Annotated in this window: 55 protein-coding genes (2 of these 55 running past the window's edge); 34 read left to right on the top strand and 21 right to left on the bottom strand. The window is 54.0% G+C overall.

Annotated features, from left to right (window positions below):
• On the top strand, nucleotides 1-1439 hold the 3' portion of the coding sequence (locus tag RHJ02_RS05315; RefSeq protein ID WP_302679040.1) for an ABC transporter substrate-binding protein. 310 nt of this gene lie to the left of the window's left edge; only the last 1439 of its 1749 coding nucleotides appear in the window; the start codon falls outside the window, past its left edge; its stop codon occupies nucleotides 1437-1439.
• Here the strand turns inward: RHJ02_RS05315 and mazG are convergent.
• Nucleotides 1436-2557, bottom strand: coding sequence for a nucleoside triphosphate pyrophosphohydrolase (gene mazG / locus RHJ02_RS05310; RefSeq protein WP_310800573.1), 1122 nt, complete (start codon nucleotides 2555-2557; stop codon nucleotides 1436-1438). The genes RHJ02_RS05315 and mazG overlap by 4 nt on opposite strands.
• 139 nt (nucleotides 2558-2696) lie before the next feature.
• Here mazG and hslO point away from each other — a divergent pair, with 139 nt between their 5' ends.
• Both hslO and RHJ02_RS05300 read left to right on the top strand, forming a co-directional pair.
• Complete coding sequence (gene hslO / locus RHJ02_RS05305; protein WP_206201392.1) at nucleotides 2697-3596, top strand: Hsp33 family molecular chaperone HslO; 900 nt, start codon at nucleotides 2697-2699, stop codon at nucleotides 3594-3596.
• A 26-nt stretch (nucleotides 3597-3622) separates the two neighbouring features.
• Complete coding sequence (locus RHJ02_RS05300) at nucleotides 3623-4996, top strand: 1-acyl-sn-glycerol-3-phosphate acyltransferase (RefSeq protein ID WP_206201391.1); 1374 nt, start codon at nucleotides 3623-3625, stop codon at nucleotides 4994-4996.
• Nucleotides 4997-5002: 6 nt separating this feature from the next.
• On the opposite strand, the gene RHJ02_RS05295 is transcribed toward RHJ02_RS05300, so the two are convergent.
• From RHJ02_RS05295 to RHJ02_RS05270, 6 genes are all read right to left on the bottom strand, one after another.
• Nucleotides 5003-5689: a 1-acyl-sn-glycerol-3-phosphate acyltransferase gene (locus RHJ02_RS05295; protein ID WP_302679039.1), complete on the bottom strand. Its 687-nt coding sequence runs from the start codon at nucleotides 5687-5689 to the stop codon at nucleotides 5003-5005.
• A gap of 122 nt (nucleotides 5690-5811) precedes the next feature.
• Nucleotides 5812-6378: a DUF2808 domain-containing protein gene (locus tag RHJ02_RS05290; RefSeq protein WP_206201389.1), complete on the bottom strand. Its 567-nt coding sequence runs from the start codon at nucleotides 6376-6378 to the stop codon at nucleotides 5812-5814.
• A gap of 150 nt (nucleotides 6379-6528) precedes the next feature.
• A complete protein-coding gene (locus RHJ02_RS05285) occupies nucleotides 6529-6810 on the bottom strand; it encodes a hypothetical protein (protein WP_206201388.1) in 282 nt (93 codons plus the stop codon).
• Between the two features lie 65 nt (nucleotides 6811-6875).
• The gene (locus RHJ02_RS05280) at nucleotides 6876-7661 is read right to left on the bottom strand and encodes an HAD family hydrolase (protein WP_310800541.1); all 786 of its coding nucleotides are present in this window, start codon (nucleotides 7659-7661) and stop codon (nucleotides 6876-6878) included.
• 35 nt (nucleotides 7662-7696) lie between these two features.
• Nucleotides 7697-8395 carry an FxLYD domain-containing protein gene (locus RHJ02_RS05275; RefSeq protein ID WP_310744917.1) on the bottom strand — a complete coding sequence of 233 codons (699 nt, stop codon included), beginning with the start codon at nucleotides 8393-8395 and terminating at the stop codon, nucleotides 7697-7699.
• Between the two features lie 120 nt (nucleotides 8396-8515).
• Entirely contained in the window at nucleotides 8516-9967 is a 1452-nt protein-coding gene (locus tag RHJ02_RS05270; protein ID WP_310800540.1) for a RecQ family ATP-dependent DNA helicase, read from the bottom strand.
• Nucleotides 9968-10142: 175 nt separating this feature from the next.
• Here RHJ02_RS05270 and RHJ02_RS05265 point away from each other — a divergent pair, with 175 nt between their 5' ends.
• Complete coding sequence (locus tag RHJ02_RS05265; RefSeq protein WP_206201384.1) at nucleotides 10143-10616, top strand: hypothetical protein; 474 nt, start codon at nucleotides 10143-10145, stop codon at nucleotides 10614-10616.
• 416 nt (nucleotides 10617-11032) lie between these two features.
• Nucleotides 11033-11563, top strand: a complete 531-nt coding sequence (locus RHJ02_RS05260; protein ID WP_206201383.1) for an NYN domain-containing protein — start codon at nucleotides 11033-11035, stop codon at nucleotides 11561-11563.
• Nucleotides 11564-11620: 57 nt separating this feature from the next.
• Here the strand turns inward: RHJ02_RS05260 and petD are convergent, their stop codons facing one another.
• A complete protein-coding gene (gene petD, locus RHJ02_RS05255; RefSeq protein ID WP_011056640.1) occupies nucleotides 11621-12106 on the bottom strand; it encodes a cytochrome b6-f complex subunit IV in 486 nt (161 codons plus the stop codon).
• Nucleotides 12107-12212: 106 nt separating this feature from the next.
• Nucleotides 12213-12860 carry a cytochrome b6 gene (gene petB, locus RHJ02_RS05250; RefSeq protein ID WP_011056639.1) on the bottom strand — a complete coding sequence of 216 codons (648 nt, stop codon included), beginning with the start codon at nucleotides 12858-12860 and terminating at the stop codon, nucleotides 12213-12215.
• Between the two features lie 207 nt (nucleotides 12861-13067).
• Here petB and RHJ02_RS05245 point away from each other — a divergent pair, with 207 nt between their 5' ends.
• From RHJ02_RS05245 to nusB, 9 genes are all read left to right on the top strand, one after another.
• Nucleotides 13068-13430, top strand: coding sequence for a hypothetical protein (locus tag RHJ02_RS05245; protein ID WP_206201714.1), 363 nt, complete (start codon nucleotides 13068-13070; stop codon nucleotides 13428-13430).
• Between the two features lie 142 nt (nucleotides 13431-13572).
• Nucleotides 13573-14859, top strand: a complete 1287-nt coding sequence (locus tag RHJ02_RS05240) for an ABC transporter substrate-binding protein (RefSeq protein WP_206201382.1) — start codon at nucleotides 13573-13575, stop codon at nucleotides 14857-14859.
• A gap of 2 nt (nucleotides 14860-14861) precedes the next feature.
• Nucleotides 14862-15353, top strand: coding sequence for a YajQ family cyclic di-GMP-binding protein (locus RHJ02_RS05235; protein ID WP_206201381.1), 492 nt, complete (start codon nucleotides 14862-14864; stop codon nucleotides 15351-15353).
• A 13-nt stretch (nucleotides 15354-15366) separates the two neighbouring features.
• On the top strand, nucleotides 15367-15906 hold the full coding sequence (locus tag RHJ02_RS05230) for a DUF2854 domain-containing protein (protein WP_206201380.1): 540 nt from the start codon (nucleotides 15367-15369) through the stop codon (nucleotides 15904-15906).
• 169 nt (nucleotides 15907-16075) lie between these two features.
• Nucleotides 16076-18031, top strand: a complete 1956-nt coding sequence (gene dnaK / locus RHJ02_RS05225; RefSeq protein WP_206201379.1) for a molecular chaperone DnaK — start codon at nucleotides 16076-16078, stop codon at nucleotides 18029-18031.
• Between the two features lie 17 nt (nucleotides 18032-18048).
• The gene (gene dnaJ, locus RHJ02_RS05220; RefSeq protein WP_310438430.1) at nucleotides 18049-19182 is read left to right on the top strand and encodes a molecular chaperone DnaJ; all 1134 of its coding nucleotides are present in this window, start codon (nucleotides 18049-18051) and stop codon (nucleotides 19180-19182) included.
• Between the two features lie 43 nt (nucleotides 19183-19225).
• Nucleotides 19226-20335: a M48 family metallopeptidase gene (locus RHJ02_RS05215; protein ID WP_206201377.1), complete on the top strand. Its 1110-nt coding sequence runs from the start codon at nucleotides 19226-19228 to the stop codon at nucleotides 20333-20335.
• A 33-nt stretch (nucleotides 20336-20368) separates the two neighbouring features.
• A complete protein-coding gene (locus tag RHJ02_RS05210; RefSeq protein WP_206201376.1) occupies nucleotides 20369-21040 on the top strand; it encodes a DUF502 domain-containing protein in 672 nt (223 codons plus the stop codon).
• Between the two features lie 24 nt (nucleotides 21041-21064).
• A complete protein-coding gene (gene nusB, locus RHJ02_RS05205; protein WP_206201375.1) occupies nucleotides 21065-21703 on the top strand; it encodes a transcription antitermination factor NusB in 639 nt (212 codons plus the stop codon).
• Here the strand turns inward: nusB and RHJ02_RS05200 are convergent.
• A complete protein-coding gene (locus tag RHJ02_RS05200) occupies nucleotides 21682-22116 on the bottom strand; it encodes a hypothetical protein (RefSeq protein WP_206201374.1) in 435 nt (144 codons plus the stop codon). The two genes, nusB and RHJ02_RS05200, sit on opposite strands and share 22 nt — an antisense overlap.
• Before the next feature lie 257 nt (nucleotides 22117-22373).
• On the opposite strand from RHJ02_RS05200, the gene RHJ02_RS05195 reads away from it, so the two are divergent.
• The gene (locus RHJ02_RS05195) at nucleotides 22374-22607 is read left to right on the top strand and encodes a hypothetical protein (RefSeq protein WP_206201373.1); all 234 of its coding nucleotides are present in this window, start codon (nucleotides 22374-22376) and stop codon (nucleotides 22605-22607) included.
• Here the strand turns inward: RHJ02_RS05195 and aroB are convergent.
• From aroB to RHJ02_RS05175, 4 genes are all read right to left on the bottom strand, one after another.
• Nucleotides 22604-23710 (bottom strand): 3-dehydroquinate synthase, encoded by a 1107-nt coding sequence (gene aroB, locus RHJ02_RS05190; protein ID WP_206201372.1) that lies wholly within the window; start codon nucleotides 23708-23710, stop codon nucleotides 22604-22606. The genes RHJ02_RS05195 and aroB overlap by 4 nt on opposite strands.
• Before the next feature lie 46 nt (nucleotides 23711-23756).
• Nucleotides 23757-25022, bottom strand: a complete 1266-nt coding sequence (locus tag RHJ02_RS05185) for an AmpG family muropeptide MFS transporter (RefSeq protein ID WP_206201371.1) — start codon at nucleotides 25020-25022, stop codon at nucleotides 23757-23759.
• 56 nt (nucleotides 25023-25078) lie between these two features.
• The gene (locus RHJ02_RS05180; RefSeq protein WP_206201370.1) at nucleotides 25079-27679 is read right to left on the bottom strand and encodes a glycogen/starch/alpha-glucan phosphorylase; all 2601 of its coding nucleotides are present in this window, start codon (nucleotides 27677-27679) and stop codon (nucleotides 25079-25081) included.
• A gap of 163 nt (nucleotides 27680-27842) precedes the next feature.
• Nucleotides 27843-28274, bottom strand: a complete 432-nt coding sequence (locus RHJ02_RS05175; protein WP_302679035.1) for a hypothetical protein — start codon at nucleotides 28272-28274, stop codon at nucleotides 27843-27845.
• A 129-nt stretch (nucleotides 28275-28403) separates the two neighbouring features.
• On the opposite strand from RHJ02_RS05175, the gene murA reads away from it, so the two are divergent.
• Nucleotides 28404-29723, top strand: a complete 1320-nt coding sequence (gene murA, locus RHJ02_RS05170; protein ID WP_206201368.1) for a UDP-N-acetylglucosamine 1-carboxyvinyltransferase — start codon at nucleotides 28404-28406, stop codon at nucleotides 29721-29723.
• Here murA and RHJ02_RS05165 read toward each other — a convergent pair.
• From RHJ02_RS05165 to RHJ02_RS05150, 4 genes are read right to left on the bottom strand one after another with little or no spacing between them, the layout of a single operon-like run.
• On the bottom strand, nucleotides 29679-30251 hold the full coding sequence (locus RHJ02_RS05165; RefSeq protein ID WP_310822162.1) for a hypothetical protein: 573 nt from the start codon (nucleotides 30249-30251) through the stop codon (nucleotides 29679-29681). The genes murA and RHJ02_RS05165 overlap by 45 nt on opposite strands.
• Nucleotides 30251-30880 carry a methyltransferase domain-containing protein gene (locus RHJ02_RS05160; protein ID WP_310454325.1) on the bottom strand — a complete coding sequence of 210 codons (630 nt, stop codon included), beginning with the start codon at nucleotides 30878-30880 and terminating at the stop codon, nucleotides 30251-30253. The genes RHJ02_RS05165 and RHJ02_RS05160 overlap by 1 nt, the downstream gene beginning before the upstream one ends.
• The gene (locus RHJ02_RS05155) at nucleotides 30877-32685 is read right to left on the bottom strand and encodes a proline--tRNA ligase (RefSeq protein ID WP_310800538.1); all 1809 of its coding nucleotides are present in this window, start codon (nucleotides 32683-32685) and stop codon (nucleotides 30877-30879) included. The genes RHJ02_RS05160 and RHJ02_RS05155 overlap by 4 nt, the downstream gene beginning before the upstream one ends.
• A gap of 53 nt (nucleotides 32686-32738) precedes the next feature.
• A complete protein-coding gene (locus tag RHJ02_RS05150; protein ID WP_310822161.1) occupies nucleotides 32739-34643 on the bottom strand; it encodes a hypothetical protein in 1905 nt (634 codons plus the stop codon).
• 221 nt (nucleotides 34644-34864) lie between these two features.
• Here RHJ02_RS05150 and RHJ02_RS05145 point away from each other — a divergent pair, with 221 nt between their 5' ends.
• The 5 genes from RHJ02_RS05145 (at nucleotide 34865) to RHJ02_RS05125 (ending at nucleotide 40579) form a co-directional block, all read left to right on the top strand.
• Nucleotides 34865-35803 carry a DMT family transporter gene (locus tag RHJ02_RS05145; RefSeq protein WP_399364969.1) on the top strand — a complete coding sequence of 313 codons (939 nt, stop codon included), beginning with the start codon at nucleotides 34865-34867 and terminating at the stop codon, nucleotides 35801-35803.
• Between the two features lie 62 nt (nucleotides 35804-35865).
• Nucleotides 35866-36651 carry a 3',5'-cyclic-AMP phosphodiesterase gene (gene cpdA / locus RHJ02_RS05140; protein ID WP_310438436.1) on the top strand — a complete coding sequence of 262 codons (786 nt, stop codon included), beginning with the start codon at nucleotides 35866-35868 and terminating at the stop codon, nucleotides 36649-36651.
• Between the two features lie 69 nt (nucleotides 36652-36720).
• Nucleotides 36721-38406, top strand: coding sequence for a B12-binding domain-containing radical SAM protein (locus tag RHJ02_RS05135; RefSeq protein WP_206201361.1), 1686 nt, complete (start codon nucleotides 36721-36723; stop codon nucleotides 38404-38406).
• A 117-nt stretch (nucleotides 38407-38523) separates the two neighbouring features.
• Nucleotides 38524-38868, top strand: a complete 345-nt coding sequence (locus RHJ02_RS05130; RefSeq protein ID WP_206201360.1) for a helix-turn-helix transcriptional regulator — start codon at nucleotides 38524-38526, stop codon at nucleotides 38866-38868.
• 79 nt (nucleotides 38869-38947) lie between these two features.
• The gene (locus RHJ02_RS05125; protein WP_206201359.1) at nucleotides 38948-40579 is read left to right on the top strand and encodes a CTP synthase; all 1632 of its coding nucleotides are present in this window, start codon (nucleotides 38948-38950) and stop codon (nucleotides 40577-40579) included.
• On the opposite strand, the gene RHJ02_RS05120 is transcribed toward RHJ02_RS05125, so the two are convergent.
• Entirely contained in the window at nucleotides 40562-40822 is a 261-nt protein-coding gene (locus tag RHJ02_RS05120) for a FeoA family protein (RefSeq protein ID WP_310744192.1), read from the bottom strand. The genes RHJ02_RS05125 and RHJ02_RS05120 overlap by 18 nt on opposite strands.
• A complete protein-coding gene (locus RHJ02_RS05115) occupies nucleotides 40819-42996 on the bottom strand; it encodes a CHASE2 domain-containing serine/threonine-protein kinase (protein WP_310800536.1) in 2178 nt (725 codons plus the stop codon). The genes RHJ02_RS05120 and RHJ02_RS05115 overlap by 4 nt, the downstream gene beginning before the upstream one ends.
• A gap of 398 nt (nucleotides 42997-43394) precedes the next feature.
• On the opposite strand from RHJ02_RS05115, the gene RHJ02_RS05110 reads away from it, so the two are divergent.
• The 7 genes from RHJ02_RS05110 (at nucleotide 43395) to RHJ02_RS05080 (ending at nucleotide 48842) form a co-directional block, all read left to right on the top strand.
• Complete coding sequence (locus RHJ02_RS05110) at nucleotides 43395-44435, top strand: LysR family transcriptional regulator (protein WP_310744911.1); 1041 nt, start codon at nucleotides 43395-43397, stop codon at nucleotides 44433-44435.
• 106 nt (nucleotides 44436-44541) lie between these two features.
• A complete protein-coding gene (gene rpsO, locus RHJ02_RS05105; RefSeq protein WP_206201355.1) occupies nucleotides 44542-44811 on the top strand; it encodes a 30S ribosomal protein S15 in 270 nt (89 codons plus the stop codon).
• Between the two features lie 5 nt (nucleotides 44812-44816).
• Entirely contained in the window at nucleotides 44817-45281 is a 465-nt protein-coding gene (locus RHJ02_RS05100) for a PAM68 family protein (RefSeq protein ID WP_206201354.1), read from the top strand.
• A 151-nt stretch (nucleotides 45282-45432) separates the two neighbouring features.
• On the top strand, nucleotides 45433-45990 hold the full coding sequence (locus RHJ02_RS05095) for a methanogen output domain 1-containing protein (RefSeq protein WP_206201353.1): 558 nt from the start codon (nucleotides 45433-45435) through the stop codon (nucleotides 45988-45990).
• 34 nt (nucleotides 45991-46024) lie between these two features.
• A complete protein-coding gene (locus tag RHJ02_RS05090; protein ID WP_310800535.1) occupies nucleotides 46025-47047 on the top strand; it encodes a diguanylate cyclase domain-containing protein in 1023 nt (340 codons plus the stop codon).
• A gap of 147 nt (nucleotides 47048-47194) precedes the next feature.
• Nucleotides 47195-48355, top strand: coding sequence for a ferredoxin--NADP reductase (gene petH, locus RHJ02_RS05085; protein ID WP_310800534.1), 1161 nt, complete (start codon nucleotides 47195-47197; stop codon nucleotides 48353-48355).
• A 202-nt stretch (nucleotides 48356-48557) separates the two neighbouring features.
• Nucleotides 48558-48842: a hypothetical protein gene (locus tag RHJ02_RS05080; RefSeq protein ID WP_206201350.1), complete on the top strand. Its 285-nt coding sequence runs from the start codon at nucleotides 48558-48560 to the stop codon at nucleotides 48840-48842.
• Here RHJ02_RS05080 and RHJ02_RS05075 read toward each other — a convergent pair.
• Nucleotides 48839-50215 (bottom strand): isochorismate synthase MenF, encoded by a 1377-nt coding sequence (locus RHJ02_RS05075; RefSeq protein WP_206201349.1) that lies wholly within the window; start codon nucleotides 50213-50215, stop codon nucleotides 48839-48841. The genes RHJ02_RS05080 and RHJ02_RS05075 overlap by 4 nt on opposite strands.
• A 128-nt stretch (nucleotides 50216-50343) precedes the next feature.
• On the opposite strand from RHJ02_RS05075, the gene msrB reads away from it, so the two are divergent.
• The 6 genes from msrB to dapA all read left to right on the top strand — a co-directional run.
• Nucleotides 50344-50748, top strand: a complete 405-nt coding sequence (msrB, locus tag RHJ02_RS05070; RefSeq protein WP_206201348.1) for a peptide-methionine (R)-S-oxide reductase MsrB — start codon at nucleotides 50344-50346, stop codon at nucleotides 50746-50748.
• Entirely contained in the window at nucleotides 50748-52928 is a 2181-nt protein-coding gene (locus RHJ02_RS05065; protein WP_310800532.1) for a GAF domain-containing protein, read from the top strand. Before msrB ends, RHJ02_RS05065 begins: the two co-directional genes overlap by 1 nt.
• Nucleotides 52929-53216: 288 nt before the next feature.
• A complete protein-coding gene (locus RHJ02_RS05060) occupies nucleotides 53217-53786 on the top strand; it encodes a cell division protein SepF (protein ID WP_206201346.1) in 570 nt (189 codons plus the stop codon).
• Nucleotides 53761-54582: a pyrroline-5-carboxylate reductase gene (gene proC / locus RHJ02_RS05055; protein ID WP_206201345.1), complete on the top strand. Its 822-nt coding sequence runs from the start codon at nucleotides 53761-53763 to the stop codon at nucleotides 54580-54582. Before RHJ02_RS05060 ends, proC begins: the two co-directional genes overlap by 26 nt.
• A gap of 6 nt (nucleotides 54583-54588) precedes the next feature.
• A complete protein-coding gene (locus tag RHJ02_RS05050) occupies nucleotides 54589-55017 on the top strand; it encodes a hypothetical protein (RefSeq protein ID WP_310800530.1) in 429 nt (142 codons plus the stop codon).
• On the top strand, nucleotides 55014-55378 hold the 5' end (the start) of the coding sequence (gene dapA / locus RHJ02_RS05045; protein ID WP_310800529.1) for a 4-hydroxy-tetrahydrodipicolinate synthase. It continues 526 nt past the right edge of the window; the window shows 365 of its 891 coding nt (coding positions 1-365); it begins with the start codon at nucleotides 55014-55016; its stop codon lies beyond the right edge, outside the window. The genes RHJ02_RS05050 and dapA overlap by 4 nt, the downstream gene beginning before the upstream one ends.

Genomic DNA, 55378 nt, shown 5'->3' with positions numbered 1-55378 from the left:
GGATGCCCCTCACCAGTGAGGATGTGGTCTTCACCTACAATGAGATCTATTTCAATCCTGAGATTCCCACCAGTAGCCGCGATATTCTCCGTATTGGCCAGAAGGGGCTGCTGCCCGAAGTGACCGCCCAAGGCGATCGCCAAGTGACGTTTAAGCTCCCTGAACCCTTTGCGCCGTTTTTACGCAATACTGGCTTGCCGATTTTACCCGCCCATCTGCTGCGGCAAGCGGTACGAGAACGGGATAGCCAAGGGCGATTGAAGTTTTTGTCCATGTGGGGAACTGATACGGATCCGCGGCAGATTGTGGGGAATGGCCCTTTTGTCATGGATCGCTATGTGAATAGCCAGCGGTTGATTTTTCGGCGCAATCCCTTCTACTGGCGATCGCCCCTGCCCCATCTGGAACGCTTTATTTGGCAAATTGTGGAATCCACCGACACCGCCATGCTGCAATTTCGCTCGGGCGGTCTGGATCTATTTGCCGTCACCCCTGAGATGTTTTCCCTCCTCAAGCGGGAAGAAAAGCGCGGCCAGTTTCGCATCTACAACAGTGGGCCGAGTCCCAATACCCTTTTCCTTTCCTTTAATCTCAATCGCGGTCGCCGCAATGGCAAGCCCCTTGTGGATCCCGTGAAGTCCGAGTGGTTTAACGATGTGCGGTTCCGTCAGGCAGTGGCCTATGCCCTCGATCGCCAGCGGATGATTAACAACATCTACCAAGGCCTAGGGGCGCCCCAACACTCAACGATTCCCGTACAAAGCCCCTTTTACTTCTCCCCAGAGCAGGGACTGCCCACCTACCGTTACGATGTGGCCAAAGCCAAGGCATTACTGCAAGAGGCAGGCTTCCGCTACGACAATCAAGGTCGCCTCTTTGACGCTCAAGGGAACCGCGTCCGCTTTTCACTGATTACCAATGCGGGCAACAAAATCCGTGAGGCGATAGCGACACAAATTCAGCAGGACTTGGGGGCGATCGGCATGCAGGTGGATCTGCAATTTTTGGCCTTTGGCACCCTCGTGGATCGTCTCTCCAATTCCCTAGAGTGGGAAGCCCATATCCTCGGTTTTACGGGGGGTGGCAATGAACCCAATAGCGGTGCCAATATCTGGCGCGTGGATGGCCTTTTGCATACGTTCAATCAGCAACCGGCACCCAACCAACCGCCGATCACGGGTCGAGTGGTGGCCGACTGGGAGCAGCGCATTAGTGATCTCTATGTGCAGGGAGCACAGGAACTCAATCTAGAACGCCGCAAGCAAATCTACGCCGAAGCCCAGCGGCTGGCTCAGGAATATCTCCCCTTTATCTACTTGGTGAATCCCCTCTCCCTCACGGCTTTTCGCAATCATGTGGTGGGCGCGAATCCCACGGCGCTGGGGGGTGCCCTGTGGAATCTCGATGAACTGAAAGTGGAAATGGCAGCCATGGATTAGGCCTCTTCGGGTTTGGTCTCCGGTGGCACTTCGGTTCGGTTGTCTGCGGCTAACTGTACCTTGGCCTGTTGCCATAGGGCTTCCAGTTCTTCTAGGGTGTAAGTTTCAAGGGGGCGATCGATGGCCGCCTCAATACACTCCAAGCGTTGGATAAAGCGTTGGTAGGTTTGTTGCAGGGCATTCACAGGATCTAGTTGGCACCAGCGGGCAAGGTTAATCACACTAAAGAGCAGGTCTCCCAATTCCGCAGCCTGTTGCTCGGCATTCCCTTGTAGAAGCGCCTCCTGAAACTCCGCCAGCTCCTCGTAAAATTTCTCCCATGCACCGCTAATGGTTGGCCAATCTAGGCCAGCGCGACTGGCTCGCTCACCAATTTTCATACCCGCCATCAGGGGGGGCAGGGTACGGGCATAGCGTTGCAGCTTTTGACTCAGGGGGAGGCGGTCTTCAGTCCCTTTTTCAGCCGCTTTGATTTGCTCCCATTGATCGCGCACCTCTTGCGCAGTGGTGAGTGCCACTTCACCAAAGACATGGGGATGGCGGCGGATCAGCTTATCGGTAATCCCTTGAATAACTTGGGCGAGGGTAAATTGATCGGCTTCTTGAGCCAGTTGACTCTGGAGCACGACTTGCAGCAACAGGTCTCCCAATTCTTCGGCGATCGCCCCGGTGTCTCCCTCCTGCAGGGCATGGACGACTTCATAGGCCTCCTCAAGGACATAGGGAATCAGGCTGGTTGGCGTTTGCTGCAAATCCCAAGGGCAGCCTCGCTCAGGATGGCGCAGTTCTCGAACCACGTCAATCAAGCGTTGAAATTGAATCAGTGCCTCTGGTAGGGGGGGTGGCACATACAGTTGTAGCGGGCAGGTGGCCTCTGTTAGTTCTGCCAATTCGCCAAGGGTGAGGAGTGTGCTCTGGTGTTGGGCGTCAATGAGTGTCAAGGGTGTCTCTAAAGGCCAGTGGTGGCGGAGGTGGTGTGCTAAGCGGTGGGCGATCGCCAGCGTCGGAATCTCCGTAATCAGACCCCCTTCAGGCAATTCTGTTGCTTCTGCCAAGACAGTTGCCGCCGACAAAACAGTTAAGGACATGGCCATAGGCGCAATCACTGGACGCTGCATCACGATTGTTTGCCTATCATCGCCAATTTCCTGATGTTCTTGCTAGGGGTCTCCCAAATGTTGCCCGTCAGGTGGCTGCCCTTGGGGTCAATTGAAAGGAGATAAACTAAGTGTAACGAAACATTTCTTTAGGCTAATCATGGCAGATTTTCTGTTGCGAGCAACGGCTGCGGCTGAAGGCATCCGTGCCGTGGGCGTCATTACCACTCAACTCACCGATGAAGCCCGCCAACGCCACCAACTCTCCTACGTTGCCACGGCTGCTTTGGGACGAACCATGGCCGCTGGCTTAATTCTCGCCTCTAGTTTCAAACAGCCCCAAGCACGGGTGAATGTGCGCATTCAAGGCAATGGCCCCCTAGGAACGGTTTTCGCGGATGCGGGTGCCGATGGCACGGTTCGCGGCTATGTGCAGTATCCCAGTGTTGAACTGCCCCCCAATGCCAAGGGCAAACTGGACGTGGGTGCGGCAGTGGGGCGTCAGGGGTATCTCTACGTCATCCACGATCTTGGCTACGGCTATCCCTATTCCAGTACGGTGGAGCTTGTCTCCGGGGAAATTGCCGAAGATGTCACCTACTACCTCGCCACTTCAGAGCAAACCCCCTCAGCCCTGATGTTAGGCGTTTTTGTTGAAGAGGCCGGGGTGACTGCCGCCGGTGGGTTGATGTTACAGGTGCTACCCAAAGCTGCCAATGATGAACACCTGATCGCCACCCTTGAAGAACGGGTGGCCAATCTCAAGGGCTTTACACCCCTGCTACAGGCGGGGCGGACACTGCCAGATATCTTTCAGGAACTCCTTGGGGATATGGACTTGCAACTCTTGCCCCAACGGCAAATGGTGCGCTTCCACTGTGGCTGTTCCCATGAACGGATGCTAGCGGCACTCAAGCTCCTAGGGGAGGCAGAATTAAAGGATATTCTAGCCACAGAGGCGAAGGCGGAAGCCACCTGTCAGTTCTGTAATGCTGTCTATTGGGCGGATCAGCCGATGTTGGAACAGTTGATTGCGGAGTTGGCCACTGCCTCAGTCTAAACCCTTGTTTCTGAGGAGTTTGCGTCATGTCCAGTGTGGTTGCGACTGCCCAACCCCCGTTGCATTTTCTCCCCCAGCGGTTTAGCTATCCAGTTTGGTGGACGGCGGCACGGCTCCTGCCCTTTTACATCCGCTACGGCCTTGGTCTCAATCGGGTGGAAGGGGTGAATGTCGAGACCCTTGCCCGTTATTACGAGCAGTTTCAGCGGGGACAGGTGCGGCTCCTCATTGCCTTTCGCCATCCTTGTACGGATGATCCTTTGGTGATGGGCTATTTGATGTGGCATCTATTGCCGCAAACAGCACGGCGGCTGGGCATTCGCTTGCGTCACCCCACGAATGGTTATTTTCTCTACGATCGCGGGATTCCCCTCTGGGCAGGGGAGCAAATTGGTTGGCTCTTCTCACGGTTGGGGGGGATTTCCATCATGCGCGGCAAGCTCGATAGCCAAGCCCTGCGATCGGCACGGGAGTTACTCTTGGAGGGACGATTTCCCCTAGCAGCAGCGCCGGAGGGGGCAACGAATGAACACAATGAACTGGTCGCACCTTTAGAGCCGGGCGTGGCACAACTGGGATTTTGGTGTCTGGAAGATTTGACGAAGGCGGGGCGATCGCTCCCTGTGGTCATTCTCCCCGTTGGCATTCAGTACAGCCTCAGTCAGCCCTCTTGGGAACGCATGGCCATGCTGATGGCACAACTGGAGAACCGCCTTGGCTGCCCCACCAATTCTCAGAGTACCGAACCGCAGGACCTCTACCGCCGCCTGCTCAATTTAGCGATGCACCTGCTGGATCGCCTAGAGACCTTTTATGCCACGTCCTACCGCCAAGATTTTCCCGAACTGCCCCCCTTTGACTCCCCCAATGCCGAATTGGCAGCACGGATTCAGCGACTCCTCAACAGTGCCCTTGTAGTGGCAGAGTCCTACTTTGGTCTTAAGGCCAGTGAAGATTTTGTGAGTCGCTGCCGACGGATTGAACAGGCCGCTTGGGAACGGATGTTTCGCGGTGATTTGGCACAACTGTCTGCCGTAGAGCGCTGTTTAGCCGATTGGTTGGCCGAGGAAGCCAATGTGCGATTACGTCATATGCGTCTTGCGGAGCGATTTACCTCGATTACGGGTAGCTATATCCGTGAGAAATTCACGATTGATCGCTTTGCCGATGTGGCACTGATCCTCTGGCGGACGTTTGATTGGTTAGAGGGAAAAAGCCCCAATGTGAATCGCTTGGTGGGCTTGCGGCAGGTGCGCCTCAGTGTCGGAGACCCCCTCAATTTAGAGAGCTATTGGCCGCTGTATCGTCGCGATCGCCAAGGGGCACGACAGGCCGTTAAGGAAGTCACTGACCAGATTCGCCAGCAATTTGAAGCGCTAATTGTGCCTACGGATTCTTAGAGGGATTCAAGCCAAACACAGGAGCGATCGCCCCTCTTGAAGCTGCTGCAGTGCCCTCAAAAGATCACTCGTCAGTTCTTGGGCAGCACTTTTGGGGTGGGTAACATTGTAATTGCCCGTACTCAAGGGAGCACCAATGATCACCTTGACCTCGCTTCCCCACTGCGGATAGGGCTGAGCATAATCGAGTAAAATCGGCAGAATCTGGATCGCTTCTTGACAGCGCTGAGCTGCCTGAAGGGCTAAACGCGCCAAGCCCGGCTTTAGGGGATGAATCTGGCGATCGCGAAAGATATTGCCCTCAGGAAAGACCACCAAGGCCTGTCCCCGCCGCAGGAGTTCCACACCTGTCCGCAAGGCACTCACCGAAGGCGCTTGGGTATTGACGGGAAAACCACCACACTGACCAATTACCCAGCCTTGCAGTCCCAGCATTTCATCGTGGGAGACCATGTAGTAGAGGTCGCGTCCACTCACCCGCCGTCCCGTCACATAGGGAATAATGAGCGCATCCCAACGGGAACGATGGGTGGGTGCCAAGATCACGGGCCCCCTTTTGGGTATCTGCTCCTGCCCTTGCACCTCAAGGGTACGAAAATAGCGCCGCAGGACAATATCCCCCACCAGACGGTACATCAGGGGAGTGAGGAGAGGCGAAATGTGGGGGAATGAAGACTTGACAGAATCTAGCATCAGGCGTGAAGAGTGAACCGGCTGTGACACACAAAGACTAGCCTCGGGCGATCGCCCCAATCTGGCTAGGGATGGCGAACCAGTTCGCAAATTGGCAAATTGAGTTCCAGTGAGTTATTGGCTTAGTTATTGGCAATACTCAGAATCCAAGTCCCGATATAACGCATCAGGGGAATATCGCCGGGGGAGCCAATGCGCGCATTGAAGTAGTACATCCCGCCATGATTGGGATTGCGCACATTGTTGAGGATCACTTGCACGGGCGTGCCTGCGGGAATGACCTCTGCGGGTACGATGTCAATGACGCGGTTATCGCGGTCAAGGGACACCTCCGCTAGTTCAATTTTTTGGCCAAGATTACGGCGGAATTGAAAAAAGCGATTCCCGCGATCGCCCCCCACCCGTACCTCGATACCCCTAGGATCAATAATGCCGTTGTAGTAATCGGGATAAGTAATGTTAATGCGATTAATCGCGACTTTTTGTTCACCCAAGCGCAGCCAGTAGCGATCGCCCATAAAGCCGGGCGTACCGTTTTCTAAATGGTACTGGAGTTGCTGCCGTCCACTGGGACCATCTCCCCAAGTGAAGGTAAAACCCTGATTGACTTGGGCTCGCACAAGGGCAGGGGTCACAAGACCAAGACTACACCCCAACAGAATCAGAACCGGTAGGAAACGCTTCACCATAGACAACCCTATTACGACACACCACAGATACCTGACTTTCAGACGGGGAGGATTCGCTCAACGTTCCCCTACGGATCAGTCTGCTTAGTATCCTAACGGCAAAGACTCACCATTGCGAAGAAAAACTAAACTTTATTGAGAGATTTTTACTTAATTGCTGGTTTGCTGCACCAACTGAGCAAAGAATCCCCCCCGGCTGGCGACACTGGAGGGGGCATCCTTATCGGCCATCTGTACGGCCACAATTTCTGAGGTGAGGACAGTTAACTTCTTGCCCACTTGGCGATCGCACGTCAGTTCGAGGACAGTCGGGGTGCCACTGGCCATCGCCTGCTGAATTTGCTGATAGACTGCTGTCGCTGCGGCACTTTCCTTGCGTTCAATGCTCACGGGCATGGGGACATGACGCAGAATTAAATCAATCGTGTACATTGCGTTCTTTAATCACTCAGGCTAGGTTCGTATATTCTTCACTGTAAAACGCTGTGGCCAGAAAATCATCGGTGACTCAACGTACTTGTCCACTGTTGGTGGAGCGATCGCAATAGGGGCACATCCACATAGGTGGTCCAGCCCACTTCACCGCGAATCACTTGAAAGGGGTAGTCGGGTTCCCCTAAGCAATCCAAGACAAGCGCTGCATCCCGAAAATCATGATCCTTGGTGTAGTCGGTGATCGTGATAATGGTCGCTAGGCGACTGGCGGTGGCTGCCTGAATCCCATTGGCGGAATCCTCAAAGGCAAGGCACTCTTGGGGCGAGAGGCGCATTCTTTCAAGGGTGTAGAAGTAAATATCGGGCGCAGGTTTCTTGGCGGGCACCACATCCCCAGCGGCAATCACCTCAAACCAACTGACGCCATCAGCAGCAAGGGCATTTTCAAGGAGTGCGGTGACATTGGCAGGGGTGGTTGTGGTGGCGATCGCTAAACGTAATCCTGCTTCACGGGCTTCAGTGAGCAGCCGTTTCACCCCCGGCCGCAGGGGAATCGCCCCTTCTGCCAATAGCTCCGTATAGTAGCGGGTCTTCGCCTTGTGCAGGTCGGCAATCAGGGCATCCAAATTTTGGGGACGTGGCCAATCGGGACGAAAGCGATCAAGGTAATACTTCATGCGCTCCTTACCCCCCGCCACCGCCAGCAGTTGACCATAGAGGGGAATATCCCACTCCCAATCTAGGCCTGCCGCAGCAAAGGCTTTATTGAAGGCAATGCGATGGCCATCCCGCTCAGTGTCCGCCAAGGTGCCATCCACGTCAAAAATCAGGGCGTTGAGGTGAGCCATAGAGGGTTTTTACTCTACCCCTTTTAGGGGAAAACTTAATGGAATGACTGTAATTTTACCAGTCGTGCTCGCACTGCCTGATGATTGCCCACGGGTTCACGGAAGTGCCAAGTTTCCTCAGGGCCAAGGCCATAAACCTGTACCGAAACGGCGCCGACCCGCTGCCCTGCCTTGTCAAAAAGTTCAAAGTCCGCCTGAATCATGCGCAAGTGCTCTTCACTGTAGTTTTTCAGAACGCCCACAATAAACGGTGCACCGCCCTCGATGTGCCACTTAAAATCGGCCATAGTGACGCCTTGTTGCGCAAGGGTACCGCCAATCAAGTGCTGCATGCGTTGCTGTTGCTGCCACTGACCGAGATGATAGCTAAAGATCACTAGTAAACTCACAACCCCAGCGGCGATCGCGACCACCCACGGAGCCGAGGAAGCATACACAGGGGCAGCTAGGGCTGGGTTGGGGGGGCGTAGATCAATGACCTCTTCCCAATCGGGTTTAGGCGAACCTTGAATGCGGCCAATAATTTTAATGCGAGCAATATCGTCGAGGTGAAACTGTCCCAAGCGGGATTTGAGGAGATCCACCAAGGCAGAATAGTGGGCAACGGTGCCGGGGGGCTTATTCAAAACAATGTTTAATTGGTTGCGAAACTGATTGACTTGAACCACAACGGCATGTTCTGAAAGCACATCCTGAAGGATTTCGCGAATTTGCTCAACTTGTAGTAGCCCCATGCCCGCAACCCCTACCCTGTGGCAACAGAATGACTGCTGGGAAACCTGTACCTACCGATGGTAAACCTACCGTTCTATGTGCCAGTGTACACAAAGTCCCAGTGATACCAATCTGTGAATTCACGGTATTTTACAGGTACGGTTCGCAGGCCGACAGCGATCGCAATGGCCACAACGCAATCCCCCTGCCTCAGTGGCAAAACCAAAGGCTTGGAGGAGAAACTGCCAGCGGCAGCCGCGGTGATAGAGAAACTCTTGCATCAACTGTTCTTGAGTGTCTTTGGGCGGCGGTGGCACCTGTGCTAAGGGTTGACGGCAATAGTGAAAAGGGTCTTGCCAGCGGAGTGCCCCCTGTTGATGCAGTAATGCTAGGGTCAGTTCCACCTCAGGAAAGTGTTGTCGCAGTTGCGGAAGATTACCCCTGAGGGGCAGATGCGTCTGAAGTGCCATGGCGCGATTGTAAGTATCTTGACTTTGGCGCTGAAAAAAGTGCCAACGCTGTTGATCTTCGCGATCTAAACCCCAGCGATCGCTCACCAAGGCCAGTGCCTGTGCTGGTTGGCCATCTCGCCCAGCGCGTCCCACCTCTTGGAGGTATTCACTGAGTTGCAGGGGTGGCTGATAGTGGCAAATCCAACACACATTGGGTTTATTCACCCCCATACCAAAGGCATTGGTACAGACCACAAAGGGTAGCTTATCCTGCAACCAATCGCTCTCAATTTGGCGTCGCTGTGCTGCCGGCAGTCCGCCATGGTAAGCGGTGGTGCGGTACCCCTGCTCCTGAAGCCAAGTGGCCAAGGTTTCACAGTCGCGGCGAGTGCGGGCATAGATCAAGCCTGAGGTTCTGCTCTGCTGCTTGAGAAATTGCTGGAGACAATGGCGGCGATACCCCCGACTCCACACAGAGCGTACGGCTAAATGGAGATTGGCACGATAGGGGCTGTGAATGATCTGCACAGGCTGCTCTAGACCTAAAACCTCAATGAGGGTGCGTTGGGCATTGGGATCGGCGGTAGCAGTAAAAGCAGCGATCGCCAGCCGGGGGTGCAGCGGTTTACATTGGCGCAGGGCAGGCCGCACCGTTCCCAAGCGACGATAAACGGGTCGAAAGCGATCGCCCCACTGTACAAGGCAATGGGCTTCATCCACAATCAAGCCATTGAGTTGAATCGGTGCTGCACAGAGGCACTGCCAAAGGGGGGTGGAAAATAGGGACTCCGGCGAAAGATACAGCAGGCGGTAGTGGGTTAGGCGCGAGAGAATCTGGCGGCGTTGGCAGCTGGGCAGTTCACTATGATAGGCTGCTGCCGCAAGACCCCGTTGCCGCAATTCAGTGATCTGATTTTCCATGAGGGCAAGCAGCGGCGAGATCACCAGCGTCAATCCGCCCTGAAGCACTGCTGGCAATTGAAAACAAAGACTTTTGCCCGCTCCGGTAGGGAGGACAATTAAGGCATCCCGCCGTTGTAAGAGTGCCGTCATCACCTCTGCTTGAGGCGATCGCAACTCAGAATAGCCCCAGTATTGTTGTAGGGCGGCCTGTATGAGATCTAAATCGGCATCCGGCATTGCACTGGCTTAAGCCTTGATGAGAAGTCTCAGCGTTGCAAAAAGCGGCACAGTCTTCTGGGAACAGCAAGAGGAGTGAATTTAGAATAATTTTAAGCAAGAAATCCTAGGATGCCTAAGACCCTTTAGGCCTATCACTGTTGCCGAAGTGTAAAACGCTTATGGAGATGAACCTATGGGCATGAAATTTGTGCCGCTGGTGTGCGTGGCAATGTTGGCAGCGGTGGTCGCTCCGGCAACTGCCCAAAGCCGCCGCCAACCCATCAATCCCCAACAATTTCCTGTCAGTCAGCCCACCTTGCCGCAGGCTTTTGATCGTATTGATGGCAGTCAGGGGTACTGGCAAGATGATTCGATCGCTGGCGACGCGGCCTTTACGTTTGGGCTTCCCACCTATCGGGATAATGACATTGTGAATCGGGCACGGCGGATCAACTACGTTTCTACGGATGCGTGGTATCAGCAAAGCAATCAACCCCCTGTGCGCACCCGTGATCTTGATAGTCCCTTCTGTACCTCGATGTACGGTACGCCCTTTCCCTGCAATTTGATGGTGGAGTCGCCACTGCCGCCGCCGCAACAACCCTTCTTTGCCCCCCCACCCCCCCCAGCGGTGATGCCAGCTCCGCCGGTACGTGCCCTGTATTAAACGCAGTGAAAAACATGAAGGATTGGGGGCACTGCCCCCTTTTTTGGTGTTTAAGGGGCGATCGCCAAGGAAAAAACTATAGCATCCGCTATGCAGTTCCATTAAAATAGATTGCAGTGGTTAAAATAGATTGCAGTGGTTAAAAAGCATTAATAAATTTTTTCTTTTTCTTAAAAGTGTTCCCACTGAACCATTAGCGAACTTTTACTTTTCTGATTACGAGCGATCGCAAAACTTATCGTATATTTCTTTTTACCTTCTTTTTATCTTGTTACCTGTTGAAGGACTAGCTCTTGCTCCCTTGAATCCTGTCAAATTCTCTCCTATAGAATGTATAAAATCCATCGCCTATTCAAACTTCTATCAACGGTTCTTCTATTACACATACATCACTGATCTATAGGTTCTCCCTAATTATGCTTCCCCATCAAGAACGGCTCTCAATTTTTATCGATGGGAATAATATGTTCTATGCCCAGCAGAAAAATGGCTGGTTTTTTGATCCCCGTCGTGTTCTCGAATTCTTCACCCGTGATCCCAACATTGTATTGGTGAATGCCTTTTGGTACACCGGCCTCAAGGACATGCAAGATCAGCGTTCATTTCGCGATGCCCTCATTAACCTTGGCTATACGGTGCGCACAAAACTGTTGAAGGAATATTACGACGAGACCCTAGGCAAGTATTACCAAAAGGCCAATTTAGACATTGAAATTGTGATTGATATGTTCAACACCGTCGGTCAGTACGATCGCGTCGTTCTCTTTAGTGGCGATGGCGATTTTGAGCGGGCGATCGAACTCCTGCGCTCCAAAAACACCCACATTACGGTTGTTTCCACCGAAGGCATGATTGCCCGTGAGCTGCGCAATGCCACCGATCGCTACATTGATTTGAACGAAATTCGGCCCTTTATTGAAAAAACTGACTCGCAAAATCCCAACTAAAAAGCGCACCCAGCGATCGCCAGATGCGCAAGCAAATGAGGTGTTTTCTTAAGATGCCTAGAACAGGCCGAGAGTCAGCGACTTATCCAAGGGGAAAGCAGCACCAATCCCCAGCCATAGCGTCACCAATGTGCCAAAGAGGAAGACTGTCATGGCCACAGGACGACGGAAAGGATTCTGGAACTTGTTGACACTTTCAATGAAAGGAATCAGCATCAAGCCCAAGGGAATGGAGGCATTCATGAGCACCCCCAGCAGCTTGTTGGGCACCACCCGGAAAATCTGGAAGGTGGGATAGAGGTACCACTCCGGCAAAATTTCCAAGGGGGTGGCAAAGGGATCCGCTGGCTCACCGACCATGGCAGGATCCATCACCGCTAGACCGATCACAAGGGCGATCGTGCCCATAATCACCACGGGGAAGATATAGAGCAGGTCATTGGGCCAAGCGGGTTCGCCATAGTAGTTGTGGCCCATGCCTTTTTTCAGTTTTGCCCGCAGCGCCGGATTCGTTAAATCAGGCTTTTTCAAAACTTTTGCCATAAATGAATCGTTCTCCTAGAGGGTCAGCAAGGGGGGAGATTACTTGGAGCATAACAAGTGGAACCGCCGAAAAGAGCAGGCTCTGTTACATTTCTTGATGCTTGGCTTACAGGGGACCCGAAATGCCCTGCTTGCGAATCATCAGGAAGTGCATCAGCATAAAGACGGCGATCGACCACGGCAGCACAAAGGTGTGCAAGCTATAGAAGCGAGTGAGTGTGGCTTGACCGACACTTTCACCACCGCGCATTAGTTCCACCAGTTGATCGCCCACCACGGGAATCGCCGCAGGGATACCGGAAACGATTTTGACCGCCCAATAGCCCACTTGATCCCAAGGCAGGGAGTAGCCCGTGACCCCAAAGCTGACGGTAATCACCGCCAAGACCACACCCGTCACCCAAGTAAGTTCGCGGGGTTTCTTGAAGCCACCGGTAAGATAGACGCGGAAGACATGCAGAATCATCATCAAGACCATCATGCTGGCCGACCACTTGTGAATGGAGCGGATCAACCAGCCAAAGTTGACCTCATTCATGATGTACTGCACAGAGGCAAAGGCTTCAGCCACCGTCGGTTTGTAGTAAAACGTCATGGCAAAGCCCGTGGCAAATTGGATTAAAAAACAGGTGAGGGTAATGCCACCCAGACAGTAAAAAATGTTTACGTGAGGCGGCACATATTTGCTGGTGATGTCGTCAGCGATCGCCTGAATTTCGAGGCGTTCCTCAAACCAGTCGTAAACTTTGTTCATAACAGTGATTAGTCCTGCGAAACCGCTGCTTTACTTTGAAAAATGTAACATATGCCCTCTCAGACTTTCCATATTGAGTTACCGGCACTCTCAGGTTGATTGGCGCCACCGAGCGTCCGATAATAAAGTCTCAACAGCTTCAGGATGCTAACTTGGGGCTGTCTCCTCTGCTACCTTACTCACAACGACCGCTTGGGAGGCTTTGAGATGAATCTGTTGAAGAAACTCTTTGGTGCGATTTTTGGCCTATTGGGGGCAATCGCGAAACTCTTTGGTTTGGGCAAAAAGGGCGAGTTTTACATTGAATTAGATAAGAGCACGGCTGCCCCTGCTGCACCGCCAACCCCTACTAAAGCGGCAGAACCTGCCTCGACCCCTGAACCTGCTCCTGCTCCTCAACCCGCTCAACCCGTTGCCGCCGCACCCACCCCCGTTGCCACAGCTCCCGCAGAACCCACCCCCACCCCTGTCACCCCCAGTGTTCCCTACACCCGTTTTGCGCGGCGTCGTCCGGGGGCTAATATGGCTGCCTTCTTGAATATGGCGCGGCAAGTTCGTCCCTCTACCTAGGAAACCTCATCCACAGAGCATTGGATGTAAAGGGGCTGTTGATGTGGGAATGCCCCTTTTTTTGTGCAGGGTATCCTCTCTGCGCATTGCAAGATTCCCGCAGTTGCAGTAGCATGCTGACAAATTGTGAGGGTGTATAGCTATGGGTCAGAAGCCGTCAAGCGGATGGGCAGCTGCCAAGATTTTTGCAGGATTACTCCTCCTCTTTACCATTGGCGCCTGCGAGGCAGACACCACCACCACAACCCCAACGGGTGAGGGGCTGCGGATTGGCTCATTGTTGCCCTCAACCGGCGACTTAGCCTCGGTGGGAACCCCTATAGCTGAAGTTGTCCCCCTGCTGGTGGAAACGGTGAATGCCTGTGGTGGTGTTAATGGCCAGCCCGTCACGCTTATTGCTGCTGATGATCAATCCAATCCTGCCTCTGGGGCAGAAGCGATGACGAAGTTGGTGGAGATTGACCGAGTTGCCGGAGTCGTTGGTTCTTTTGGCAGTAGTGTCTCCAATGCCGCCGCCGATATTGCCACCCGCGGTCAAGTGATGCTAATTTCCCCCGGCAGTACGAGTACACTCCTGACTGAACGCGCCAAGAAAGGAGACTTTAACGGCTATTGGGCACGCACTGCTCCCCCCGATAATTACCAAGCCCAAGCCCTTGCCCAACTGGCCAAAGAACAGGGGTATCAACGAGTCGCCACTGTGGTGATCAACAATGACTATGGCCGCAGCTTTGAGCAGGAATTTACCCGCGCTTTCAAAGCCCTAGGGGGAACCGTGATCAATGAAGACCGCCCCACCCGTTATGATGAGCGGGCAACCACCTTCACAACAGAAGCCGCTGCCGCTTTTAGCGGGAACCCCGATGCGGTGGTGGCTATTTTGTATCCGGAAACGGGTAGCCTGCTCCTGAAATCCGCCTTTGAGCAAGGTCTCACCCAAAACGTGGCCATTCTCCTCACCGATGGCGTCAAGTCCGAAAGTTTCCCTGAGCAAGTGGGCCGTACTCCCGATGGCAAATACATTATTGCCGGTGCCAAGGGAACCGTTCCCGGCGCCGATGGTCAAGCCCTGAGTCGCCTGCGAGAACTGTGGCGTGCTAAAAAAGGGAGCGATCTGCCGGCCTTTGGTGCTCAGACTTGGGATGCCGCCGCGCTCCTTGTACTAGCTGCACAGGCCGCAGGACAAAATACGGGTGAAGGGATTCGCAGCAAATTGCGCGATGTGGCCAACGCACCGGGGGAAGAAGTGGATGATGTGTGCAAGGGACTGGCTTTACTGCGGGAAGGCAAAGAAATCAACTATCAAGGCGCCAGTGGCAATGTCGATATTGATGAAAATGGCGATGTTGTCGGGGTCTATGACATTTGGCAGGTCACTGATGACGGTAAATTAAAGGTAATTGGTCAAGTGAATCCCCAAAAACCCTAGGCATGGCAAGCACATTTTCCTTTGATATTGTGAGTGATTTTGACTGGCAAGAGCTGGTCAATGCAGTGGATCAAACGGAGCGAGAGATCAAAGCCCGCTATGACCTCAAGGATACCCAGACCACCCTTGAACTGACAAAAGAGGGACTGACAATTCACACCGATAGTGAATTTACGCTCAATTCAGTGCAAACGATTCTGCAACAGAAGGCGGCGAAGCGGCAGTTGTCTCTGAAAATTTTTGACTATGGGCCTGTGGAAGCAGCGGGTGGTCAACGGGTCAAACAGTTGATCAAATTGCGGCGCGGGATCAATTCAGAACTAGCCAAAGAGATTAGCAAGCTTATCCGCAATGAATTTAAGAAGGTGCAAGCCGCGATCCAAGGGGATGTGGTACGGGTCAGTGCCAAATCAAAGGATGATCTACAAGCAGTGATCCAGCGCCTGAAAACTGAGGATTACCCCGTGCCATTACAATTTACGAACTACCGCTAGGGGTTAAAGGGTCATGTTGGGGTCTGTATCGCTGGGAACGTTGGGGTTAATTGTCGGTTCACTGCTGACGGTGGTGGGAGTGGTGGCCTATGCCACAGGGAATGCCACCTTGAATCTAGCGGGCTTTTTCTACGGTGTGCCCCTGCTCTTAGGCGGCTTGGCACTCAAAGCGGCAGAACTCAAACCGGTACCCTATCGTGAAGCCCCAACCCCAGAGGCGATCGCTGGCCGTGCCCAAGCAACCCCCACCCAAACGCAAATCCGTAAGGATGTCACCCGTTATCGTTACGGTCAAGAAGCACACTTAGATAGCACATTGGCCAGTTTAGGTCTGAGTCCCTCGGATGCCGAGCGTCCTGTCTTGGTGGCGATCGCCGAGACCTTAACAGACGGTGCTTATACATTAATTTTAGAATTTGACTCCCCGGCGGTTCCCCTTGAGGTGTGGCAATCGAAGCAAGCCAAGATGCAGACATTCTTTGGCCCCAATATTCGGGTAAGCATGACGGATCAGGGAAACAACCGTGTGGCAGTGGCGCTGATTCGCGAGTAAGCCTGTGGTCAACCCTGTTCCAGTTGCCTAAGATGATTGGTAAACCGTTTTGCCCTGAATTCAGGTGTTACGATAGCATCATCATTGCGGCATTCTAGCCTAAAGAGTAAGACTTTTTTGCAAGCAGTCTCCTCCTGACAACGCATTTTTGGAAACGGCGATTACGGCTATGGGTAAAGTCATTGGCATCGACCTTGGAACCACAAATAGTTGTGTGGCAGTCTTAGAAGGGGGGAATCCTGTCGTGATCCCCAGTGCCGAGGGTGGGCGCACCACCCCCAGTATTGTTGCCTTTGGCAAATCGGGCGAACGGTTGGTGGGTCAACTGGCGAAACGGCAAGCTGTCACCAATGCCGAGAACACGATTTTCAGTATCAAGCGGTTTATTGGTCGCCGCTGGGAGGAAACCGCTGAAGAACGGGGGCGCGTGCCCTATACCTGTGTGCCGGGTCGCGATGGCATGGTGGATGTGCAGATTCGCGATCGCACCTATACCCCCCAAGAAATTTCTGCCATGATCCTGCAAAAGCTGAAGCAGGATGCGGAAGCCTATCTGGGGGAACCCGTGACCCAAGCCGTCATTACTGTGCCAGCCTATTTTAGTGATGCGCAACGCCAAGCCACCAAAGATGCGGGGGCGATCGCTGGCCTTGAGGTAATGCGCATTATCAACGAGCCAACGGCGGCCTCCTTGGCCTACGGCATCGACAAGCAGGATCAAGATCAAACCATTTTGGTTTTTGACTTGGGCGGGGGCACCTTTGATGTCTCGATTCTGCAACTGGGGGATGGCGTCTTTGAGGTGCGCTCCACAGCGGGGAATAACCACCTAGGGGGCGATAATTTTGACGAATGTATTCTTGATTGGCTCTTGGCCTGTTTTAGGGAGCAGGAGGGGATCGATCTCTCGAAAGATAAAATGGCACTGCAACGCCTCCGCGAAGCGGCTGAAAAAGCCAAGGTGGAGTTATCGGGCACCCTGAGCACTTCCATTAACCTGCCCTTCATTACGGCTGATGAAACAGGGCCTAAGCACCTTGAAATGGAACTCACCCGCAGTAAGTTTGAGGAACTCTGCGCCCACTTGGTTCAGGCCACCCTCGAACCCATGCAGCAGGCGATCGCCGATGCCGGTTTGACGGTTCAAGAGATTGATCGGGTGTTACTTGTCGGTGGCTCAACCCGTATTCCTGCCATTCAGCAGTTGGTGAAGGAATTCTGTGGCAAAACTCCCGATCGCTCCGTTAATCCTGATGAAGCCGTTGCCGTAGGGGCAGCCATTCAAGGCGGCATTCTGGGCAAGGAAACAACGGTCAAAGATCTCCTGCTCCTAGATGTCACCCCGCTGTCTCTGGGGTTGGAAACCCTTGGCGGTGTCTTTACCAAAATCATCGAACGTAATACCACCCTCCCCACCAGTAAGACGCAGACCTTTTCCACCGCTACCGATGGCCAAACGGTCGTGGAAATTGCTGTCTATCAAGGGGAGCGCCCGATGGCAAAAGACAATAAACAACTGGCCTGCTTTGAGCTCACGGGCATTGCCCCTGCCCCTCGCGGCGTGCCGCAAATTGATGTCACGTTTGATATTGATGCCAACGGTATCCTGAGTGTGTCTGCCGTCGATCGCGCCACCGGTCGCCAACAAAGTGTGCGCATTACCAATCGCGGTGGCCTCAGCAGTATGGAAATCGAGCGCATGCGCCAAGAGGCAACGATTTATGCCCAAGCCGACCAAATCAAGAAAGAGATTGCCGAACTGCGCAACCAAGCCGATGCCCTGCTGTACAGCTATGAATCAACCATCAAAAACCATGGCATCACATTAACTCCCGATCTACGGGCACGGATTGAGCCGGTGGTTCAGAGTATGCAGGCAGCAATGGTGGATGACAATATTACCCCCGATGAAATTCGCAAGCGGATGGAAGCCCTGCAGCAGGCCTTGGTGACCTTGGGAACGGTGGTCTATCAACAAACCGCAGGCGGTTCCATGATGACCTCAACCCCGACAATGGGGGGTGCTACGATTAGTTCCCAAGCCACTCAAGTTTTAGATAGTGATGCCACAATAATCAGTGATAATGAAGAAACAGTTGTTTCAGATTATGAAGCGGTTGATTAATTTAGGTAACGGTGGCTATGGCTCGTGATTTCTATGAGATCTTAGGTGTCTCACGCTCTGCGGATGCTGAAGAATTAAAACGAGCCTATCGGCGCTTGGCTCGCAAGTATCACCCCGATGTCAACAAAGAACCGGGCGCTGAAGAAAAGTTCAAGGAAATCAACCGCGCCTACGAGGTGCTCTCGGATCCCCAAGCGCGAGCCAACTACGATCGCTTTGGTGAAGCCGGGGTCAGTGGCGTCGGGGCTGCTGGCTTCAGTGACTTTGGCATTGGTGACATGGGCGGCTTCGCCGATATTTTTGAAACCTTCTTTGGGGGTGGATTTGGTGGATTTACCAGCAGTGGGCGGCGGTCGCAGGGGCCAACCCGCGGTGAAGATCTGCGCTATGACCTCAAACTCGAGTTTCGCGAAGCGGTGTTTGGCGGTGAGAAAGAAATTCGCATTAATCATTTGGAAACCTGTAAAACCTGTCAAGGCACAGGGGCCAAACCCGGCACACGGCCAGTCACTTGTAGTACCTGTGGTGGCATCGGTCAAGTGCGGCGATCGGCACGAACCCCCTTCGGCAGTTTTACCCAATTGACCACCTGTCCGACCTGTGGCGGTTCGGGGGAAGTGATTGAATCTCGCTGTGAGGCCTGCGGCGGCCAAGGCCACATCCAAGTCAGCAAAAAATTGAAAATTACGATTCCTGCGGGGGTGGACAATGGCACCCGGCTGCGGGTCTCAGGGGAAGGAGATGCCGGTCTGCGCGGAGGCCCTCCCGGCGATCTCTATGTGTATCTGTTTGTCGAACCCGATCCTGAGTTTCAGCGCGAAGGCAACAACATCCTATCACGGATTAAAATTAGCTACCTGCAAGCGATTCTTGGCTGTCGGATTCCCGTGAGTACCGTGGATGGCGAAGCAGAACTGAAGATTCCCGCAGGCACCCAACCCGGTACGGTGTTAATCCTAGAAGGCCGAGGCGTCCCCCGTGTGGGCAATCCCGTGGCGCGGGGCGATCACCTCATTACCGTTGATGTCGAAATTCCCACCCATATCACCCATGAAGAGCGAGAACTGCTGGAGAAATTGGCCAAGATTCGCGGCGAGCGTATGGGCAAAGGCGGTCTAGAGGGCTTCCTCGGCAGCTTATTTGGTGGTTAGGGCGCGTTGCCTAAAATAGAAAAAACCGTTGGGGGCGCTGGCCATGCTGACTGAGGTTTTGACAGCACTGGATCAAGGAAATTTCCAACAGGCAGAAAAATTGCTGGCCACCTTGCCTCCTGAGGACCCCCGTGTCCTCCTGTGCCGAGGTCAACTCTATCTCAAGACAGAGCGGCTAGAGGAGGCGGAGTCAGACTTTCGCCAATTACTGCGGCTGAACTGTGGCCCCAAGCTGACGCAAATGGCTCGGCGCGGCCTTGAAAAAATTGAGCAAATTCGCCAACAGCAGCGGCAACAGGCGATTTTAGCAACCCATGCCGTGGTGGGAGTCGAGCAGCAGGGCCTTCTGGTTTTGGAGGGGGTGGCTGCCTCTGAGCAGCGGACGATCCTTGCCCGTCTTTTGGCCACCATGTTTAAGATTGACCCCTACACGGCGCGACTGTTGATTCCGTCGCGGGGCTGGCGTTTGATCCGCACGGGCAATTTTGCGGAACTCACCGTCTATTGCCAAGAACTGAAACAGCAGGGGTTTACCCTCTTTTGTGTCCCCTTTGAGGCACTGACAGCCACACCCGTCTTGCAGGTGCGTTATTTTGTGGCCTTGGAGCCACAGCCGCGTGTGGTGTGTACCAGTTCGCTCTCGCCAGAGCCAGTGGAGTTAACGTTTACTTGGTCACAGGTCAGCCAGCGGGTAGAGGGGTTGCTGCCGATTTTTGAGCAAGTGTTCGATCGCGATCGCCAAGGAAAAGTCACCCGTAAAGAACAAATTCAGGATCATGCCCAGTGCTGTGATCTTCACCTGTTTCAGCAAAATCAAATCCTGCGCTTTTATCGCGGCGGTTACCAGTTTCACCAAGGGATTCCCCTCAATCAAGTGGCAGAGGTGATCCAGAGTGATCTGGAGTTGGATCAAAATACCTCATGGGTGAAGTGGCGGCAGTTATCGAGTCTGTGGCAGCAGCACTGTGGCGATCGCCCCGTGTGGCAAGACTTTACCAGTTTTGCTGAAACTGCTTTGGACTTTAGCGAACTCCTGAGTAAAATTCCCCCCCACATTAACCTCTTTCGCCGTGAAGACAGTCCTTGGGATGCCGCCTTCATGCTCTACAGCAGTTTGGCCTTTCACCGTGACCGCAGTGGCAGCAACCGCTAAGCTAGAAACAGAAGTCTGCTCGTGCGAGTATCTGTGTTGCACCGACTCCAACAAGCAATTAAAAATGATCTCATTGCTGGTCTGCTGGTGGTGATCCCGCTGGCAACAACGATTTGGCTATCGATTTCTGTCTCCAGTTGGGTCTTGGATCTCCTCACCCGTATTCCTAAGCAGGTGAACCCCTTCAAAACATGGCACCCCCTGTTGGTGGATCTGCTCAATGTGGCGGTGGGGATTTTGGTGCCCTTAACAGGGATCTTGCTCATTGGCTTGATGGCACGCAATATCTTTGGCCAGTGGCTGTTGAACACAGGTGAGAGCATTCTCAAGCGCATCCCTTTGGCGGGCACCATTTATAAGGTGCTGCAACAACTCCTAGAGACAATTCTGCGGGACTCGCGCGATCGCTTTCGCCGAGTGGTGCTCGTAGAATACCCGCGGTCGGGTCTGTGGGCCGTGGCCTTTGTCACTGGCACGATTAATGGTTCATTGCAAACGGTCTTTTCCGAGCCAATGTTGAGTCTATTTATCCCCTCGTCGCCTAACCCCACCACCGGTTGGTATGTGATTGCCAGTGAGCGGGATGTGCGAGATTTGGATATTTCGATCGAGGATGCCTTTAAGCTGATTATTTCCGGGGGGATTGTTACACCGGGATCAGTTCCGACCTCGACCCTGCCCCCCGCCCCTGCGTCGTTGCGTTAAGAACTCGTTTTTGAGGATTTACCCATGATTACTGCTCGTCGTGTTGCCCGTGAATTGGCGTTGCTCAGTGCCGCTCAAGTGTTACGCCAACCGAAACTGCTCGATGAAAGTGACTGCCGCAGCTTGATCCTGATGGCGGTACGGACGCTGGCGAGTGATGTGCGCGATACCCTCGAACAGGCCGGCACTGAACTTAGTGAAAGTCAGCGACTGCTCAACCATAGCGAGTTTCAGTTGCCCCACCTCGAAAAGGCACAGATGGTGCTTCAAGATGCCCTCAATCGGGCGGAAAAGGGCTTGAACAAAATAGGTGCTGCCCTCGATTTACCCGAAATTCTCTACTTTGCCCATCAAGAGGAAGTTCAAGCCTACGCGATCGCCCTACTGCGCAGTTTGCAGCGACACCAAACGGAGATTCAAGAACTGGTGAATCGCTCAATGGTGGATTGGCAACTGGAGCGACTGACGCACTTAGATCGCGCCATTATTGAAATGGCCGTCGCAGAGATGCGCTATCTTGACGTGGCCAAGCCAGTGGCCATCAACGAGGCGATCGAACTGGCCAAACGCTACAGCGACCAAGGTAGTCATCGCTTTATCAATGGTGTGCTGCGGCGGATCAGTGAGGCCCTTGACACGGCTCAAGCGGCCACTGGTAACTGAAACGACTGCCACAATTGCTGCCGCCCCAATTCCACATCCTCAGGCCGACATTGCCAGTGGGGATGGGCACTCATCACTAAACTTTCGAGGGTTTCGCGATCAAAGAGATGCCAAACAGGGGCACCGGCAACAGGGTGGGCGATCGCCAAGAGATTTTCAGCCACGCAGTGAATTTCTAAACAGGTGGCTGCTCGCTGAATTTGCAACTGCTGCCCCGGTAGGAGTGATCGCACCGCCTCCATAATCTCCCGTAGTTCCGAGATGCTCTGGACACAGACCCCCGGAATGGCCACCCGCTGCTGGGGATCCCCATTGACTTGCAGCCAATAATGACGGCTGGGATCAATTCCCAGAAGCCAAGGATCAACATCATCTAAGCGATAACGGGGAGCCAAGGAGAGTCCGTGCATCATTTATCCATTTCCTAAATCACAGCATTGATATCTGGCGATCGCAAGGGATCACTCTTGTATATGTAGTGTGATAAGTCTCCTTTATTTGATCAATCAAAGTTAATAATGCTTAATCTTTTGCCCATAGTTGTTAACAAAGCGCCGTTTTGCCCCCAGCAAGATCACTGTTTTGTTGCGGCAGCTACAGTTATCCGAGAGAAAATGGTTAAAATGAAGTTAAGAATAGGTTAACCCCTGAGAAAAAGGATAGGTAAGCAATGAATAAATACGAATTTTTACATCCCTACAGCCGTTACCACGGTGAGTTTACACCCGAAAACTTTTTATTTGATGCCAACTTACAGGAGTTTGCGACCCGAGTGAGCTACATTTCCAGTCTCGAAAACAGTGGCAAGCTTTCCCCTCAGGAAGCCTATGAGCAAATTAAACGCCTTTGGCAAGAACTGAAAGCAACCAAAAAAGCGCTGCTAGATACGGCGCCCCCTAGCTAGGCTTGGAGGCGATGGAGTGTCTCCCGAATCAAGTCGGTCGGTACCTGATCAAAAATGTCCACATGGCCAATGGCGGTGGGGAGAATAAATCGCACCTGTTGCGCCTGAACCTTCTTGTCATGCTGTAGCAGTGCCAGCAGTCCCTCCACATCAAAGTAAGCCGGGATTGTGGTCGGCAACTTTGCCTTGAGAATCAATGCCCGTTGGGCAGCGGCGGCTTCTGCTGACCAGTACCCCAAGGCCACCGCCAGTTCCCCAGCGGCAATCATGCCAATGGCCACAGCCTCGCCGTGATTCAAAAGGCGATAGTTGCCCATACTTTCAAGGGCATGGCCAATGGTGTGCCCGTAATTCAAAATGGCCCGCAGTCCGGTTTCGCGCTCATCCTTGCTAACCACATCCACCTTCGCTTGGCAGGAACGCTGTAGGATTTGAAGCAACTGCTCAGCAGGCACAGCAGCCATGCGATCCAAACGCGGCAGCTGACTCAACAAATCAAACAGCTCAGTATCCCAAATCACACCATACTTAATCACCTCTGCCATACCAGCCCGGAATTCTCTGGGGGGCAGGGTTGCCAAAACATCGGGATCAATGACCACAAGACGAGGTTGATGAAAGGCTCCAATGAGATTTTTGCCTTGGGGATGGTTCACCCCTGTTTTCCCACCAATCGCCGCATCCACCATCGCCAAGAGACTGGTGGGAATCTGAACCACGGCAATCCCCCGCAGCCAAGTCGCCGCCGCAAAGCCCGTCATGTCGCCAATGACGCCACCACCAAGGGCAAAGAGCGTAGAACCCCGCTCTAAACGCTGACTCAGGGCAGCATCATAAATCTTTTCAACGGTTCTGAGGGTTTTGTAGCGTTCCCCTGCTGGGAGAATACAGGGGGTGACTTGCCAGCCCGCTTGCGTTAATGCCTCTTGCACATCCGTGCCGTAGTGCCGCCAAATTTGCGGATTGGAAACGATGAGGGCAGGGGCTTTCGGCGTCAAGGGCGTATATTCAGCCAACAGTGCAGGCAACTGCCGCCGTGTGTTGGCACCAATGGCAATTCGGTAGGCGTGCTCACCAAGGGGAACGGGAATCAGCGTCGTCATTGTCGGATTTGCTGGGGACAACTACATTAAGTATTTTTAAGTATTTTCAGTCATCACTGCCGGGGCGGGGAAAGGCCGGCTTCGCTTGCCAAGGGGCAAAAAACGGCAGGAGGAGAAGTGCGGGTAAGGCAGCGCCAATTGTAAAGAGAAAAAAGAGCGGCCACCCCATGATCTCTGCCGCTTTGCCCGCAGGGGCTGCTAGCACGTCTCGACTAAAGGCAAAAAGGCTAGAGAGCAGGGCATACTGCGTTGCGCTAAATTGAGGGTTGCAGAGGCTCATTAAAAGAGCCGTCAGAGCAGCGATCGCCAGTCCGGCACAGAAGTTATCAATACTAATGGCGGCCACCATCACCGTTGGATTGGCACCGGCATTGGCCAAAACAAAGTAGGAGACATTGCTAGAAGCTTGCAATCCCCCCATGATCCAAAGAGCACGGTGAATACCGATTTGACTGATGGCCGCCCCGCCGGCAAGGGCACCAACAATCGTGGCAATCAGCCCGACACCCCCTTGCACCGCACCAATTTGGGTTTGGCTAAAGCCCTGCTGCAACAGGAAAGGGGTCATCATGTTCCCTGTGAGCGCATCCCCCAAGCGGTAGAGGCAGATAAAGAGCAGAATAATCAGCCCTGTTCCCCAGCCGTAGCGCTGGAAAAAATCAAGGAAGGGGCGAATCACTGCTTGTGCCAATGAAGGAGGAGCCGGGGGATGGACTTCGGGTTCCGGTGCCCAAAGGGTCGTGACCATGCCCACGAGCATCAGCAGCGCCATCAGGACGTAAACCACGGGCCAAGGCAGTTGATCGGCAAGAATCAGGGCTAGGGAACCCGTGACCAAGAGCGCAATGCGATAGCCAAGGACGTAAATACCTGCACCCGCCCCCATTTCAAGGGGTTCTAGGACATCGGCACGATAGGCATCCACCGCAATATCTTGGCTGGCGCTCAAAAAGGCAATGGCGAAGGCATTCACTGCCAATAGCCGTAGGCTCGTACTGGGATCCTGTACCGCCATTAGGGCGATCGCCCCCAAGAGGAGCACCTGAATGAGCAGTAACCAGCCCCGCCGCCGTCCCAAAAAGGGAATCGTATAGCGATCCAGTAAGGGAGACCAGAGAAACTTCAATGAGTAGGGCAACCCCACGAGGCTAAAGAGACCAATAGCGGTCAAGTCAATGCCCTCAACGGTCATCCATGCTTGCAGTGTTCGGCTGGTGAGAAACAGGGGCAACCCTGAGGAAAAGCCCAGCAAGAGCAGTGCTGCCATTTTGCGACTTTGAAACACCCGTAGAGCTGCGCCGATTCCCGCCATTCATGTCGTTTCCCTGCTTGAGACTTGCCCTAGTGTAGAGCAAAAGGGGCAGTCACCTAAAGACTACTGGCTTGACTGATGCGGCTGGGGCGAAAAGCGGGCCGACAGGTATCTAGGGAAACGGGGACGGGTTTGACGTGCCAGATGTCTTTGCAGTACTCCGCAATCGTGCGATCGCTAGAGAATTTGCCCATGCGCGCCACATTAAGAATAGACATCTGTGTCCAGTGGCTCTTCTCGCGGAAGGCTTGGGCAACCCGTTGCTGACAGTCCACATAGGATTGGTAGTCCGCCAACAGCATATAGGGATCTTCGTTGAGCAGGGAACTGACAATCGGTTCAAATAGCCCCGGCTCCCGTGGATTGAAGTAGTCGGAAATCAGGCTGTCAATCACTTTCTTGAGCATTGGGTTGCTGTTGTAGTACTCGCAGGGATTGTAGCCCTCAGCTTTCAGGCTCATTACCTCTTGCGCCGTCAGACCAAAGAGGAAGAAGTTCTCTGCCCCCACCTCTTGGCGAATTTCCACATTTGCCCCATCCAGAGTACCAATCGTCAGGGCACCATTGAGGGCAAATTTCATGTTGCCGGTGCCGGAGGCCTCCTTACCAGCGGTGGAGATCTGCTCTGAAAGATCAGCCGCAGGATAGGTCATTTCCCCAAGGGAAACGGAATAGTTACTGAGGAACACGACCCGCAGACGGCCATTGACATCCCGATCATGGTTGACCATATCCCCCACCGCATTGATCAGCTTGATGATCATCTTGGCCATGAAGTAGCCGGGGGCTGCCTTGCCGCCAAAAATAAATGTGCGCGGCTGAATGTCAATGCTGGGGTTGGCCTTGATTTGTTCGTAGAGGGTAATAATGTGGAGCACCGCCAAGTGCTGCCGCTTGTACTCATGGATCCGCTTCACTTGAATGTCAAACAGGGAATAGGGATCCACCTCAATCTGGTTGTGGCGCCAAATGTACTCCGCTAGGCGTTCTTTGTTGGCTTGCTTGATTTGCTGCCACTTGGCCTGAAAGGCGGGATCCGTGGCGTAGGGTTCTAGGCCGCGCAGGTCTTCAAGGTGGGTAATCCAGCGATCGCTCTTCAGTGTTTCGGTAATCAGGCTGGCCAAGCGGGGATTACTCATCAATAGCCAACGGCGGGGGGTAATGCCATTGGTTTTGTTCTGGAACTTGTTGGGGTACATCTCGTAGAAGTCCCGCATCAGCTCCTGCTTGATCAGCTCTGTGTGCAGTTCGGCGACCCCGTTGACCGTATGGCTGCCGACACAGGCCAAATGCGCCATGCGCACCTGCTTGGGATGACCTTCCTCAATCAAGGACATGCGTGCTAAGCGGGCAATGTTGCCGGGATAGCGTTGGCGAATCTCGTTGAGGAAGCGGTAGTTAATCTCGTAAATAATTTCAAGGTGGCGCGGCAGTAGTTGCGCAAAAAGTTCCACCGACCAGCGTTCAAGGGCTTCCGCCAGCAGGGTATGGTTGGTGTAGGCAAAAGTGCGCTGGGTAATGTCCCACGCTTTTTCCCACGGGAGTTGGTACTCATCCACCAGCAATCGCATCAGTTCAGCCACCCCAATGGCGGGGTGGGTATCATTGAGCTGAATGGCTACTTTGTCGGGGAAGGCATCAAAGCTGGTGTGCCGCCGCAGGTAAAGGCGAATAATGTCCTGCAACGAACAGGAGACAAAGAAATACTGTTGCCGCAGGCGCAGCTCCTTGCCTTGGGGAGTGTTGTCGTTGGGGTAAAGAACCTTCGAGATATTCTCACTAAAGGTTTTTTCCGAGACCGCTTGGGTGTAGTCGCCGGCGTTGAAGACCTGTAAATTAAAATCCTGAGCAGCGCGGGCACTCCACAGACGGAGCGTATTCACCGTATTTTTGCCATAGCCTGGAATTGGTGTATCGTAGGGGGTGCCCAAGACGGTGGTACTGGGAATCCAGCGCACGCGGTAGTGCCCTTGGACATCGGTGTAGGCTTCGGTGTGGCCGCCAAACTTAACTTCGACATTGTAGTCGGGGCGGGCAATCTCCCAAGGGTTGCCAAAGCGCAGCCAGTTGTCGGGGACTTCGTGCTGCCAGCCATTGGTGATGATTTGCTCGAAAATCCCATACTCGTAGCGAATGCCGTAGCCAACGGCGGGAATTTCGAGGGTGGCTAAGGAGTCGAGGAAACAAGCCGCCAACCGTCCTAGGCCGCCATTTCCTAAGCCTGGTTCAGGTTCGCGATCCATGAGTTCATTGAGATCTAAGCCAAAGTCGGTCATGGCCTGTTTGGTTTGCTCATAGAGGCCGACGTTAATCAGATTATTCAGGAGCAAGCGACCAATGAGAAACTCTGCCGACAGGTAATAGACCACCTTGGCATCCTGCTCAAAATAGGTTTGGGCGGTTTTAATCCGTCGATGCAGCAGGCGATCGCGCACCGTGTAGGCCAGTGCCATGAAGTAATCGTAGGGCGTGGCAAACATGGCATCCTTGCCCTGGATGTAGTGCAGGTTATCAACAAAGGCGCGCTTCAGGGTTTGCACGGTCATCCCTGTGCGATCGCTCTCGATATACAAATCGCAGTGTTCGTCGTTGGCAGTAGGGTTGGTGTGGGAAACTGAATGAACAGGATGACCGTTGGGCGTGGCGGAATTATTCATGCAACCTGTAGCTCTGAAGGAATCGGCAATCACTTAACTTAAGGCTAATACAGATTTGTGAAATGTACATTAGACTACCGCTGCGGGAATTTTAATAATTGATTTATCTGCCTTTACATTTTTTTAATCTTCTCAAAGAGTCTGCCAATCCCTTGGGCAATCCCTAATCAAACCAACCAATTTCCGCATCCCCAAGGGGAGAGGCATTGGGATTGGGGATGGGAACTTCATTAACAAGGGGTTTAAATCCCACATCCTCAAAGCGGTAGGGCTGAGGCGCCGTGAGTTGGCGAATGACTTCTTTGGCCTCTTCAAATTCGGCTTCTAGGGTCTGATGGCGGGTTTGGAGGTTCTGAAGCTCAGTTTCGAGGGCTTGGGCGCGATCGCGCCACGTTTGCACTTCCTGTTGCAGTTGCTCTATCTGGGTACTGTGAGCGGTTTTCTCAGCTTCTGCCGCTGCTAACGCTGCTTTGAGGGCGGCCAGTTCTTGCTCTAGTTCTGCCTTGGTGGGCTGGTGTCGACTCCGCTTGCTGGGCGCTTGACGCTGTTTAGCTGCCTCTTGCCGCAGTAAATCGCTGAGGTTTTGGTGTTCCATCCAATCCTTAAATTATTTGCAAAACAACAGGCGTGCATTTGTCCCTCTTTTGTTAATACTGATCTTTGCATAAAATTCGCACTGATAGGATATAATCGCTTGGAATTCTTTTGGCTGTGAGAGTGAAATATGCTAACCTCGACCGCAACGCCGCTGACCACAGAGCAGGCACACCTCAAGATTCAGGGGGGCTATCGGTTATCGGGGGAGGTGAGGATTAGCGGAGCCAAGAATTCAGCATTAGTCTTGATGGCGGCGGCACTCTTAGCAGCGGATACAACCATTCTTCGTGCAGTGCCTGACTTAGCGGATATTCGTCGCCTTGGGGAAATTTTACAGGCATTGGGGGTCAAGGTACACCGCCTCGGTAGTGAAGCGATCGCCATTGATGCCACGGAATTAAATACCAATGATCCCCCCTATAGTTTGGTCAGCCAACTGCGGGCGAGTTTCTTTGCCATTGGTCCATTGGTGGCACGGTTGGGGATTGCTCGTGTTCCCTTGCCCGGCGGCTGCGCTATTGGCGCTCGTCCGGTGGAACTGCATGTGCGCGGTCTGCAAGCGATGGGAGCCGAAGTCACGATTGACCACGGTGTTGTTACCGCCAGTGCCCCCAAACTGAAGGGAACCCGCATCTATTTGGACTATCCCAGCGTTGGTGCAACGGAAACCCTGATGATGGCCGCCACCCTTGCCGAGGGGGAAACCACGATTGAAAATGCCGCTCAAGAACCGGAAGTGGTGGATTTGGCCAACTTCTGTATCGCCATGGGGGCAAAAATCTATGGGGCAGGCACCAATTCGATTACCATTGTTGGGGTCGATCGCCTCCACGGCACTGAATACGAAATTATCCCCGATCGCATTGAAGCGGGCACATTTCTCTTGGCGGCTGCCGTCACCCGCTCGGCCATTACATTGGCACCGGTCATTCCCAGTCACCTAACACCTGTGGTTGCCAAACTGGAAGAAATGGGAGCGAGGATTGAATTTCCCGATCCCACCCGTGTCCGCTTTACCCCTGCGCAGCGCTATCGTGCCACCGACATTGAAACGCTCCCCTACCCTGGCTTTCCCACGGATATGCAGGCCTTGATGATGACGTTGCTGGCCATCAGTGAGGGGAATAGTTTAGTCAGCGAAACGGTGTTTGAAAATCGCTTTGGCCATGTGGCTGAACTCAATCGCATGGGCGCCGACATTCGCGTCAAGGGAAATCACGCTGCCATCCGAGGGGTGCCCTATCTTTCGGGTGCACCGGTAACAGGTACGGATTTGCGTGCCACAGCGGCTTTAGTCGTTGCTGGACTGGCTGCCCACGGCGAAACCCACGTCTATGGCTTGCAGCACTTAGATCGGGGCTACTGGCAAATTGAAGCCAAGCTGCGGGGTTTGGGTGCACAGCTAGAGCGTTATGTTCCGAGTACAGCCCCTTCTCCAGTGTTTTAGTCCGTCCTTGGGGGCAAGTGCCATCTCGGTTCCCATACCCCCTGTCCATTGCATCATCACGTTCCCCAGCACCGCAGCCACTGTCGGCGTCCAATACTCCCAGGCTCTGAGGGGTAAGGCTAATGCCCCCCAATAGGCACCAAAAAGACAGCTTAAGAGAAGACCAGCACTGGGTTGCTGCTTGATAACAATTTCATGGGCTAATTCTAAGTCCCACGGGGCGATCGCCAAGGCATAGCGGATCACCTCTCCTCTCTCTAGAGGTACGGCCAAAGGCTCAGGTGCCCAAGCCGCCGCGAGGTATTCATGGAGCAGGGTCTGAATCTCCTGCAACGCCGCGGGGACTGAGATCAAAGGTTGATTCCATGATGCCAACAACTGCGGCAGCTGAACGGGCCACTCCCCTTGGTTGGGGGTTAACCATTGGTGGGGTAGTGTCTGGGCTAGATAGATATCCTCTTTAGCGATGCCCCACAGAAGTCCAAGGAGGGCACCGCGAAACTGCTCATAGACGCCTCCTCTGACCATCACGCCGACTGCTTTTGACCCACGACAGCATAGAAAGGATCAGTAAATCCCAGCCAAGGCCAGCGACGGGGCAGCTGAGTTTCTACCACCTTGAGGGAGGGAATGCTATCAATGTAGGTTTGCACCAAGCGCACGCGATCGCCCTCGGTACCCTCTCGCCACGCCTGAATCGCCTTCTCAAAAAACATGCGATTCGAGAAGCTGACAATGACCACCCCTTGGGGGTTGAGGATACGGGCAATTTCTGTAAAAGTGGCCTCAGGATACTGGAGGTACTGCACCGACACCGCCATCAAGACAGCATCAAAACTGGCATCCTCTAGGGGCAAGGCCAACTCTTCATTAAGATTCTGAACGAAATAACGATCCAAGCGGGGGTTGCGGGCTAGCTCCGCCGCATTCATCCCATGGCCCACCACTTCCGCAAAGGATAGCTCTGGTGGTAGATGGGACACCCAACTACTCATTAAGTCCAAAACCCGCAGTTGTGGCTTTAAGTATTGGCGGTAGAGATCCGTGAGGCGGGCAAGAAAGAAATCATCCACGTGGGTAACAAAGCGCGGTGCCGCGTAAAAGAGATCATCGCTGCGGCTATCCAGTTTCGTGCGCTGGTAGGGATTGAGAATCATCGACCTAACTGCTGAGCAATCTCCTTTTGAAGATAACGAACAACTTCGCTTATAGGGAGGGTGGATTTGGCACCGCTTGCGCGGATCACGAGTTCCACTTCACCATTGGCGATCGCCCGCCCCGTCACTAGGCGATAGGGAATGCCAATGAGATCCGCATCTTTGAATTTCACCCCTGCCCGCTCATCGCGATCGTCGAGGAGCACCTCAATTCCTGCCGCCTGAAGCTGATCGTAGAGGTCAGTGGCCACCTGCATTTGCTGCCCATCCTCGATGTTGGGAACGACAATGATCACTTGATAGGGGGCGATCGCCAGCGGCCAAATAATGCCCTGTGGATCGTGGTGCTGCTCCACCGCCGCCTGAGCCAAGCGGGAAACCCCAATGCCATAGCAGCCCATCACCAGTGGCACCTCTTCCCCCTGTTCATTGGTGTAGGTGGCCTTCATTGCCTCAGAGTACTTTGTCCCCAACTGGAAAATATGGCCAATTTCAATGCCACGGGCGGTCTCTAGGTGCTGTGTTGGATCGTGGCAGGCGCGATCGCCGGCTTGGGCTTTGCGAACATCGGCGACAATGGCCGGTAATGGACAGGATTTGCCCCAATTGACACCGACACGGTGCTGTTGATCGCGATTGGCTCCTGTAATAAACCGCTTTAACTCCGTTACGGTGTGATCGGCAATGCGAATCCAGTGGGGAATGATCTGGGGATCGGCTTTAATAACGCCGTCCTCTATGTCAGGGCCAATGTAACCAAAGGGAATGGGGGTGGCTGCCCACTCTTGGGCGGTATTGGCATCCGCCACCCGCAGATCCAGCAATTTCGTTGCCCCGTAGTTGGGCGCAAGGGAAGTGAGGGTGTTGTGCAGCTTGACGCTATTCACCTCTTGATCGCCGCGAATACTCACCAACACGAGACCCACCCGCCCATTATCGAAAACCGTTCGATAGAGGACATTTTTGACAATTTGCGTCGGATGGCACTGCAAGTGCTCAACAAGGGCATCAATGGTTGCTGTATTGGGGGTATCTAGTGTCGCCACCTTTTTGTAAGTTGTGGGCACCGCGTCAGGGGGCAGCGAAACGGCCTTTTCCACATTGGCGGCATATTGGCCGTCAGCCGTATAGAGCACTTCATCTTCGCCAGCGGCAGCCAGCACCATAAACTCATGGGATCCCGATCCGCCAATGGCACCCGAATCCGCCTCCACGGCTCGAAACGTCAGGCCACAGCGCTGAAGAATACGGCTATAGGTGTCGTACATCACCTGATAGGTTTCCTTGAGGCTGGCCACATCGGCATGGAAGGAGTAGCCGTCCTTCATAATGAATTCTCGTCCCCGCATCAGACCAAATCGCGGGCGAATCTCATCGCGGAATTTGGTTTGAATTTGGTACAGGTGAACGGGCAACTGACGATAGGAGCGAATCAAGTCCTTAGCGAGGGTGGTGATGACCTCTTCATGGGTCGGCCCTAGTCCCAACTGCCGCTCAGCGCGATCGGTGAGGGAAAACATGATCCCTTCGGCCTTGGTATAGGTATCCCAGCGTCCCGACTCTTGCCACAGTTCAGCGGGTTGTAATTGCGGCAGCAAACATTCCAAGGCACCACTGCGGTTCATTTCCTCACGGACAATGGCGCTCACTTTTTGCAGCACTCGCCACATCAAGGGCAGATAGCTATAGATGCCACTGGCAATCCGTCGAATATACCCCGCCCGCAGGAGCAATTTGTGGCTGGGAATTTCCGCTTCCGCTGGATCCTCGCGAAGCGTGACAAAAAGCATTTGCGAGAGGCGCATAGCTGGGCTACCGATACTGCACAGAGCCTCTATTTTACGATGACCAGCGATCGCTAGGGGGTAGCCGTTGGTTCGGGGTCTACTGCTGGCGGTTGAATAGGTGTCGGCATCGGGGCAACCGTGGCCTCAGGTGTCGGTGCAGGACTGGCAGGGGTAGGAGCAACGGTGGTTTCAGGGGTGGGCGTAGGCGTTGGAGATGTCTCAGGTGTCGGCTTAGGAGCAGCAGTGGCTTCAGGGGTGGGTGTGGCCGGCGGCACTGATTCTGGTTCGGTTACTGGTTCAGAAGTCCTTTCAGGGGGACTGGGGGGGCTTTCCCACCAAGCGGGCGTGGGTGCTGCCTGTTGACGTTGGCGCACGCTGAGTTCATAGTCCCACTGCCAGATGCGATTGAGGGCTTCACGGTAGAGGGCGCGCCCAGAACCAATTTGCTCAGCGGTTTGAATGGCTTCCTCTAGTTTGCCTTCCCGTGCCAAGCGAATCGCTTGATCCAGAATCGGACGATCCTCAATTTCTTCCAGTTTTTCCTGCCACTCGTTGCGGTAGTTGGCCACTACAGAAGCAAGCACAGCATTGCTGGGGAAGTATTGCAGAACCCCTAGGGCGGCCTGATACTGTTTCTGTTCTGCGAGGGCGATCGCCGCATGGAGCAAGGGCTGCTCATTAATCGTACGCAGATCCCGCTGCCAAAGGGCAATCAAACCTTGGGCTTGACCCCGTTCCGGCTGACCAAGGGGCACCTGCCGAGCTTGAGCAATGGCCAAGGCATACCCCCAGCGCAGATGAGAATTGGCGAGCCACGATGCCCACTGAAGATGCTGCTGGTTGCGCAACTGCTGCTGCCATGTTTTGAGGTAGGCCTGAGCCGATTCATAGAAGGGATCCGTGGTGGGAATCTGCTGCACGCGGGCGATCGCTTCCCAGTAGCCCAAAACCGTTCCCTTGGCCGCAAGGGCTTTGGCCTGCCCCAAGATGACAATCGGGCGATCGTGGTAGGACACATCGAGAGCGGGGGCAATTTTTTCAATCAGTGCTAGGGCACCCTCGCGATCACCTGCCGTTAAGCGTTCTTCAGCGTACACAAACACTTCAGGAATCCAACGGCGAATATCCGCTTGGGCTTGGGAATAAACAACCGCCTCGGGGGGAATTTGCAGAGCCAGCATGACCGCCTCGGCCAGTTCATTGGCTGTTAACCAAGCCGCCAAATCCCGTGCCTGCACCAATTGCACCCACGCATCCTGTTCTTGGGAGATACGCACCGAGAGCTTTTGTGCCTGTTCGCGCCAGTAGTCGGTGCCCAACTGGTTCATCAGTTTCACTTGCAGTAATGCCAACCCCCAGTCCTGCTGGCGCAGCGCCGCCTCTGCCGTGGCCAATAAGTTTCCCCCTTCTCCCACATTCGTTGCGGTCAGTAGCTCTTGAGCTTGGGAGTAGCTCGCTGCGGTGGTGGGGATTTTTTTCAGGAGCAGCGTTGCCAGATCAATATTGCCTTGGCTCAACTGTTGGCGGGCAATCACGAGTAGGGCGGCTGACCATTCATCCACACGCCGCTTTGCTTGGGGAAACAGGGGGTGATCTTCGGGCCACTGACTGACGGTTTCAATGGCTTGAGCCAGAGAGGGTAAGTTGCCGTGGAGGGCGGCTTGATCGGCACAGTAGAGGCGATCGCCATCGCTCATGACGAGGCCGGAGTGACGACAATCGGGCAAGGGGGGTAAAACCAATAGCCAAGCACTGGCGGTCATCAGGGTTACGCCGGAGATTAAAAAGGGGATGAGCCAAGGCCACCCCTCATATGCCATGAGTCGTTGACGATAGGCTTGCCAGCGGGAGGGAATAGATTCAACAGCTGTTGTTACCGCAGGGGCGATCGCTGGCTCCGCTGACTTAGGAACCTGCCGGAACCACCGTTGCCAAACCTCTAGTGCTTTCATTTCCTGCTGCGGCTCCTCACCCACTGCCTGCAATTTCCCTAGGATGCTAGGGAGGTCGTTAGAACTTGTTATAGCAAATCAACTTGGCAATTCCCTCCTGAAGTTGCCGTTTCCCACGGCAGGATTATAATTTAAGGATACGAATCGCAATAATCCTTAACATTTCTCCTGATTTTGCAACGCCTGTGACCGCACTCTGGCAACGCTTGATTTTAATTTCCCCCTTTTTCTTTTGGGGAACTGCCATGGTGGCCATGAAAGAGGTGATGCCCCATACCTCGCCGCTGTGGGTTGCCGGTGTGCGCCTTGTGCCCGCAGGCCTGTTGGTTTTAGCGGTGGCGATCGCCCTCGGTAAGCCCCAACCCAATAGCTTACGGGCGTGGGGATGGATTAGTCTTTTTGCCCTTGTGGATGGCTTTTTATTTCAGGGGTTTCTGGCCACTGGCTTAGCAAAAACGGGAGCCGGGCTGGGTTCTGTCATGATTGACTCCCAACCCCTTGCGGTGGCATTGCTGTCCCGCTGGCTATATCAAGAGCGCGTTGGCGGCTGGGGCTGGCTGGGGTTATTTCTTGGCTTAGTGGGCATTAGTGGTATTGGTCTAGGCGATGATCTCTTGACGTTGCTCCATCAACCCAGCGCATGGCAAGGTATTCCTTGGGGACAGTGGTGGCAGCGAGGTGAACTGTGGATGCTGTTGGCTGCCCTCTCAATGGCCGTGGGAACCATTCTCATGCGTCCCTTGGCACGCTATGCGGATCCCGTTGTGGCTACCGGCTGGCACATGGTCTTGGGCGGGTTGCCCCTCTTGCTCTTGCCGAGCCTGAATACCCCAGCACCTTGGGCGGCTCTACAGTGGCCGGATGTCTTTAATTTGGGCTATGCCACCCTCTTCGGTAGTGCCCTGTCCTACGGTGTCTTTTTCTATTTCGCTGCCAAGGGGAATCTGACTAGTCTCAGTGCCCTGACCTTTCTCACCCCAGTATTTGCCCTCACCTTTGGGCATTGGTTCTTAGGGGAAACCCTGAGTCAGGTTCAGTTGGTGGGGGTGGGGCTAACGCTCATGAGCATTTACATCATCAATCAGCGCCAAGTGCTTGGGCGGTGGTGGCAACAACTCCCCTTACCCGCCCGCTTGCGGGAATCGGCAACTTCGGTCAGCGTTAAAGTAGTCGATCAAAAGTAGTCGATTAACCTCAGTCAAATAGGTCAGTTTCCTGCCCAGCGTCCCCACACCCCAGCAAGTCTATGAATGATCCCTTTCACCTGATCCAGTTATCAGATCTGCATCTATTTGCCACAGATGAAGGCAGACTCCTTGGCCTGCCCACGGCTCAATCCCTAGCTGCTGTTTTAGGGGTAATTCACCGTCATGCCCCTGCTGCCCTGCTGTTGACGGGAGACTTGGCACAGGAACCCGTTGCCACCACCTACGACCGTTTGGCCACTGCTTTCAGGGACTTTACCTGTCCCGTATATTGGATTCCCGGTAACCATGATGAACCAAGGGTAATGCTGCCGGCGCTGGAACGTCCGCCGCTGAGGGGCGATCGCCAGATCAATCTTGGGACTTGGCAAGGCCTGCTCCTCAGTTCCCAAGCGGATGGCAAAGTCCATGGTGAATTGCGTCCTGAAACCTTAAGCTGGCTAGAGGCAACCTTGAGTCGCGGGGGCGATCGCCCCACATTCATTGCCCTGCACCATCCCCCCTTTGAGACCGGTGCCCCATGGCTTGATAGTAGCCGCCTACAAAACCCTGAGCACCTTTTTGCTGTTTTGGATCGCCATCCGCAGGTGAAGCTTGTCCTCTTTGGCCATATTCATCAGGAATTTGTCACCGAGCGGCAAGGGGTAATGTATCTCGGCTGCCCCTCCACCTGTATCCAGTTTTTGCCTCGCGCCCCTGAATTTTCCCTTGAACCCATTGGTCCCGGTTTTCGTCATCTGTCGTTATACCCCGATGGCACCTTTAGAACCCACATTGAGCGGGTTGAGATTCCCCTCACATTGGACTTTAGTGCCAAAGGGTACTAAAACCTAGGCGATAGACACATTTGTAGGCTATACCTATTGAAAAGTGCGTGTAGGTAGGAGTGGTGGGCTATGAACCTCAGTCGGAGCACCGATGAGATTAAACCGGTTCCCGAGATGACCAGTGGTCGAGTCCCCTATACCCCCCGCAATCATCGCCGTATTCTCTGCATTTTCCCCCGCTATAGCCGCTCCTTTGGCACCTTTCACCACGCCTACCCCCTCATGGGCACGGTGCGCGCCTTTATGCCACCCCAAGGGATTTTGTTGGTGGCCGCCTATCTTCCAGAATCTTGGGAAGTGCGCCTGATTGATGAAAATGTACGGCCAGCAACCGATGCTGACTATGCTTGGGCTGATATTGTCATTACTAGCGGCATGCACATTCAGCGGCCACAAATTTTAGAAATCAACGACATTGCCCATCGTCACGGTAAACTCACTGCCCTCGGCGGGCCTTCGGTCTCCAGTTGTCCGGAATACTATCCCGATGTGGATATTCTCCACCTAGGGGAACTGGGGGATGCCACCGATAAAATGATTGCTTACTTTGACGAGTACGGCAGCCAGCGCCCGCCCCAACAACTGATCTTTGAAACCACGGCACGGTTACCCCTGAGTGAATTTCCTGTGCCTGCCTACCAGCACGTGCGCATGGAAAATTACTTCCTCGGCAGTGTGCAGTTTTCTAGTGGCTGTCCCTTTCGCTGTGAGTTTTGTGATATTCCCGAACTCTATGGCCGCAATCCGCGCCTGAAAACGCCGCAGCAAATCCTCAAGGAACTGGATACAATGCTGGCTTCTGGGAATCCGGGGGCGGTCTATTTCGTTGACGATAACTTTATTGGCAATCGCCGCGCGGTGACCGAATTACTGCCGCACCTCATTCACTGGCAAAGGGCCAATGGCTACCCGCTGCAATTTGCCTGCGAAGCGACCCTGAACATTGCCCAAAGCCCAAAACTCCTAGAAATGATGCGGGAGGCCTATTTCTGTACCATTTTCTGTGGCATTGAAACCCCGGAACCTGAAGCCCTCCACGCCATCCACAAGGATCAAAATCTAAGTATGCCGATTTTGCAGGCGGTGCAAACCCTCAATCGTTACGGCATGGAAGTGGTTTCTGGGATCATTATTGGCTTTGATACCGATACACCCCAAACGGGCGATCGCATCCTTGAGTTTATTCGCGCCTCCCACATTCCCACTCTGACAATTAACCTGCTACACGCTCTACCGCGTACGCCTCTCTGGCGCCGGCTGGAAGCAGAAGGTCGCCTCAACCATGATGAAAACCGCGAGTCCAATGTTGAGTTCCTCATGCCCTACGAAGAGGTGGTGGAAATGTGGCGCCGCACCATCACAACGGCCTATGAACCCGAATTTCTCTACGAGCGGTTTGCCTATCAAATGGAACACACCTATCCCAACCGCATTGCAGTGCCGAATAGCCCAGCTCGCCTCAGCCGCGAAAATATCCTGCGGGGACTGCGGATCATGAAAAATCTCCTCTGGCACGTGGGGCTTTGGGGCAGCTACCGCAAGACCTTCTGGAAACTGGCAGGGCCGGCCCTGAAAAAAGGCCAAATTGAACAAGTGATCCACGTGGGTGTGGTGGGGCATCATCTGATTAACTTTGCCCAAGAATGTGCCCGTGGGGATGAGGCGGCGTCCTTCTATGCCCAACGGCTACGGCAAAAAAACACAACGGCCACCTCACCCAAATCGGCCATCAAGTTGCCAGTGAAGCTGCGCTAACGCTCCTCGCAGCATTCCCCATCCCTAGGGTGGGCTGCTTTATTTACTGTACAGTCATATAATAGAATCATTAAGCTAAGTTATCTTGATCTGTGTCTCTAGTGTGCGATATCCCCTATGGTTGATCTCCCTTCCCCTGAGTTACTCGTCCACGTTGCCGACTATTTCAAAGTGCTGGCGGAACCGAGTCGGCTGCAAGTGCTCTGTGCCCTGAAACAGGGACGACGCAATGTCTCGGAGATTATTCAGGAAACGGGCTTGGGGCAGGCCAATGTCTCAAAGCACTTGAAAACCCTTGCTCAGGCAGGTCTGGTGCGGCGCCAGCCCCAAGGGGTTACCGTCTATTACGAAATTGCTGACCCGACGATCTTTCCGCTGTGTGATCTGGTGTGTCAGCGGCTGAAGCAGCGGATTGAAGAGCAATCCCAAATGGTCAAGGAATTGGTGCACAATTTCTCCTAGGCGCCATGCCCCAATATGCGAGAATAGTGGCGTACGTGTTACGAGTATGCCCTTTGCGGCTCACCACTAGCATTTAGCAATGACGAAATATGTTTTTGTGACCGGCGGTGTTGTCTCCAGCATTGGTAAGGGAATTGTTGCCGCCAGTCTGGGCCGCCTCTTGAAATCGCGGCAGTATTCCGTGTCAATTCTCAAGCTGGATCCCTACATCAATGTGGATCCAGGCACGATGAGTCCCTTCCAGCACGGGGAAGTGTTTGTCACCGACGATGGTGCCGAAACGGATTTGGACTTGGGGCACTACGAGCGCTTTACGGATACCCCCATGTCCCGCCTCAATAGCGTCACGACGGGATCCATTTACCAAGCGGTGATTAACAAAGAGCGACGCGGCGACTATATGGGGGGAACAGTGCAGGTCATCCCCCACATTACGAATGAGATTAAAGAACGCATTCTGCGGGTAGCGAAGGACAAAAACCCCGATGTGGTGATCATTGAAATTGGGGGAACCGTTGGCGATATTGAGTCGCTGCCCTTTCTAGAGGCCATCCGTCAGTTTCGCACGGAGGTGGGGCGGCACCATGTGCTGTTTATGCATGTAACCTTGGTGCCTTGGATTCCCTCGGCAGGGGAAATGAAAACCAAACCCACCCAGCACTCGGTGAAGGAATTGCGCTCCATTGGGATTCAGCCGGATATTCTGATCTGTCGTTGCGATCGCCCCCTTGTCCCCGGCATTAAAGAAAAGCTCTCCCAATTTTGTGATGTTCCTGTGGAATGTGTCATTCCCTCGCCGGATGCCAAAAGTATTTATGAAGTGCCCCTGCTGCTTGAGCGCGAAGGGTTAGCCACCCAAGTTTTGAGTCTTTTGAACTTGGAGCAACGGCAACCGGATCTCAGTCAGTGGCAGGCTCTGGTGGAGCGGCTCTACCGTTCCCATACCCCCTTAGAGGTGGCGATTGTGGGCAAATATGTCCGCCTCAGTGATGCCTATCTTTCGGTGGTGGAAGCCCTGCGGCACTCGGCGATCGCCCTTGATCAAGAACTACGGATCCGCTGGGTCAACTCCGAGGAAGTGGTTGAAAACGGGGTGGAAAATGCCCTCAGCAATGTGGCGGCCATCGTTGTGCCGGGGGGCTTTGGCATCCGCGGGGTCGAAGGGAAAATTGCGGCTATTCAGTACGCCCGTGAGCAGGGGATTCCCTTTTTAGGGCTGTGCTTGGGGATGCAGTGTGCCGTCATTGAGTGGGCACGCCATATTGCGGGCTTAGAAAATGCCAACAGTGCTGAGTTTGATGCCAATACCCCCCATCCCGTGATTCACCTGTTGCCCGAACAGCAGGACATTGTGGATTTGGGGGGAACGATGCGCTTGGGCTTGTATGCCTGCCGCCTAGCCTCCAATTCCCTTGCCGAAAAGCTCTATGGGGAGACGGTCATCTACGAGCGGCACCGCCATCGCTACGAGTTTAATAATGCCTATCGCAGCCTTTTTTTGGAAACGGGCTATCAAATTACGGGCACCTCGCCTGATGGCCGCTTAGTAGAAATTATCGAGTATCCGGCTCACCCCTTCTTTATTGCGGTGCAGTTTCACCCCGAGTTTCGTTCCCGTCCCAATGCGCCTCATCCTCTCTTTTACGGTTTGCTGGCAGCAGCAGCCAAGGATTCTAACCGTGAGGATGCCCAGTTAGTCCCAAGCCTCTAGATTTCGTAGCGGTTCCACAAGGATAGTGCTAGCATCTGTTGCCCGTATGGCCACATCGGTCAGGGCACCCACCCGTACGGCCAAGGTTTGACTGAAGGGGGCACGACGCAACAGGGTGACGGTTTGGCCGACCGTCAATCCCACGGCTGCAAGGCGGCGTTGCCAAGCGGGGGTTCCCTCAATGGCAGTGATGCGTGCCAGCGTCCCAAGGGGCAGTTCAGACAGCAACACAGACCGCCTCATGAAACAGATGCAGCAGGGGTTCCCAAGCGCCGCACGTCCTGAAGGGCTTCCTTGGCGGAGGGATAGCGATCGCTAAAGTTAAACTTCACCATTTTATTTAGCACTGCCGCTAGCCGCTCACTGACTGTAACGCACTGTTGCCAATCCACTTCACCCGTGCGGGGGTCTCGGGGAAGGTCGCGGGGTTTAATCCCCGTTAAAGCCTGCAGCACAATCATACCCACAGCGTAAATATCGCTGCTGAGGGTGGGCTGTCCAGAGAGTTGTTCGGGGGGGGCGTAGCCCATTGTGCCAATAATCACGGTGCTCCCTTGGGTTTGCTTCACTTCTTGGGGTTGAATTTGTTTCACCGCTCCAAAGTCAATCAGCACCAGCTTGCGATCGCTGGCACGGCGAATAATATTGTCGGGCTTAATATCGCGGTGAATCACATAGTGACTGTGGACAAAACTCAGCACTTCCAAGATTTCCCGTAGGAGTTGGGTGGCTTCGGCTTCCGTGTGTTTGCGTTTCAGCTCCTCACTTAGGGAAGCACCATCAATAAACTCCTGCACTAGATAGAATTCCTGATTTTCCTCAACATAGGCCAGCAAGAGGGGAATTTGATCGTGGCGTCCTAACTTTTCAAGGATTTCTGCTTCGGTATGAAAGAGCCGTCGCGCCACCTGCATAAAGCGCTCATCGGTGCGTCCCGGTCGCAAATGCTTGACCACACAGAGGGGGTTCCCCGGTCGCTGGGTATCCTGAGCCAAATAGGTGCGGCCAAAGCCCCCTGACCCCAAGACTTTTTGGATTTTGTAGCGACCACTGAGGAGAGAACGGGGTTTGCCGGTAATTTCTGTGGGTTCTCGCAGGGCTGCATTGAGGGCTGCCGTATCCTCGGCCATCAGCGATCGCAACAGCGCCAAGGCTTTTTCCTGTTCCTGTACTTTTTCTTGGAAAGATTTTTGCTCCTGCTGCGCTTGATAACTCACATAGCCAACCATGCCGACACTGCTGAGCACCAGGGCGATCGCCGGCGGCACCACGGGAATCCAGCCACTCCCGATCACAAAAATGCCAAACCCGCCACCAAAAAGGACAATGAGTCCCCCCACTACCGCGCCCCCCAACCACAGCGGTTGCCGCAACCACCAGCCAAGGACACTGCCCACCCCAGCCCACAGCAGAATCCAGCCAAGCACCACCGGCAGCGGCCAATACCAAATGGGACTTTCGCCGTCGAGGGCCGCACTCAGGAATTGACTCACCATCTGGCCATGAACAACCACCCCCGGCATTTGCTGCGTCACGGCATCACTACCGCTATAGGGGGTGAGGAAAATATCCTTGATGCTCGGCGCAGACACCCCAATCAAAACGACGCGATCGCGAATCAGGTCTTCGCTCACTCGTCCAGTCAGTACATCCGTTAGGGAAACCGTTGGCCCCACTGCGGTGCGTGAGCGGTACTTCAGCAGGGTTTGCATGCCGCGATCGTCCACCCCCACATAGCCACCGGCATCGCTGCTGAGGAGGGGAAAATGCACATCATTGAGCGTCAAACCCTTGTCATCGAGTTTGATAGTCTGAGCGGGGTCTTGTTCTAGGTAACGCAGTGCCAGCATCAGGGCAAAGGAAAAGGGCGTTGTACACCGCTGCGCCTTAGGATTGCTGATCACAAATAGATTGCGGCGAATGACACCATCATTATCGAGGGGGATATCGGCAAAGCCCACTCGCTCTGGCACCTGTGCTGCGGGAATACTGGGTGGTGGCGGCACTTCGGGTTGCTCCGCTGTTTCCCCCGTTGATTTGCACACTGGAATAATGCGCGGGTTGATGCGAATCATGTTTTGCAGCGCGTCGTGGGCGGGGGGGTGGGGCAAATCGCGGAAAATATCCAAGCCAATGGCACGCGGGCTAGCGGCATTGAGGCGGGTGAGGAGATCGGCAACGGTAGCATCCGGCAGGGGCCACGTTTTTTGGGCTTGGATGTCCTGCTCCGTTACCAGCACCGTCAGGATACGCGAATCAGGGTCACGGGCGGGTTGCGATCGCACATAGAAGTCATACAGACTCAGTTCCGACGGCTGAAGCAGTCCCAGTTGGCGCACACCGATCACCACAGCGGCTACTCCCAGTGTGGTGGCAACAACCGGCATCGGCAGCCATTTTGGCCAAGGGTAGGGCACGATTTCAACTCCTCGCGCAATTGTGCAGCGGCGCCTTGAGAGCATCGCTAGACCGATTTTAGCGAACCGCCATCTTTCCTTTCCGCTGCTGCTAGGGGATGAGCAACGGGATAGGGGGTTAAGAAGCAGCCAATAGAGGCAACTGTTCTCTTGGTGCTAGATTCTTGGTGCTAGATGGCGATCGCTCGCTCCCCAGCGCAATAATGTAACAACATGTAACAAAAGTCAGCGATCGCGCGGGGGAAACTGAACCCTTACAATAGGTTTCAGATGTGCTATTTTGCATCATTGGCACGCCAAACTCAGCCTTCTTGTGCGGGGATAGATATCAATTGGGCATGATTCCTGATAAGTTCAGAAAAACGCCTCTTAGTGGCACGCCTATGGCCTCAATGCCTATGTCCGAACTGCCCTTTTCCCTTGATCAATTGCGCATCCTGAAGGCGATCGCCCTCGAAGGAAGCTTTAAGCGAGCCGCTGACAGCCTTTACGTCTCCCAACCCGCAGTGAGTTTACAGGTGCAAAACCTTGAGCGCCAACTGGATGTTCCCCTATTTGACCGCGGGGGACGCCGTGCCCAACTCACCGAAGCCGGACAACTCCTACTGGCTTACGGCGATCAAATTCTCTCCCTGTGCCATGAAGCCTGCCGTGCCATCGAAGACTTACAAAAATTGCAGGGGGGGACATTGATCATTGGAGCCAGCCAAACCACCGGCACCTACCTGATGCCCCGCATGATTGGCCTGTTTCGCAGCAAATATCCCGAAGTCGCTGTTCAACTGCATGTGCATTCCACCCGCCGCACCTGCTGGAGCTTGGTCAACGGTCAAATTGATCTGGCAATTATTGGTGGTGAAGTTCCCTCAGAACTCAGCGAGCAAATTACCGTCACCCCCTATGCGGAGGATGAACTGGCACTGGTTTTACCCGTGGATCATCCCTTGGCTAGTGCTGAAACCCTCACCAAAGAAGACTTGTACAAGCTGGGCTTTATTGCTCTCGATGCCCAATCCACCATTCGCAAGGTGATTGATCAGGTGCTGCAGCGCGCCAACATTGACCCCCGCCGCCTGAAGGTGGAGATGGAGCTGAATTCCATTGAGGCGATTAAAAACGCCGTGCAGTCGGGCTTGGGGGCTGCCTTTGTCTCCATTTCCGCCATTGAGAAGGAGTTACAACTGGGGAGCCTACGGCGGATGGGTATCGAAAATGTGGTGGTGAAACGCACCCTGTCACTGATTACCAATCCCAATCGCTACCGATCGCGGGCAGCCGAGGTCTTCTGCCGTGAAATTCTCACCCAATTCGCCACCTTTGCCATTGATACAGAACTGACAACGGCCAAGTCCCCCATCTCCGATAGTGAAAAACCCCTTAAGGAACTGCTGACGATCGCCCCCCTTGAGGACAACAGCACCAATGTCAGTAATTCTTAGGGCGACGCAGTGGCAGCCAACAGGCAGAATAGTCGCGCTCAGGAGAGTTTATTATTTCAAAAGATCGGAGTATGATAATAGATCGCGCTGTTCATAACTGATGACCATGGCCCTGCAACACGACATTAAACAAGAAATCATCAACACCTACCAGATCCACGGTACCGATACTGGCTCTGCGGATGTCCAAGTTGCCATCCTCACGGAGCGGATCAAGCAGCTTTCTGAGCATCTCAAGGCGAATAAAAAAGATCACGCCTCTCGCCGAGGACTGCTGAAAATTATTGGCCGTCGCAAGCGGCTACTGGCCTATATCCATCGCCACGATGCCCAGCGCTATCGCCAACTCATTGAACGTCTAGGAATTCGGGGTTAAAGACAATGGCAAAACGGTCGGATCTGCCTTTTGAGCCTAAAAAGAAAAAAGGAGCAACCAAGTCTGCCAAAGCTCCTGCTGCCGCAGCCGTCCGTTCTAATACCCCAAAATCCCCAGCCAAGCCAGCCAAAAAAAGTACAGGTATTCCAGAAATTGTCAGCCAACGCATGGTTACCCGGATGGCAATCTGCTGCGGTACCCCCACGCTTTTGGGATTGATGACGTTTCCCCTGAGCTATTTGGTCGTCCACGAGGGCTGGTTCAAGTTGCCCAATGTGGCAGTGGTTATCGTTAGCTTAGGCCTGTTTGGCCTTGGGGCGCTGGGACTGAGCTATGGCATTCTTTCTGCGTCTTGGGATGAGCACGAGCAGGGAAGTTGGCTCGGCTGGCGAGAGTTTCGCACCAATTTTGGTCGTGTGGTCGAGAGTTGGCAGGCCTATCAGGCTCAGCGATCGCAAAATGCCGAGTGAGCGCACCCCTTGAGACGAGGAGCAGCTTCTGATTAAAAAATCAAAAAAGTATAAAGAATTCTTGATGAATTCCAGTTGCTTTTCTCGATTTATTTACTATACACTCGGGCAGTGAGGGTCGCTTAACCGCCGTTCCCTGAGGGCACTACCCATGACAGCCACTGAACCGTCCCCTGTTGAGACTCCCATAGAGATAGGGAATCTGCAAATCAGCCTACAGTCCTCGATCTTTCTGCAAAATTTGCTGGGGTTGGTAGCGGAGACGCTAGAAGATGTCGTGGGTCTCGATGATGCCTCTGGGTTTATTGCCCTTGTAGGGCAGCAAATGGGCAATCAAATCAACGCTCTCTACACTCAAGCCCTTGGCGATCGCCCCCTTGATGCCAAGACGGTTGCCCAAATTCTTGTGGATCTCAAAAATCGCATTGAAGGGGGATTTTTCCTGATTGAGCAGGATGAGGAACGTATTATCTTAGGGAATCAGCGTTGTCCCCTTGGCAGTGGCGTGGTGGGTCATCCCTCGTTGTGCATGATGACCTCAAATGTGTTTGGCGTGATTGTGGCGCACCATTTGGGCTATGCCAAGGTCTGTATTGAAAAGGCGATCGCCAATGGGGATCAAGGGTGCCACGTGGTGATCTATACCCAACCTACTGCTGCGGCCTCAGCGGCCAAGGGGCGAGAATACTATCGCATTGAGTCAGTCTAAGCCAGTCAAGTCCTTACATTCCGGCGGGGTTAAGATGAGCGACTTTACACTCGATATTGGCGCATGGATCGATCTGTTGCCAGAGCCAACGCTGGTCATGAATGTCCAAGGCCAAATTGTGGCCATTAACCCTAGCGGTCGTGAATTTTTCGGCGGCAACGTTCTGGGTCGCAGCCTCAGTGAACTGGTGGTCACCCCGCCAGAGAAACTGCATCAATGGCTGCCCCTTTGGCAGCAAGCCACCCAAATGGTACCCGGCAGCCTCCGCAGCCACCAAGGACAAAAAATCGAAGTGGAAGCCGTGGGTATCCACCGTTGCCAGCCCCCCTTGATTCTCCTGCGCCTGTTTCGCCAGCCCCGTTTTCTGCGACAGTTCATCGTCCAACGGCAGCAGTTTCAGCGCTTGCAAGAGCAAATGGCCCGGCAAACAGCTCTAATTGTGGAGCTACAGCAGCGGCAAAAACAGCTAGAGGCGGAAAATCGCCACCTACAGGGGGTCTCACAGCAAGATAGCCTGACTAAATTGGCAAATCGCCGTGCCTTTGAAGCCTGTCTGCGGACAGCTTGGCGGGAATCGGCCACCACCCATACCCCCTTTGCCATTGCCCTGCTGGATATTGACCACTTCAAGCGCTACAACGACACCTATGGCCATCTGGCGGGCGATCGCGCCCTGCAACGGGTAGCCCACGCCATTAAATCCCAAGTGCGGGAAGCTGATCTCGTGGCTCGCTATGGCGGTGAAGAGTTTATTCTCCTGTTGCGCCACACCCACCATGATGTTGCCATTTGTGTTTTAGAGCGGATTTTTAACTACATTCGCAGCCTAGGGATTCCCCATGCCAGTTCACCAGTGCAACCCTACCTCACCGTCAGTGCCGGCATTTGCATCGTGAGCGCCACCCTTAGGGACTGCCCAATGGCGGAGCTGGTAGCGACTGCTGATGCTGCCTTGTACGAGGCCAAACGCTCAGGGCGCGATCGCTATGTGTTACAAACCTATGCTTGGCTGAGTGCGCCTGTCTCTTCCAGCCAAGAAATTCAGTCCTACCCCTAGGGAAAGCCCCTGTAGCTGCCCCTGCTAGATATAATGTGGGTGGCCAAAGCACGGCAATCCCCTAGCCAAAACGTGATAGTTGATCGCGGTTGGGACGTTGTGTTGCAGAATGTAAAGCTGAGTAAATTTTTGGAGATTGTGTAGCCCATGTACAATGCGACGAATTCTGGCAGTCGGATGTTTCGCTATGAAGTGGTGGGACTGCGACAAAATGCCGAAACCGATAAAACCGACTATGCCATCCGCAACAGTGGCAGTCAATTTTTCAACGTTCCCTATGACCGCATGAATCAGTTTATGCAGCAGATTACCCGCTGGGGGGGCAAAATTGTCAGCATTCAACCCCTCGATGGTACAGCTGCGCCCTTGGCTGCCACCACGGAACCCGTATCCAATAATGGTACTGCCCCTGTTAAAGAAAAGAAAGTTGATATTCCCGTCAATATCTATCGTCCCAATAATCCCTGCGTTGGTAAGGTCATTTCCAATGAAGAGTTGGTGCGCGAAGGGGGCGAGGGAACCGTCAAGCATATCATCTTTGACATCTCTGGTACCGAGTTGCGCTATCTCGAAGGCCAAAGTATTGGCATTATTCCTGCGGGTACTGACGCCAACGGCAAACCCCACAAGCTGCGCCTCTACTCGATTGCCTCGACCCGCCACGGCGACTTTCAAGATGATAAAACCGTCTCCCTGTGTGTGCGGCGCCTAGAGTACAAGGACAAAGAAACCGGCGAAACCATCTATGGGGTCTGTTCTTCTTACCTGAACCAACTGCAACCTGGCGATGAAGTGAAAATCACTGGGCCCGTGGGTAAGGAAATGCTCCTGCCCGATGATCCAGAAGCAACGATCATTATGTTGGCAACAGGAACGGGGATTGCCCCCTTCCGTGCCTTTTTGTGGCGCATGTTCAAAGAAAATAATCCAGACTATCAATTCAAGGGTCTGGCATGGCTCTTCTTTGGCGTTGCCTATACCGCGAATATCCTCTACAAGGATGAGTTAGAAGAACTGCAGGCAAAGTATCCCGATCAGTTCCGCCTCACCTATGCCATTAGCCGTGAGCAGAAAACCCCCGACGGCGGCAAGATGTACATCCAAGGTCGCATTGCTGAGCATGCGGATGAAATCTGGCAACTCCTGCAGAAGAAAAACACCCATGTGTATATTTGTGGTCTGAAGGGGATGGAGCCGGGTATTGATGAAGCAATGGCAGCAGCGGCAGCCAAAAATGGTGCCGATTGGCAAGAGTTCCTCAAGGGCACGCTCAAAAAAGAAGGCCGTTGGCACGTGGAAACCTACTAGGGAGATCAGTTGGGGGGCGATCGCCCCCTTTTTTCCTCAATGCCAAGTGCCCTTTGGATCTGTCAGGATAGAAGTAAATCACCTGATCGAGCTGTTACTGAGAAATCAATGTGTGGCGTAGGGTCGCTAAAATGTAACCTATTTAACGCCAAGTCATGAGCATTCTCGTATTCTTCTAATGGTGAGTACCCAGCGATCGCCTATGATTTATCCTCGCTTTCTGCGCAAAGCCTACCGTAAAGAACCCATCTCCGCCTTCCTTCTGCTAATGGGAGGTGTGGATTCGACCATTGGTGGCGTGGGGGGCTACAACGGTCTGCTGCTATTGGGTCTAGGTTTGATGGGCAGCGCGCTGCTCTATCGCCTGCTCCAGCGATCGCCCGAACGTCCTCTCCCTGAGAAAGTGCCCCAGTATGCGCTGCCGCCCCAATCCTCCCAGCCCTTGCCGATGCTGACGATGAGCAAAAAACAGCCCCCCCTGCGCTAAGCCAAAGCTGAGATCATCGTCTGAAATTTCCACAGGATTTCCTGCCATTCCCGTTCCGGGTGAGAGCCTTTGACAATCCCCGCCCCAGCAAAAAGATGGGCATGGTTGCCCTGAAGGTGGGCAGAGCGAATTCCGACAATGAATTCCCCTTCTCCGCTGGGTGTCACCCAACCAAGGGGAGCAGCATAACCATTGCGATCAAAGGGTTCCAGTTGCCGCAGCCAGTCCTGTGCCCGTGAAGCAGGATACCCCGCCACTGCGGGCGTTGGATGTAAGGCCGCCACCCCTTGGAGAATATGAATGGGTTGCGGCAGCGGGGCCTGAATCAGCGTTTGCAGATGTTGGATATGACTTAGCTCAAGGATGTGCGGTTTGGGAGGCACCTCACAGGTCATGCCCAACTGTTGGAGGGTTTGGCAGAGAAATTCAACAATGACCTGATGCTCGTAGCGTTCCTTGGGGCTGTGGTAAAGGCCATTGCGCAGGCTTTGATCCTCCTGTTGGGTTTGCCCACGGGGACGGGAACCCGCCAAAGCATCGGCACAGAGAACGCCATCGGCAATCTTGACCAAGCGTTCGGGACTCGCCCCCAAAAAGACCTGCTGCCGCTCTTGGCCAACACTAAAGATGTAGCAATTGGCGTACTGCTGACGCAGATTTTGCAACGTTCCCAGCCAGTTGAACCCCTGAGGCTGCTCTAGGGTGAGGGCAGCGGCCAAAACCAATTTTTCGAGGTCTCCCTCCTCAAGGAGCTTGAGAGCCTGCTGGACACTGGTAATAAATTGCCCGTATTGCTCAGCTAGAGGCGGAAGAGCGATCGCCAGTGGTGGTGGACAGGGGGGCGGATCAGCCAGAATGTGGGTCAGTGCCCGCTGCACTAGTTGCCAGTCTTGCCAGAGGCGATGGGGTGTACTGGTCTCTAAGGCACAACTAAGGGTGAGCCAAACCTGATCCAGACGCTGAATCACCTGCCAGCGGGGTAAGAACCCCCAGTTAGAGCCTAGGTGATCCCAAAAACTAAATTGACAGAACAGGCGCGGTTCGGCTGGAGCGATCGCCCACACTCGGCTGAGGATTTGTTCACTAAAACGCTGGAGTTCCCCAAACCGTTGATGTCCCTGAACACTGCGGGTCGCCACCGCACCACAGGCAGCAACAATCTCTCCCGCTTGCTCAAGGTAAAAATGCTCACTTTCGCCACTGACCTGCATCAGGCCAGCCAACAGCATCAGGGGATCAACGGTGGGTAAGGAGATGCCTAAACTGAGGAACTGACAATTGGCCTGCTGTGCTGCCTGCATTCCAGCGCTGACCTGAGTATAAAACTCGGACTCAGAGGCCAAATCAAAAGTAAGGGGCAGCGAAACGGGCATAACCAAACAAGGTCAAGATTGCCCTTACATTTTCCCCTTGGCAGGGAACCTTTGGCAAAAAGACTGGAACTTCCCTGTCTGCCTAAGTATGCTGAGGAGTAGGATCACGGTCTATTTCTGAGGCAAACATGGCTAAGGTTGTGAAAACAGATGCGGAATGGCAAGCTCAACTTACCCCTGAGCAGTACTATGTCACCCGCAAGAAGGGAACGGAGCGCGCCTTTACGGGCTGCTACTGGAACAACAAAAAGCCCGGACTCTATCGCTGTGTCTGCTGTGGCACGCCGCTCTTTCGCTCTGAGACCAAGTATGACTCTGGCAGTGGCTGGCCGAGTTTTTGGCAACCCCTTGACCCCAAAAATATCCGCATGGAGCGGGATCTGTCCCATGGCATGGTGCGCACAGAAGTTCTCTGTAATGTCTGTGATGCCCACCTTGGCCATGTCTTTGAGGATGGCCCGCCACCCACGGGACTGCGCTACTGCATTAACTCAGCGGCACTGGAATTTATCCCTGACTCTGCCGCCTCTTGATGACCCCCGTGATTGAACAACTGCAAAGTCTCAACCGCATTTTGGTAGAACTGGCGCGGCGGCAGCCGTTCCATGGGGCAAACTTTGAGGAGATTTTGCAGGACATTCTCTGGACGAGTGCCCGCAGTCTCAATGTGGCACGGGTGAGTCTGTGGTTTTATTCGGGCGATCGCCAGCAAATTCAATGTGTGCAGTTGTTTCAGCAGTCGCCCCAGGCCTTTACGGTGGGGATGACCCTCACTGCTAGTCATTACCCCGACTATTTTGCTGCCCTTGAACAGGAGCGCACCATTACGGCCCATGACGCTTGGCACGATCCCCGCACGCGGGAGTTTCGCAAGACCTATTTAGAACCTCTTGGCATTACCTCGCTGTTGGATGTGCCGATTTGGGTTGAAGGGAGCATGATTGGCATCCTCTGCCACGAACACATTGGTTCACCCCGCCAGTGGACTATTGCCGAAGAGCAGTTTGCCGCTTCCCTCGCGGATCTGGTGTCTTTGGTGGTGGAAAGTCGCGATCGCCACCGTGCCCTCAGAGCACTAGAGGAAAGTGAAGCCCGCTTAGCCACCTTCTTTCAAGCCACCTCTGAGGCAGTAATCATCCATGAGCAGGGGACAATTCTTGATGTCAACGCCGCAACTGAACGGCTGTTTGGTTATACGGCTTCAGAACTAGTGGGGCAGTCGGTGTTGTTGCTGACCCATCCAGAGGCGCGATCGCTGATTTTAGAGCGAATTCAGCAGCCCATTGATGTTCCCTTTGAAGCCCTTGCTCGCACCAAAAGTGGTGAAGCACTGATTGTTGAGGTTCAGGGAAAATCCATTCTCTATCGGGGGCGCTGGGCGAGGGTGGTGGGAATACGGGATATTACCCAACGCAAAACCGCTGAACAGAACGTACAATTGGCTGCCCAACGGCAACAACTGCTGGCGGAAATTGCCCTGCGCATTCGCCAAACGCTGGAATTGCCAGAGATTCTCAATACCACGGTGGTGGAAGTGCGCCGCTATCTCCTCAGCGATCGCGTGTTTATTGTCTCTTTTGATCCGAGGACAGAGGAGATTCAAGTGGTGGCGGCGGCGATGGCGCCCCAGTGGCACACGAATCTTGAGGCTCTCCTGCAAAACGTGCATTACCGTTCACGGCTGCTGACCACACCGGCCACACTCTCCTGGGAGCGGGAAATGCTTGATCCCCATCTGCGACAGGTGTATGCAGCGCACCATATCCAGTCTTGTCTGCTGATTCCGATCCAACATCAGCCCCAGGGCCCGTGCTTTTTACTGGGAGTCCACCAATGTGACCGCCCGCGAGAGTGGCAGCCCTACGAGCGCGCTTTTTTGGAGCAGTTGGCGACTCAGGTGGCGATCGCCCTGCAACAAGCAGAACTTTATCAACAACTGGCGGCCTTAAATGCCAATTTGGAACAGCAGGTGGCCGAGCGTACCGAGCAGTTGCAGCAAAAAATGCGTGAACTAGAGGAACTCAACCACCTCAAGGATGTCTTTTTGCACGCCGTGTCCCATGATTTACGCACCCCTGTCCTAGGTACCCTGATGGTCATTAACCATCTCTTGCAGAACAACACCAGCGACACGATTCCTGTGCCCCGCAGCACCTTGACCTGTATTCAGCATAGCCAGCAGCGGCAACTACATCTGATTGAAACACTGCTGCATATTGACGTGGATCAGCAACCTTCCCTCTCTTTGGCGATCGCCCCCACATCCTTAGCCACGCTTGTCAAGGAGATCTTGGCGGAGCTACAACCGCTGCTCCAGAAAAATAAAGCCACCGTGAAACTTGATATCCCCCCCACGTTGCCCCTTGTGCCTGTTGATCCTATGCAACTGCGGCGAGTCTATGAGAATTTGATCACCAACGCCCTCAAACACAATCGTCCCGGGATCACCATCACCCTGACGGCAGAGGAACAGGGAGATAGCCTTTACTGCACCGTCAAGGATAATGGCGTCGGCATCCGCCCTGACCAGCGATCGCACCTTTTTGATCTCTATTATCGTGGCGGTGCAAACCACCATCGCACGGGCATTGGTTTAGGTCTGTATCTCTGCCGAGAAATTATTATCGCTCATGGGGGTGAAATCGGCGTCAAAGAGGGCGATGCGCAGGGAGCGACGTTTTGGTTTCGGATTCCCTTAGCCAACCCAATTTAGAGCATTGTTACCCTTGACAAACCCAAGGAAAAGCGAGAGACTTAAGGCCAACTTCATCGTTTTCTCCCGGTTTCCTGTAAAATGGCCAGTTGAACCTTTCTGTTTTAACTCAACTCTCGTGGGCGTTTGTGCATAGGTTCCCTTTTAGCCACGAAACTAGGATTGTTAAGACATGAAACATATCATCTGGCTTTTATCCCTCTGACCTGTCGCGGTGACTCCGCTACGGCACGTCAGAAAACTCTTACAACTCATACATTTATTTATTAGGAGCAATAGTGAGTCGTTATGTTGGGCAAACTCCGTGACCTCATGGGCCTAACCCCAGAGACTGACATCTACGATGAGGAATACCCTCAAGGAACGGCACGAACGCTAACCACGGAACCGGAGGTGGAACCGCTGCCCGCATCGCGGCCAACCCTGAGTCATGACTTTGACACTAGTCCGTCTCCCTCAGTTGCCACTGGTTCAGTGCCGACGGGATCAGCTCCTTCGAATGTGATTGGGATGCCCAATGCCGGTCGTTGGTGGGGGGCAGTGGCGGAAGTTTTGGTGATGCAGCCCCGCAGTTTTAGTGAAATGCCTGAGGTGATCAAGGCTCTTAAAGAGCGGAAGTCTGTGGTGCTAAATCTGACCTTGATGGAGCCAGAGCAAGCCCAACGCTCAGTGGATTTTGTTGCCGGTGCCACGTTCACGATTGATGGTCACCAAGAGCGTATTGGTGAAAGCATTTTCCTGTTTACACCGAGCTGTGTGCAAGTGAGTACGCAAGTGGGTGGCGTTCGCCCAGCTACCACACCTGTTGCCCCCCCACCCGCTTGGGGGATGAATGCCCAACAACAGCGTAGTGCCTAGGGTGCCGGCTCTTGGAATCATTGGCTGTGGCCGCATGGCGGAGGCAATGCTTTCGCGGTTGCTGGCAGATGGTCTCTTGCCAGAGCAGGTGTGGGTATCGGCGCGATCGCCTCAGCGGCAGCAGTATCTAGCCCACACCTATGGGGTCAGAGTGACAACGAACCTAGAAGTCGCTACAGCCGAAACGCTCCTACTGGCGGTCAAGCCACAGGTCTTTGCCGATATTGAGTCAGAACTGGCGGATACGCCGGTAGCTCAGGGCACTGGCGTTGCCCTTTCCATTATGGCAGGGATCAACAGTGGGCGGCTGCGGCGACTGTTTCCCCAGCGGTTGATCTTTCGGGCGATGCCGAATACACCAGCCCAAGTGGGCGCCGGCGTGATTGCCCTTGTTAGCGATAGTGCCGCCAGTGAACTGGAGATTCGCAAGATTAAGAATTTGTTAGGGGTACTGGGGCAGGTGGTGGCTGTCAGTGAAGGGCAAATGGACGCAGTCACCGCACTTTCTGGCTCAGGGCCTGCCTTTGTTGCCCTGATGGTGGAGGCACTATGCGATGCGGGGGTGGCAGTGGGGCTATCGCGATCGCTGACACAGGAACTCGTTTATGGCACAATAGCAGGCACAGTACAATTACTTAATGAGCGCGGGCTGCATCCGGCGCAACTCAAGGATGCGGTCACCAGTCCTGCGGGGACAACCATTGCGGGTCTCGAAGTACTGGAAGCTGCTGGTGTGCGTGGAACCCTCATGCAAACGGTAAAAGCGGCCTACGAGCGTGCCCAAGCCCTCAACTAAGTGCCTATGCCCAACTCTGCCACAACCGTTGACCCCCCCGCCATTGAAGGCTTAGATGTGAAGGTGGTGTTCATTGACTACTTTGCCTGTGTCACTGCCATCACTGCCTTGAGTTTGAGCCAAATTTGCCACTGGAGTCTGTTGTCTCCCCTGCCCTACCGTTGGGGACTAGTCGTGGGAGCGATCGCGGCCTATTGGCATCACACGAAAGTTCTGGCGGTGTCACTGCCACAAATGCCACAACTGGAGGCATGGCTGAGGAATAACGGCTATGGAATCGTAGAGACCGACAATAATTTGGCGATTTACCGATCGCCCCAAAGCTGGCGACGCGGAGCCATTATTTTAGAAACCTTGGGCGATCGCCGGCGCGTGTACAGCCGCGCGGTTACCATTGGGCAACTACAACGGGACTTGGCTGAGGGTGGACTGTGACTGACTTTGGACGTGTGATTACCGCCATGATTACGCCATTTACAGAGGATGGCGCGATCGCCTACGATGTGGCGGCAGAACTGGCACAGCACCTTGTGGCCAACGGTTCCGATGGTATTGTTGTTTGCGGCACTACCGGCGAATCCCCCACCCTCACTTGGGAAGAGGAATTTCAACTCTTTCAAACAGTGCAGCAGGCTGTGGCAGGCAAAGCCAAGGTGATTGCAGGTACGGGTTCCAACTCCACTCGTGAGGCTATTCATGCCACGGCAAAGGCCGCAGAACTCGGCCTCGATGGTGCCCTCTTGGTGGTACCCTACTACAACAAACCCCCCCAAGAAGGACTCTATGCCCATTTTCA

Source organism: Thermosynechococcus sp. TG215 (assembly GCF_031583455.1).
Lineage (GTDB): Bacteria > Cyanobacteriota > Cyanobacteriia > Thermosynechococcales > Thermosynechococcaceae > Thermosynechococcus.
This window is presented reverse-complemented; position numbering and strand designations above follow the sequence as displayed.

Excerpts from the sequence above, each read along its gene's own strand:
- RHJ02_RS05295 (WP_302679039.1), bottom strand. The coding sequence starts at position 5,689 with ATGCTAGATTCTGTCAAGTCTTCATTCCCCCACATTTCGCCTCTCCTC.
- RHJ02_RS05155 (WP_310800538.1), bottom strand. The coding sequence starts at position 32,685 with ATGCGCCTCTCGCAAATGCTTTTTGTCACGCTTCGCGAGGATCCAGCG.
- RHJ02_RS05200 (WP_206201374.1), bottom strand. The coding sequence starts at position 22,116 with ATGATGCACGGACTCTCCTTGGCTCCCCGTTATCGCTTAGATGATGTT.
- RHJ02_RS05270 (WP_310800540.1), bottom strand. The coding sequence starts at position 9,967 with ATGCCGGATGCCGATTTAGATCTCATACAGGCCGCCCTACAACAATAC.
- RHJ02_RS05100 (WP_206201354.1), top strand. The coding sequence starts at position 44,817 with ATGGCAAAACGGTCGGATCTGCCTTTTGAGCCTAAAAAGAAAAAAGGA.
- RHJ02_RS05175 (WP_302679035.1), bottom strand. The coding sequence starts at position 28,274 with ATGGAACACCAAAACCTCAGCGATTTACTGCGGCAAGAGGCAGCTAAA.
- RHJ02_RS05290 (WP_206201389.1), bottom strand. The coding sequence starts at position 6,378 with ATGGTGAAGCGTTTCCTACCGGTTCTGATTCTGTTGGGGTGTAGTCTT.
- RHJ02_RS05120 (WP_310744192.1), bottom strand. The coding sequence starts at position 40,822 with ATGAGGCGGTCTGTGTTGCTGTCTGAACTGCCCCTTGGGACGCTGGCA.
- RHJ02_RS05265 (WP_206201384.1), top strand. The coding sequence starts at position 10,143 with ATGGGCATGAAATTTGTGCCGCTGGTGTGCGTGGCAATGTTGGCAGCG.
- RHJ02_RS05135 (WP_206201361.1), top strand. The coding sequence starts at position 36,721 with ATGAACCTCAGTCGGAGCACCGATGAGATTAAACCGGTTCCCGAGATG.
- RHJ02_RS05130 (WP_206201360.1), top strand. The coding sequence starts at position 38,524 with ATGGTTGATCTCCCTTCCCCTGAGTTACTCGTCCACGTTGCCGACTAT.
- petH (WP_310800534.1), top strand. The coding sequence starts at position 47,195 with ATGTACAATGCGACGAATTCTGGCAGTCGGATGTTTCGCTATGAAGTG.
- nusB (WP_206201375.1), top strand. The coding sequence starts at position 21,065 with ATGATTACTGCTCGTCGTGTTGCCCGTGAATTGGCGTTGCTCAGTGCC.
- murA (WP_206201368.1), top strand. The coding sequence starts at position 28,404 with ATGCTAACCTCGACCGCAACGCCGCTGACCACAGAGCAGGCACACCTC.
- RHJ02_RS05245 (WP_206201714.1), top strand. The coding sequence starts at position 13,068 with ATGAATCTGTTGAAGAAACTCTTTGGTGCGATTTTTGGCCTATTGGGG.
- RHJ02_RS05195 (WP_206201373.1), top strand. The coding sequence starts at position 22,374 with ATGAATAAATACGAATTTTTACATCCCTACAGCCGTTACCACGGTGAG.
- mazG (WP_310800573.1), bottom strand. The coding sequence starts at position 2,557 with ATGCAGCGTCCAGTGATTGCGCCTATGGCCATGTCCTTAACTGTTTTG.
- RHJ02_RS05075 (WP_206201349.1), bottom strand. The coding sequence starts at position 50,215 with ATGCCCGTTTCGCTGCCCCTTACTTTTGATTTGGCCTCTGAGTCCGAG.
- dnaJ (WP_310438430.1), top strand. The coding sequence starts at position 18,049 with ATGGCTCGTGATTTCTATGAGATCTTAGGTGTCTCACGCTCTGCGGAT.
- RHJ02_RS05065 (WP_310800532.1), top strand. The coding sequence starts at position 50,748 with ATGACCCCCGTGATTGAACAACTGCAAAGTCTCAACCGCATTTTGGTA.
- RHJ02_RS05160 (WP_310454325.1), bottom strand. The coding sequence starts at position 30,880 with ATGATTCTCAATCCCTACCAGCGCACGAAACTGGATAGCCGCAGCGAT.
- RHJ02_RS05185 (WP_206201371.1), bottom strand. The coding sequence starts at position 25,022 with ATGGCGGGAATCGGCGCAGCTCTACGGGTGTTTCAAAGTCGCAAAATG.
- cpdA (WP_310438436.1), top strand. The coding sequence starts at position 35,866 with ATGAATGATCCCTTTCACCTGATCCAGTTATCAGATCTGCATCTATTT.
- RHJ02_RS05230 (WP_206201380.1), top strand. The coding sequence starts at position 15,367 with ATGTTGGGGTCTGTATCGCTGGGAACGTTGGGGTTAATTGTCGGTTCA.
- RHJ02_RS05275 (WP_310744917.1), bottom strand. The coding sequence starts at position 8,395 with ATGGGGCTACTACAAGTTGAGCAAATTCGCGAAATCCTTCAGGATGTG.
- RHJ02_RS05260 (WP_206201383.1), top strand. The coding sequence starts at position 11,033 with ATGCTTCCCCATCAAGAACGGCTCTCAATTTTTATCGATGGGAATAAT.
- RHJ02_RS05090 (WP_310800535.1), top strand. The coding sequence starts at position 46,025 with ATGAGCGACTTTACACTCGATATTGGCGCATGGATCGATCTGTTGCCA.
- RHJ02_RS05240 (WP_206201382.1), top strand. The coding sequence starts at position 13,573 with ATGGGTCAGAAGCCGTCAAGCGGATGGGCAGCTGCCAAGATTTTTGCA.
- RHJ02_RS05285 (WP_206201388.1), bottom strand. The coding sequence starts at position 6,810 with ATGTACACGATTGATTTAATTCTGCGTCATGTCCCCATGCCCGTGAGC.
- hslO (WP_206201392.1), top strand. The coding sequence starts at position 2,697 with ATGGCAGATTTTCTGTTGCGAGCAACGGCTGCGGCTGAAGGCATCCGT.
- RHJ02_RS05235 (WP_206201381.1), top strand. The coding sequence starts at position 14,862 with ATGGCAAGCACATTTTCCTTTGATATTGTGAGTGATTTTGACTGGCAA.
- RHJ02_RS05110 (WP_310744911.1), top strand. The coding sequence starts at position 43,395 with ATGTCCGAACTGCCCTTTTCCCTTGATCAATTGCGCATCCTGAAGGCG.
- RHJ02_RS05280 (WP_310800541.1), bottom strand. The coding sequence starts at position 7,661 with ATGGCTCACCTCAACGCCCTGATTTTTGACGTGGATGGCACCTTGGCG.
- dnaK (WP_206201379.1), top strand. The coding sequence starts at position 16,076 with ATGGGTAAAGTCATTGGCATCGACCTTGGAACCACAAATAGTTGTGTG.
- RHJ02_RS05165 (WP_310822162.1), bottom strand. The coding sequence starts at position 30,251 with ATGGTCAGAGGAGGCGTCTATGAGCAGTTTCGCGGTGCCCTCCTTGGA.
- RHJ02_RS05300 (WP_206201391.1), top strand. The coding sequence starts at position 3,623 with ATGTCCAGTGTGGTTGCGACTGCCCAACCCCCGTTGCATTTTCTCCCC.
- aroB (WP_206201372.1), bottom strand. The coding sequence starts at position 23,710 with ATGACGACGCTGATTCCCGTTCCCCTTGGTGAGCACGCCTACCGAATT.
- rpsO (WP_206201355.1), top strand. The coding sequence starts at position 44,542 with ATGGCCCTGCAACACGACATTAAACAAGAAATCATCAACACCTACCAG.
- RHJ02_RS05125 (WP_206201359.1), top strand. The coding sequence starts at position 38,948 with ATGACGAAATATGTTTTTGTGACCGGCGGTGTTGTCTCCAGCATTGGT.
- RHJ02_RS05145 (WP_399364969.1), top strand. The coding sequence starts at position 34,865 with ATGGTGGCCATGAAAGAGGTGATGCCCCATACCTCGCCGCTGTGGGTT.
- petD (WP_011056640.1), bottom strand. The coding sequence starts at position 12,106 with ATGGCAAAAGTTTTGAAAAAGCCTGATTTAACGAATCCGGCGCTGCGG.
- msrB (WP_206201348.1), top strand. The coding sequence starts at position 50,344 with ATGGCTAAGGTTGTGAAAACAGATGCGGAATGGCAAGCTCAACTTACC.
- RHJ02_RS05180 (WP_206201370.1), bottom strand. The coding sequence starts at position 27,679 with ATGAATAATTCCGCCACGCCCAACGGTCATCCTGTTCATTCAGTTTCC.
- RHJ02_RS05080 (WP_206201350.1), top strand. The coding sequence starts at position 48,558 with ATGATTTATCCTCGCTTTCTGCGCAAAGCCTACCGTAAAGAACCCATC.
- proC (WP_206201345.1), top strand. The coding sequence starts at position 53,761 with ATGCCCAACAACAGCGTAGTGCCTAGGGTGCCGGCTCTTGGAATCATT.
- RHJ02_RS05060 (WP_206201346.1), top strand. The coding sequence starts at position 53,217 with ATGTTGGGCAAACTCCGTGACCTCATGGGCCTAACCCCAGAGACTGAC.
- RHJ02_RS05095 (WP_206201353.1), top strand. The coding sequence starts at position 45,433 with ATGACAGCCACTGAACCGTCCCCTGTTGAGACTCCCATAGAGATAGGG.
- RHJ02_RS05215 (WP_206201377.1), top strand. The coding sequence starts at position 19,226 with ATGCTGACTGAGGTTTTGACAGCACTGGATCAAGGAAATTTCCAACAG.
- petB (WP_011056639.1), bottom strand. The coding sequence starts at position 12,860 with ATGAACAAAGTTTACGACTGGTTTGAGGAACGCCTCGAAATTCAGGCG.
- RHJ02_RS05050 (WP_310800530.1), top strand. The coding sequence starts at position 54,589 with ATGCCCAACTCTGCCACAACCGTTGACCCCCCCGCCATTGAAGGCTTA.